This window comes from Streptomyces sp. NPDC001443, from assembly GCF_053597355.1.
Window position 1 is genome coordinate 53,235 of the sequence record NZ_JBSFIA010000027.1, and the last position, 57,671, is coordinate 110,905.

General features: G+C 72.0%; 46 protein-coding genes, 1 tRNA gene and 1 pseudogene (1 of these 48 only partly in view). 14 read left to right on the plus strand and 34 right to left on the minus strand.

The window, feature by feature from the left end:
• The 17 genes from ACWC24_RS25940 to bldG form a co-directional block, all read right to left on the minus strand.
• The coding region (locus tag ACWC24_RS25940; protein ID WP_450665326.1) for an AfsR/SARP family transcriptional regulator at positions 1 to 1,103 on the minus strand (1,103 nt) is incomplete at its 3' end.
• A gap of 397 nt (positions 1,104 to 1,500) precedes the next feature.
• A complete protein-coding gene (locus tag ACWC24_RS25945; protein WP_450665269.1) occupies positions 1,501 to 2,394 on the minus strand; it encodes a glycosyltransferase family 2 protein in 894 nt (297 codons plus the stop codon).
• A gap of 196 nt (positions 2,395 to 2,590) precedes the next feature.
• The gene (locus tag ACWC24_RS25950) at positions 2,591 to 3,319 is read right to left on the minus strand and encodes a hypothetical protein (RefSeq protein ID WP_450665270.1); all 729 of its coding nucleotides are present in this window, start codon (positions 3,317 to 3,319) and stop codon (positions 2,591 to 2,593) included.
• Positions 3,316 to 4,815 carry a C2 family cysteine protease gene (locus tag ACWC24_RS25955; RefSeq protein WP_450665271.1) on the minus strand — a complete coding sequence of 500 codons (1,500 nt, stop codon included), beginning with the start codon at positions 4,813 to 4,815 and terminating at the stop codon, positions 3,316 to 3,318. Before ACWC24_RS25955 ends, ACWC24_RS25950 begins: the two co-directional genes overlap by 4 nt.
• A 4-nt stretch (positions 4,816 to 4,819) precedes the next feature.
• Positions 4,820 to 5,143: a hypothetical protein gene (locus ACWC24_RS25960; RefSeq protein ID WP_450665272.1), complete on the minus strand. Its 324-nt coding sequence runs from the start codon at positions 5,141 to 5,143 to the stop codon at positions 4,820 to 4,822.
• Between the two features lie 230 nt (positions 5,144 to 5,373).
• Entirely contained in the window at positions 5,374 to 6,576 is a 1,203-nt protein-coding gene (locus tag ACWC24_RS25965) for a cytochrome P450 family protein (RefSeq protein WP_450665273.1), read from the minus strand.
• Between the two features lie 149 nt (positions 6,577 to 6,725).
• Positions 6,726 to 6,799, minus strand: a tRNA-Thr gene (locus tag ACWC24_RS25970).
• A gap of 107 nt (positions 6,800 to 6,906) precedes the next feature.
• Positions 6,907 to 8,559 (minus strand): alpha/beta hydrolase, encoded by a 1,653-nt coding sequence (locus ACWC24_RS25975; RefSeq protein ID WP_450665274.1) that lies wholly within the window; start codon positions 8,557 to 8,559, stop codon positions 6,907 to 6,909.
• Positions 8,560 to 8,763: 204 nt separating this feature from the next.
• Entirely contained in the window at positions 8,764 to 9,969 is a 1,206-nt protein-coding gene (locus tag ACWC24_RS25980; protein ID WP_450665275.1) for a DNA polymerase III subunit delta', read from the minus strand.
• Between the two features lie 175 nt (positions 9,970 to 10,144).
• On the minus strand, positions 10,145 to 13,354 hold the full coding sequence (gene tmk, locus ACWC24_RS25985) for a dTMP kinase (protein WP_450665276.1): 3,210 nt from the start codon (positions 13,352 to 13,354) through the stop codon (positions 10,145 to 10,147).
• Positions 13,355 to 13,565: 211 nt separating this feature from the next.
• A complete protein-coding gene (gene topA, locus ACWC24_RS25990) occupies positions 13,566 to 16,418 on the minus strand; it encodes a type I DNA topoisomerase (protein WP_450665277.1) in 2,853 nt (950 codons plus the stop codon).
• 254 nt (positions 16,419 to 16,672) lie between these two features.
• Positions 16,673 to 16,873 carry a hypothetical protein gene (locus ACWC24_RS25995; protein WP_450665278.1) on the minus strand — a complete coding sequence of 67 codons (201 nt, stop codon included), beginning with the start codon at positions 16,871 to 16,873 and terminating at the stop codon, positions 16,673 to 16,675.
• Positions 16,874 to 17,391: 518 nt separating this feature from the next.
• A complete protein-coding gene (locus tag ACWC24_RS26000; protein ID WP_450665279.1) occupies positions 17,392 to 18,930 on the minus strand; it encodes a DUF7059 domain-containing protein in 1,539 nt (512 codons plus the stop codon).
• A gap of 158 nt (positions 18,931 to 19,088) precedes the next feature.
• The gene (locus ACWC24_RS26005) at positions 19,089 to 19,703 is read right to left on the minus strand and encodes a small secreted protein (protein WP_450665280.1); all 615 of its coding nucleotides are present in this window, start codon (positions 19,701 to 19,703) and stop codon (positions 19,089 to 19,091) included.
• 194 nt (positions 19,704 to 19,897) lie between these two features.
• A complete protein-coding gene (locus tag ACWC24_RS26010; protein ID WP_450665281.1) occupies positions 19,898 to 22,303 on the minus strand; it encodes a sodium-translocating pyrophosphatase in 2,406 nt (801 codons plus the stop codon).
• 310 nt (positions 22,304 to 22,613) lie between these two features.
• Positions 22,614 to 23,048, minus strand: coding sequence for an ATP-binding protein (locus ACWC24_RS26015; protein ID WP_450665282.1), 435 nt, complete (start codon positions 23,046 to 23,048; stop codon positions 22,614 to 22,616).
• A 106-nt stretch (positions 23,049 to 23,154) separates the two neighbouring features.
• Positions 23,155 to 23,496 carry an anti-sigma factor antagonist BldG gene (gene bldG / locus ACWC24_RS26020; RefSeq protein WP_009189842.1) on the minus strand — a complete coding sequence of 114 codons (342 nt, stop codon included), beginning with the start codon at positions 23,494 to 23,496 and terminating at the stop codon, positions 23,155 to 23,157.
• A gap of 80 nt (positions 23,497 to 23,576) precedes the next feature.
• Here bldG and ACWC24_RS26025 point away from each other — a divergent pair, with 80 nt between their 5' ends.
• A complete protein-coding gene (locus ACWC24_RS26025) occupies positions 23,577 to 26,123 on the plus strand; it encodes a DEAD/DEAH box helicase (RefSeq protein ID WP_450665283.1) in 2,547 nt (848 codons plus the stop codon).
• 61 nt (positions 26,124 to 26,184) lie between these two features.
• On the opposite strand, the pseudogene ACWC24_RS26030 reads toward ACWC24_RS26025, so the two are convergent.
• The 7 genes and pseudogenes from ACWC24_RS26030 to ssd form a co-directional block, all read right to left on the minus strand.
• Positions 26,185 to 26,649, minus strand: a pseudogene (locus ACWC24_RS26030) (Rv3654c family TadE-like protein); the annotation flags it as partial.
• On the minus strand, positions 26,646 to 27,020 hold the full coding sequence (locus ACWC24_RS26035) for a TadE family type IV pilus minor pilin (protein WP_450665284.1): 375 nt from the start codon (positions 27,018 to 27,020) through the stop codon (positions 26,646 to 26,648). The gene ACWC24_RS26035 and the pseudogene ACWC24_RS26030, both read right to left, overlap by 4 nt.
• Complete coding sequence (locus ACWC24_RS26040; protein ID WP_450665285.1) at positions 27,007 to 27,216, minus strand: DUF4244 domain-containing protein; 210 nt, start codon at positions 27,214 to 27,216, stop codon at positions 27,007 to 27,009. Before ACWC24_RS26040 ends, ACWC24_RS26035 begins: the two co-directional genes overlap by 14 nt.
• 104 nt (positions 27,217 to 27,320) lie before the next feature.
• On the minus strand, positions 27,321 to 28,112 hold the full coding sequence (locus tag ACWC24_RS26045; RefSeq protein WP_450665286.1) for a type II secretion system F family protein: 792 nt from the start codon (positions 28,110 to 28,112) through the stop codon (positions 27,321 to 27,323).
• A 2-nt stretch (positions 28,113 to 28,114) separates the two neighbouring features.
• A complete protein-coding gene (locus ACWC24_RS26050) occupies positions 28,115 to 28,990 on the minus strand; it encodes a type II secretion system F family protein (RefSeq protein ID WP_450665327.1) in 876 nt (291 codons plus the stop codon).
• Positions 28,991 to 29,223: 233 nt separating this feature from the next.
• Positions 29,224 to 30,426: a TadA family conjugal transfer-associated ATPase gene (locus tag ACWC24_RS26055; protein ID WP_450665287.1), complete on the minus strand. Its 1,203-nt coding sequence runs from the start codon at positions 30,424 to 30,426 to the stop codon at positions 29,224 to 29,226.
• Entirely contained in the window at positions 30,423 to 31,535 is a 1,113-nt protein-coding gene (ssd, locus tag ACWC24_RS26060) for a septum site-determining protein Ssd (RefSeq protein ID WP_450665288.1), read from the minus strand. The genes ACWC24_RS26055 and ssd overlap by 4 nt, the downstream gene beginning before the upstream one ends.
• Before the next feature lie 558 nt (positions 31,536 to 32,093).
• Between ssd and ACWC24_RS26065 the strand changes: the two genes are divergently transcribed.
• Complete coding sequence (locus tag ACWC24_RS26065) at positions 32,094 to 32,939, plus strand: HAD family hydrolase (protein ID WP_450665289.1); 846 nt, start codon at positions 32,094 to 32,096, stop codon at positions 32,937 to 32,939.
• Positions 32,940 to 33,318: 379 nt separating this feature from the next.
• Here ACWC24_RS26065 and ACWC24_RS26070 read toward each other — a convergent pair whose 3' ends face one another.
• Entirely contained in the window at positions 33,319 to 34,143 is an 825-nt protein-coding gene (locus ACWC24_RS26070) for an oxidoreductase (protein WP_450665290.1), read from the minus strand.
• A 99-nt stretch (positions 34,144 to 34,242) separates the two neighbouring features.
• Here ACWC24_RS26070 and ACWC24_RS26075 point away from each other — a divergent pair, with 99 nt between their 5' ends.
• Positions 34,243 to 35,223, plus strand: a complete 981-nt coding sequence (locus tag ACWC24_RS26075; RefSeq protein WP_450665291.1) for an ATP-binding protein — start codon at positions 34,243 to 34,245, stop codon at positions 35,221 to 35,223.
• 33 nt (positions 35,224 to 35,256) lie between these two features.
• Here ACWC24_RS26075 and ACWC24_RS26080 read toward each other — a convergent pair whose 3' ends face one another.
• Positions 35,257 to 36,537 carry a hypothetical protein gene (locus ACWC24_RS26080; protein WP_450665292.1) on the minus strand — a complete coding sequence of 427 codons (1,281 nt, stop codon included), beginning with the start codon at positions 36,535 to 36,537 and terminating at the stop codon, positions 35,257 to 35,259.
• Positions 36,538 to 36,868: 331 nt separating this feature from the next.
• On the opposite strand from ACWC24_RS26080, the gene ACWC24_RS26085 reads away from it, so the two are divergent.
• From ACWC24_RS26085 to ACWC24_RS26110, 6 genes are all read left to right on the plus strand, one after another.
• The gene (locus ACWC24_RS26085) at positions 36,869 to 39,454 is read left to right on the plus strand and encodes a SulP family inorganic anion transporter (RefSeq protein ID WP_450665293.1); all 2,586 of its coding nucleotides are present in this window, start codon (positions 36,869 to 36,871) and stop codon (positions 39,452 to 39,454) included.
• A 264-nt stretch (positions 39,455 to 39,718) separates the two neighbouring features.
• Positions 39,719 to 41,677: an acetate--CoA ligase gene (gene acs, locus ACWC24_RS26090; RefSeq protein WP_450665294.1), complete on the plus strand. Its 1,959-nt coding sequence runs from the start codon at positions 39,719 to 39,721 to the stop codon at positions 41,675 to 41,677.
• Between the two features lie 181 nt (positions 41,678 to 41,858).
• Positions 41,859 to 43,292: a Na+/H+ antiporter NhaA gene (gene nhaA / locus ACWC24_RS26095; protein WP_450665295.1), complete on the plus strand. Its 1,434-nt coding sequence runs from the start codon at positions 41,859 to 41,861 to the stop codon at positions 43,290 to 43,292.
• Positions 43,293 to 43,410: 118 nt separating this feature from the next.
• Positions 43,411 to 43,905: a phage holin family protein gene (locus tag ACWC24_RS26100; RefSeq protein WP_450665296.1), complete on the plus strand. Its 495-nt coding sequence runs from the start codon at positions 43,411 to 43,413 to the stop codon at positions 43,903 to 43,905.
• Positions 43,902 to 44,852 (plus strand): alpha/beta fold hydrolase, encoded by a 951-nt coding sequence (locus tag ACWC24_RS26105; RefSeq protein ID WP_450665297.1) that lies wholly within the window; start codon positions 43,902 to 43,904, stop codon positions 44,850 to 44,852. The genes ACWC24_RS26100 and ACWC24_RS26105 overlap by 4 nt, the downstream gene beginning before the upstream one ends.
• Before the next feature lie 166 nt (positions 44,853 to 45,018).
• Positions 45,019 to 45,198, plus strand: a complete 180-nt coding sequence (locus ACWC24_RS26110) for a hypothetical protein (RefSeq protein ID WP_450665298.1) — start codon at positions 45,019 to 45,021, stop codon at positions 45,196 to 45,198.
• Between the two features lie 45 nt (positions 45,199 to 45,243).
• On the opposite strand, the gene ACWC24_RS26115 is transcribed toward ACWC24_RS26110, so the two are convergent.
• From ACWC24_RS26115 to nth, 3 genes are all read right to left on the minus strand, one after another.
• On the minus strand, positions 45,244 to 46,443 hold the full coding sequence (locus ACWC24_RS26115) for a MarP family serine protease (RefSeq protein ID WP_450665299.1): 1,200 nt from the start codon (positions 46,441 to 46,443) through the stop codon (positions 45,244 to 45,246).
• Positions 46,444 to 46,538: 95 nt separating this feature from the next.
• Positions 46,539 to 47,234 carry an NUDIX hydrolase gene (locus ACWC24_RS26120; RefSeq protein WP_450665300.1) on the minus strand — a complete coding sequence of 232 codons (696 nt, stop codon included), beginning with the start codon at positions 47,232 to 47,234 and terminating at the stop codon, positions 46,539 to 46,541.
• Positions 47,235 to 47,343: 109 nt separating this feature from the next.
• Positions 47,344 to 48,405, minus strand: a complete 1,062-nt coding sequence (nth, locus tag ACWC24_RS26125; RefSeq protein WP_450665328.1) for an endonuclease III — start codon at positions 48,403 to 48,405, stop codon at positions 47,344 to 47,346.
• A 326-nt stretch (positions 48,406 to 48,731) separates the two neighbouring features.
• On the opposite strand from nth, the gene ACWC24_RS26130 reads away from it, so the two are divergent.
• Positions 48,732 to 49,406 carry a Crp/Fnr family transcriptional regulator gene (locus ACWC24_RS26130; protein WP_020129286.1) on the plus strand — a complete coding sequence of 225 codons (675 nt, stop codon included), beginning with the start codon at positions 48,732 to 48,734 and terminating at the stop codon, positions 49,404 to 49,406.
• Positions 49,407 to 49,620: 214 nt separating this feature from the next.
• Positions 49,621 to 50,442 carry a nucleotidyltransferase domain-containing protein gene (locus ACWC24_RS26135; RefSeq protein ID WP_450665301.1) on the plus strand — a complete coding sequence of 274 codons (822 nt, stop codon included), beginning with the start codon at positions 49,621 to 49,623 and terminating at the stop codon, positions 50,440 to 50,442.
• Positions 50,443 to 50,521: 79 nt separating this feature from the next.
• Here the strand turns inward: ACWC24_RS26135 and ACWC24_RS26140 are convergent, their stop codons facing one another.
• The 4 genes from ACWC24_RS26140 to ACWC24_RS26155 all read right to left on the minus strand — a co-directional run bounded on the left by ACWC24_RS26140 (position 50,522) and on the right by ACWC24_RS26155 (position 53,044).
• A complete protein-coding gene (locus tag ACWC24_RS26140; protein WP_450665302.1) occupies positions 50,522 to 51,367 on the minus strand; it encodes an MBL fold metallo-hydrolase in 846 nt (281 codons plus the stop codon).
• Positions 51,364 to 52,233: an NUDIX hydrolase gene (locus tag ACWC24_RS26145; RefSeq protein WP_450665303.1), complete on the minus strand. Its 870-nt coding sequence runs from the start codon at positions 52,231 to 52,233 to the stop codon at positions 51,364 to 51,366. The genes ACWC24_RS26140 and ACWC24_RS26145 overlap by 4 nt, the downstream gene beginning before the upstream one ends.
• Before the next feature lie 185 nt (positions 52,234 to 52,418).
• Positions 52,419 to 52,886, minus strand: a complete 468-nt coding sequence (locus ACWC24_RS26150; RefSeq protein ID WP_450665304.1) for a RidA family protein — start codon at positions 52,884 to 52,886, stop codon at positions 52,419 to 52,421.
• On the minus strand, positions 52,883 to 53,044 hold the full coding sequence (locus tag ACWC24_RS26155; protein ID WP_010986011.1) for a DUF4177 domain-containing protein: 162 nt from the start codon (positions 53,042 to 53,044) through the stop codon (positions 52,883 to 52,885). The genes ACWC24_RS26150 and ACWC24_RS26155 overlap by 4 nt, the downstream gene beginning before the upstream one ends.
• A 277-nt stretch (positions 53,045 to 53,321) precedes the next feature.
• Here ACWC24_RS26155 and ACWC24_RS26160 point away from each other — a divergent pair, with 277 nt between their 5' ends.
• A complete protein-coding gene (locus ACWC24_RS26160) occupies positions 53,322 to 54,299 on the plus strand; it encodes an ArsA-related P-loop ATPase (RefSeq protein WP_162468473.1) in 978 nt (325 codons plus the stop codon).
• Complete coding sequence (locus ACWC24_RS26165) at positions 54,296 to 55,705, plus strand: ArsA family ATPase (protein ID WP_450665305.1); 1,410 nt, start codon at positions 54,296 to 54,298, stop codon at positions 55,703 to 55,705. Before ACWC24_RS26160 ends, ACWC24_RS26165 begins: the two co-directional genes overlap by 4 nt.
• A gap of 28 nt (positions 55,706 to 55,733) precedes the next feature.
• Here the strand turns inward: ACWC24_RS26165 and wblA are convergent, their stop codons facing one another.
• On the minus strand, positions 55,734 to 56,072 hold the full coding sequence (gene wblA, locus ACWC24_RS26170) for a transcriptional regulator WblA (protein WP_450665329.1): 339 nt from the start codon (positions 56,070 to 56,072) through the stop codon (positions 55,734 to 55,736).
• Positions 56,073 to 56,481: 409 nt separating this feature from the next.
• Here wblA and ACWC24_RS26175 point away from each other — a divergent pair, with 409 nt between their 5' ends.
• Positions 56,482 to 57,671 carry the 5' portion of a transglycosylase domain-containing protein gene (locus ACWC24_RS26175; RefSeq protein WP_450665306.1) on the plus strand. It continues 1,060 nt past the right edge of the window, so only the first 1,190 of its 2,250 coding nucleotides appear in the window; its start codon is at positions 56,482 to 56,484; the stop codon falls past the right edge of the window.

Sequence of the window (57,671 nt, forward strand, 5' to 3'; positions counted from 1 at the left end):
GCAGGCACGGCAGCCCCCACAGGCACGGCGAGCGTCGCAGGCACGGCAGCCTCCGCAGGCACGGCAGCCCCCACAGGCACGGCGAGCGTCGCAGGCACGGCAGCCTCCGCAGGCACGGCAGCCCCCACAGGCACGGCGAGCGTCGCAGGCATGGCGGGCAAGGCAGGTGGCGCAAATGCGGCAAGCGCCGCAGGCATGGCAGGCGAGGCAGGCGGCGCAAATGCGGCAAGCGTGGCGGGCAAGGCGGGCGTGGCGGGCGCGGCAACCCTCGCAGGCGCGGCAAGCACCGCGGGTGCCGCAGGCGCGGTGGGTGGGCCGGGTGTGCCCCTCAGTACCTCCACATGCGCCTCGCGCACGCCGGGGCCCGGCTCGACGCCGAGCTCCCCGACGAGACGGCTGCGCAGATCGCGGTGGACGGCGAGGGCCTCGGCCCGGCGGCCGGTGCGATGCAGAGCGAGCATGAGCTGGCGGTGGTACGACTCGCGCAGCGGATGCTCGGCGGCCAGCGCGGCCAGCTCCGGCACCAGCGCGCCGAGCCGGTTGCCGCCCACGGCGAGCTCGGCGTCGTAGCGCCAGTCCTCCAGGAGCAGCCGCGCCTCCTTCAGCCGCTGGACGAAGGCGTACCCGCCCACCTCGGACGGCAGCCCGCTCAGCGGGGCGCCCCGCCACAGCGCGAACGCGGACAGGCACTCGCGTACGACCAGTTCCCAGTCACGAGCGGCATGCGCGCCGCGCGCCACGGCGAGGTGTCGTTCGAACACATGGACGTCCAGTTCGCCCTCGTCGACGCGCAGCAGATATCCGGGCGGCGTCGCGCGCAGCCGTTCCGGGTCGTCGAGCAGCCGGCGCAGCCGGGTCACGTGGTTGTGCAGCGAGGCCTGCGCGGAGGCGGGCGGCGCACCGCCCCAGAGGGTGTCCTTGAGCGACCCGACCGGGACGACCCGGCCGGCCTCCAGCAGCAGCGCGGCCAGCAGGGTCCGCACCTTGGGACTGCCGACGGCACGGACATCGGGGGCACCACAAGCGTCATGGTCGTCACGGGTGCCGCAGTCGTCGTACAGCACAGGCGGTCCCAGCAGTCCGAACCGCAGCGCGCACCCCATCACGCCGCTCACTGCACCTTCCCGCGCGCCTGTCCGCCAGCGCCCTCCGGTGGGATCGGCACACGGGCCGATTCTCGCCCCCGCACGACAGGATCCCGCCACCGCACCGCGCCACTCCGCCGCGGCGATCCGTCCGCCGATGTCAACAGCGCCACGGCCGGTCCGCCCGTATCGCCCATCGCTCCCGGCCGGACGAGCGACGGCGACGGAGCAGACCGTTGGCCACATGTTAGCGATCTGTTGGCCAGGCCTGATGTGATCATTCCATCGGATCCGGCCCCGACGGCGCGCGCGTCGACGACGCGGAACTCGGGGGAGTGTCGCCGCCCCGGCCGGGTCCGGGAACGCGAGGGGTCCCGGTCGTCAGAGGTGAACGGCCGGGACCCCGTCCGCGTTCTCAGATGACCGGCGGCCGCCCCAGCCTCGTCAGCCGCCAGACGGTCCGCCAGCGCATGGGCCGGCGTTCCCCGGCCGGCTCGCGCAGCCCTTCCACGAAGCCGCCGAACCAGGCCCGCAGCCCGCCGGCCGACCGGGTGCGCAGCAGGGTGACCAGGATCCACACCCCCAGGTGCACGGGGATGAGCGGCAGGGGCAGCCGGCGCCGGACCAGCCACACCCGGTTGCGGGCCGTCACCCGGTAGTAGATGGCGTGCCGGGCGGGCGAGGTCTTCGGGTGCTGGAGCAGCAGTTCGGGTGCGTAGAGGATGTGCCAGCCCGCGTCGGCGGCCCGCCAGGCCAGGTCGGTCTCCTCGTGCGCGAAGAAGAACCGGGCCGGCCAGTCGCCGGTCTGCGCCAGCATCGCCATCCTGAAGGCGTGGCCGCCGCCGAGGAATCCGGTCACGTACCCGCCCCGCATCGGGTCGGCCGCCCCGGCCCGCGGCACGTGCCGCCGCTGGGTCTCGCCGTGCTCGTCGGCGATGCGGAAGCCGACGATGCCCAGCCGCGGGTCTGCGGCGTACAGGTCCCGCACCCGGCTCAGCACGTCGGCGTCGACGAGCAGCCCGTCGTCGTCGAGCTCCACCACGACGTCGACGTCGCCGAACTCGCGCAGCCGGGCGAGGGCGACGTTGCGGCCGCCCGGACAGCCGAGGTTCTCGCTCTCCTCGACGACGGTGACCTCACCGGGCAGTGTCAGCCGCTGCGCGAACTCGGGCAGCCGGCAGCCGTTGCCCACGATCACGATCCGGGCGGGCGCGAGATCCTGCTTGGCCACCGACTCCAGCAGGGCGTCGACCTCGGCGGGCCGGTTCCCCATGGTCACCACCGCAACGGCGATTCTCGGCTCCACCAACATCCCTCACCCCATCCGGCCGACGGCGATGCCCGTCGTTCACCAAGATGTTGCCCCAGGTAGGGAAGGTCCCTCGACTCCGGTTAACTTTGCGTCCCGTTTGCGGCAATTTTCCTTACGGCAGGGGGAGTTGGGCCCATCCCCCTGCCCAGTCGGCGAGTTCCCCGGCCGACTCCCCCGGACCGCCCCGCCCGGCTCAGGCGTCGCCGAGCTCCCGGAGGTCCACATGGCCCGCCTTGAAGTCCGGCGCGTTCATGTCGACGCCCATGTTGCCGGGGTCGATCGCCTCGACCCTCCACAGCCGGTTCGCGATCTCGACCGTGCCGCCCTTGCGTACGTCGTCGTAGAAGGCGAGCTGCCCCTGTCCGGGTGCGGTCACGCTGATCGAGGCCCGCGCCGGACCGTCCTGGATGTCGGTGACGACGGCTCCCATGGCGGGCCCGTTGTCGGGCACGTGCCAGCGCAGCCGCCAGTGACCGTCCTGCGTCGTCGGCCACGTGGCCATCTGTGCTCCCTGGTTCGTGCCGCTGTGGTCCGCCGTGGTGAGGACCACGCGGTAGGTGCAGATCTGGGCGACCGTGTAGGCATGCCCGCCGAGGGTGACCTTGCCGCCCGGCGCCACGGTCCGCCTGCCGTCGTCGGCGGACAGCACGGCGGTGCGGTGCCGGCCGTCGGCCGTCGCCTCCGCGTAGGTCGCCTTGCCGCCGGCCGGCAGTGCCGTGGCACCGCCCCGCAGCAGATGCACCCCTGCGGCGCTCTTGGCGCCCTCGCACTCCGGGCCCTTGTCGGCGGCCGGCGCGGGCTGCGGGGACGACGCGGACGCCGGGGGCGTCGTGCTGTCCGACGCCTGGGGCGTCCCCGTACCGCCGCAGCCGGCCAGCAGCAGCGTGAGGCAGACGGCCCCACCGATTCTCGTGTTCCTCACCCTGCCACCTGCAACTCCTGGGGACTGTTGAAGTACTTCTCGTACTGCTCGGGCGTCGCCTCGACGTCCAGGGCGCCGCCGCCCCACGGATTGCCGAGGATGACCTTGCCGTCGGCGGTGAAGCCCTTGACGTAGAACACGTGCCGGCTGACGAAACTGCTCTTCCACTCGTTCGGCACGTCCTTGGGGTCGACCGATCCGGTCGCCACGATCACCGGGTGGTGCGACTCGAACGACTTCCTGAGGGCGCCGACGTTGTTGTCGATCGACTTGGAGTCGTGCCCGGTCACGTACGGCGGCGCCTTGTCGGTGTTGTCCCACTCGGTGGCGCCGTAGTCGCCGCTCTCGGCCCGGTCGTAGAGCTTGTCGCCCTGGTGGTTGTCCGGGGTGCCGCCGTCGTCGCCGCCGTACATCAGGGCGAACGCCTTCTCGTAGTACGCGGGCCAGGTCTCCTTGTTGCCGTGCGCCGACACCAGGTTGCCGTTCCCGTCCATCGGCAGGTCCGGGGTGACGGTGACCCAGTGCTGCTTGCCGTCCTTGTCCCAGATACGGACGTCCACCGTGCCGTTGGGGTTCTGCTTGATGCCCTCCGCGATGAACTTCGGGTTCGCCTGGGCCGTCGCGGTGAGGGACGCGATGTACCAGCAGTCCGCGAACTGCCCCTGCGAGATGCTCGACGCGTCGACCTTGCCCGGGGTGGCGAACAAGGGGTCGCCGGGCGTGCCGTAGTGCATGCCCTGCACCCCCTGTTGCAGCTGCGAGTTGTAGCCCTGCAACCAGGCGTCCGTGGTGTCGAAGCCCGGCTGGATCCCCGGGAACGCCGCCTCCAGCTTGGCCCAGTGCGAGGGTCCGGCCTTCTTCAGCAGCAGGCTGAGGTGGTCGCGGAACTGGTCGTCGGGGATGCCGTCGTGGGACTCCCACCACCACATGCCGCTGTCGTCGGTCTTCTTCGCCAGGTCGCCGTAGCGGCGCAGGTCCTCGGCCGGGACCTTGGCGAAGAAGGCGTCGAGCTCGGCGGCGGTCATGCCGTCGAGCATGCTCTTGACCTTCTCCAGGTCGTCGCGGTTGCCGTCGTCCCCGAAGTCCTTGCCGTCCAGGGCCGCCACGGCCGCCAGCGCATCGGTGATCTTCTTCTCGTCCGGCGCGTTCTCGTCGGCGAAGGCGAGCGCCGGGTCGATGGCGTACCCCTTGTCGAGCAGGTCGTTGCACAGGTCCAGCTGGTTGCAGCGGCGCGTGATCGAGTCGGACATGTCGTGCAGCTCGTGGCCGAGCGACCCCGGCAGGGTGCCGCCGCCGAACGGCCAGACCGACAGGGGGTTGCCGACCAGCGGCTGGAGGGCCGCGCTCGTGGTCGCGGGCTTTCCGCGCAGCAGGCCCTGGGCCTGGGTGAGCACCGCGGAGACGTCACTGTGCAGCTTGCCCGCGTTGTCGCCGAGCGTCTTCAGGTCGCGGCCGAGGCCGCGTATCTTCGCGCTGTCGAATCCGACGAAAGGCATCGGCTCATCCCCCGGGCTTGTCCGACTTGGCGGCCTTGGCGGCCTCCTCGTCGAGGTTGTGCGCCTCGGTCTCCCAGCGCCGCGCGTCCGCCATGAGATCACCGGCCATGGAACCCAGCGACTTCTTGCGGGCGCCCAGCGTCGCGGTGGACGTGTCGGCGAACGGCCCCTTCCAGATCGCGGGCGTCGCCTGCTTCACCGCGTTGTCGAGATAGCCGCCCAACGACCCCGCCAGCGCCCTCGCTTTGCGAGCGCACTCCCGCAGGTCCTCCGCACGCTTGCGCAACTGCGCGGGCGTCTCGCCCTGTTCGTCCGCCGGTCTGCTCATGTCGTCCCCGTAGTCGATCGGCCGCAAGGCACTGACGGCCCACGCTAACAAAGGGCAGAAACGCGCAAGTACCTTTGCGTACCGGACAGTTACCGTACTGACACGAAGCCTCGCCGGCCCTGGGCGCAGCCACGGCCAGAGCGGCCGTCGGACGGACTCCCACGGGACCGTCACGCGGACGCTCACCGGCGGGGTGCGGGCGACCGCACCCGCCGGTCCGTCCGTACCACTCAATAGCGCACGGGCAGGCCGAGCAGACCGCGGGACCGCATCGACGGCCGCCGGTGCGGTCCGTCCGGCGGGAGGTCGAGCGCGAGCCCGGGAAAACGGTCGAGGAGCGCGGAGAGGGCGACCTCCGTCTCCATACGTGCCAGGGGCGCGCCGAGGCAGTAGTGGATGCCGTGGCCGAGGGCCAGGTGACCGGTGGCGTCGCGGCCGAGGTCGAGCCGGTCGGGGTCCGGGAAACGGCGCGGGTCGCGGTGCGCGGCGGCCAGGGACAGCAGGACGGTCTCACCGGCCGGAACGCCGACCCCGCCGATGGTGACGTCCTCGACGGGGAAACGGCGGACGGCCAGGGGCACGGGCCCGTCGTAGCGGGCGAGCTCCTCGACGGCGGGGCCGAGCCGGCCCGGGTCGGCGCGCAGCGCGGCCAACTGGTCGGGATGGCTGAGCAGGGCCAGCGTGGCGTTGCCGATCAGGTGGACGGTGTTCTCGTACCCGGCGACGAGGATCAGGAAGGCCAGGGACATGAGCTCGTCCTCGGTCAGCCGGTCCTCCTGGTCGCGGACGGCGATCAGGTCGGAGAGCAGGTCGTCGGCGGGGGCGGCCCGCTTGGCCGCGAGGAGCCCGGTGAAGAAGCCCAGGAGGGACCGGACGGCTTCCCTCGCCTGCTCGGGCCGGTCCGGATCCGGGGCCACGAGCGCATCGGTCCAGGACCGGAAGTCCCGCCGGTCCCCCGGGGCCACCCCCAGCAGATCGCAGATCACGGCGATCGGCAGCGGCGCGGCGTACGCGGAGATGAGGTCGGCGCGGCCTAGCGGCGCGAGCGCGTCGAGCAGCGTCTCGGCGGTCCTCCTGACGGGTTCCCGCAGGAGTTCGACACGCTGCGGGGTGAACGCCTTGGACACCAGGCGCCGGATGCGGGTGTGGTCCGGCGGGTCCATGTTGAGCAGATTGGCGTCCAGCGCCGGCGGCAACGCGAACCCGTGGTACCCGCCGGGAGCCGCGTTGCGCTTGTCCAGCGAGAGGCGGGGGTCGGCGAGGGCCTGGCGTACGTCGTCGTAGCGGGTGACCAGCCAGGCCGGCAGCCCGTCCGTGCCGGTGATGCGATGGACGGGCCCCGCCTCACGAAGCCGCGCGTACACCGAGTAGGGGTCGGCGAGCAGCTCCGCACGGTCAACAGGGGCCGGATGACTGGGCGTTGTGGCGGACATGAGCCCCACCCTAGGCGGCGCCCCCTCACGACGGGCCACAGGCCGAACACACCACCCCGGCGAGCGCGCCCTCGCCCGGAGTCTCGGCCGACACCCGCCCCCGAACGAAAAAGCCCGGCTCGGACCATGTCCGAGCCGGGCTTCGACTGAGCCGCCTTCGGGATTCGAACCCGAGACCTACGCATTACGAGTGCGTTGCTCTGGCCATCTGAGCTAAGGCGGCGCGCTGTCCGCACCATGGTGCGATCAGCAACGTCGGTAAGTCTACACAGTTTCCAGGGGTGCTTCGTACCGGCCCCGGAGCGGGGGCTCCGGGACCGGTGATCAGGGCTACGAACAGCGCTTTCCCTCGGTCGGCGGGGTGCCGTCGAGGAGGTAGGTGTCGATCGAGGAGTCGATGCACTTGCTGCCGCGGCCGTAGGCGGTGTGGCCGTCGCCCACGTAGGTGAGGAGGCGGCCCGAGGAGAGCTGGGCGGCCAGGGACTGGGCCCAGCGGTACGGGGTCGCCGGGTCCCGCGTCGTACCGACCACGACGATCGGGGGCGCGCCCGGCGCCTGGATGCGGTGCGGCTCACCCGTGGGCCGCACCGGCCAGTACGCGCAGTTCAGGGCGGACCAGGCGAGGGTCGCGCCGAAGACCGGGGAGGCCTTCTCGAAGGCGGGCAGGGCTTGCTGCACCTGCTCCGGGCCGGTGAACGAGGGCGGGAGGTCCAGGCAGTTCACCGCCGCGTTGGCGAACATCAGATTGCTGTAGCGGCCCTCGGAGTCGCGTTCGTAGTAGCTGTCGGAGAGGGCGAGCAGGCCGGCGCCGTCGTTGTCCTTCATCGCCGAGTCCAGCGCCTCGCGCAGCTGCGGCCAGGACGCCTGGTCGTACATCGCGGCGACCACGCCGGTGGTGGCCAGGGCCTCCCCGAGCTTGCGGCCGTCCGGGTCGCCCGTGGGGATGGGGTGGGCGTCGAGTTTGCGGAGGAAGGCCTCGAGGCTGTCGCCGACCTGTTCGGGTGTCTTGTCCTTGCTCTCCAGCGGGCAGTCGCTCTGCCGCACGCAGTTCCGCGCGAACGACTGGAAGGCCGTCTCGAAGCCCGCGGTCTGTTCGAGGTTCATCCGGTACGAGGACAGCTCCGGGTCCATCGCGCCGTCCAGGACCATCCGGCCCACCCGCTCGGGGTACAGGCCCGCGTACGTCGCCCCGATGAGCGTGCCGTACGACGCCCCCAGGTAGTGCAGCTTCTCGTCGCCCAGCACCGCCCGCAGGATGTCCATGTCCCGGGCCGCCTCCATGGTCGAGACATGGCGCAGCAGCCGGGGGGCGTTCCGGCCGCAGCCCTCGGCGAACTTCTTGTACGCAGCGACGAGTGCGTCGACCTCCTGCCGGTCGTCGGGTGTGACGTCCGTCTGCGTGTACGCGTCCATCTGCGGCCCGTCGAGGCACACGACGGGCTCGCTGCGGGACACGCCCCGCGGGTCGACGGCGACCATGTCGTAGCGGGCGCGGACCTCGGCGGGGTAGCCGATGCCGGCGTACTGCTCGAGGTAGTCGATCGCCGAGCCGCCCGGTCCGCCAGGGTTCACCAGCAGCGAGCCCAGCCGCTCGCCCGGTCCGGTGGCCTTCTTGCGGGCCACGGCCAGCCGTACGTCACCGGCGGCTGGATCGGCGTAGTCCAGCGGCGCCTTCATCGTGGCGCACTCGAAGCCGGGGGTACCGCAGCTGCGCCAGGTCAGCCGTTGCCGGTAGTACGACGCGAGCGCGGACGGGGTGGCCCGGGGCAGTGCGGTCAGTGCCGGCTCCGCCGCGGTGGTCGCCGTGGCCGCGGTGATTGTGGTGGTCCCGGAACTCGTCACTCCCTGCGGGGAGCACGCGGAGATGAGCATGGCCGCGACGCCGAGCAGGGTGCCGACGCCACGCGCCGTGACGGTGCCGGTGACTCGGAAGCGGTGCTGGAGGTTTCGGCCGGTCGGACGAGGAGCGCGCCTGATGTGCATCAGGCGAGCCTAACTCTGTGCGACGCCTCGGATGCGTTGCGCACACGATGTGCCACCGTACGGGTTAGGCCGTCGGCCCGCGGGGTGGGGGAGGCGAGTCGTGCGGGCCGTACCGAAGGCTGCTCCTCAGCCCGATCCGAGGGACCTCGCCCTCAGCCCGATCCGAGGAGCACCGCCCTCAGCCCGATCCGAGGAGCACCGCCCTCAGCCCGATCTGAGGGCCATCGTCATCGCCTCCACCGCCAGCAGCGGCGCCACGTTCCGGTCGAGGGCGTCACGGCAGGCGCCGATCGCCTCGATACGGCGGAGGGTGGACTCCGGACTGCTGCCGCGGGCGAGGCGCTCCAGGGCGTCCTCCGCGTCCATGTTGGCCAGGGCGATCCGGGAGCCGAGCTGGAGGGCGAGGACGTCGCGGTAGAAGCCGGTGAGGTCGGTGAGGGCGAGGTCGAGGCTGTCGCGCTGGGTCCGGGTCCGGCGGCGCTTCTGCATGTCCTCCAGGTCCTTCATGACCCCGGCCGTGCCGCGCGGCATCCGTCCGCCCTGGACCGCGCCCAGCGCCGCCTTGAGCTCCTCGGTCTCCTTGCCGTCCATCTCCTCGGCGAGCTGCTTGGCGTCCTCGGCGGCCGCGTCGACCAGCTCCTGGGCGGCCCGGAGGCAGCCGCCGACGTCCTCGACCCGCAGCGGAAGCTTCAGCACTGCGGCCCGGCGCTCGCGCGCGGCCGGATCGGAGGCGAGGCGGCGGGCCCGGTCGACGTGCCCCTGCGTGGCGCGGGCGGCGGCAGCGGCGACGCCGGGCTCGATGCCCTCACGGCGTACGAGCATGTCGGCGACGGCGTCGACCGACGGGGTCCGCAGGTTGAGGTGGCGGCAGCGGGAGCGGATGGTCGGCAGGACGTCCTCCAGCGAGGGCGCGCACAGCAGCCAGACCGTGCGGGGCGCCGGTTCCTCGACGGCCTTGAGGACGGCGTTGGCCGACTTCTCGTTCAACCGCTCGGCGTCCTCGACGAGGATGATCTGCCAGCGGCCGTTCGCCGGTGACGTGAACGACTTGCGGACCGTGTCCCGCATGTCCTTCACCAGGATCTCGGCGCCCACGGCGGCGACCGTGCTCACGTCGGCGTGGGTGCCGACGAGCGCCGTGTGGCAGCCGTCGCAGAACCCGCAGCCAGGGGCCCCGCCGAGGGCACGGTCGGGGCTCACGCACTGCAGCGCGGCGGCGAAGGCCCGCGCCGTCTGCGTCCGCCCCGAGCCGGGCGGGCCGGTGAACAGCCAGGCGTGCGTCATCTTCGACGTCTCGGGCGGCGGCGCGGCGGCGGCCGTCGCCGTGACGAAGGCGTCGGCGTCCCGGGCGGCGGCGGCCAGCTGCTCGCTGACCTTCTCCTGCCCGACGAGGTCGTCCCACACGGTCATGGGTCAGGCCGCCCTTTCGTCACGTTTCGCGGTGCGGATTCCATTGTGCGGGCAGCCACTGACAGAGCAGCCCGCCCCAGGAGCCGCCCCGCACCACCCCGTGCCGCCCCGGAAGGTCCCGGGGTCCCGAGGGCGGGAAGCCGCCGAGCGCGCAATCCCCCGGCGGCGAGGGGGCTCAGCGGCCCCGGCCGCCGCGACGGCGCCCCGGCCGGTCGTCGTGTCCCTCGTCGTCGTCTCCACGCGGGCCGAGCAGCTCGTCCGCGAGCGTCGGCAGGTCGTCCAGCGGCGTCTCCTCGGCCCAGTCGGGCCGGGCCCGCCGCCGCGGCGCGCCGTCCTCGTCGATCTGCGGCAGCTCACGCGTCCGGTCGTCGGGACGGTCCGCCTGCCGCGGCCTCGACTCCCCCGACGGCTCGTCGCGGAAGAACCCGGACGGCACCCGGCCCGCGAGGTCCTCCTCGCGCACCGCCGGGAGCACGGCCGTCTCGTCCGCCGCGCCGGGGGCGACCGGCGGCAGCACCGTGGTCTCGTCCGCGGCGCCCGACGGCACCGGCGGCTGCGGCAGCTCGGCCGTCACCTCCGCCTCGGACCCGGTGGCGGACGCGGCCCCCGAGGACCGCGGGTCCTCGGCGTCCCGCTCGCGCACCCGCCGCAGCACCGTCGTCTCGTCCACCGGATCACCCGCCGCGGGGGCAGGCTTCACCACCGGCGTCGGCACGGTCGCCGCCTCCGACGTCACGGCCGCGGCCGACGGCGCCTTCGGCTGCGGTCCCGCCTGCGCGGCGGCCGTGGCCTGCTCGGCGGCCCGGCGTGCCGCCTCCGCCCGCAGCAGTGCCTCCTCGGCCTTGCGCTGCTTCTCCAGCCGCCGGGCCTCGGCCTCGGCACGCAGCCGGGCCTCCTCCTCGGCCTGCTTGCGGCGCCGCTCCTCCTCGGCCCTGCGCCGCTCCTCCTCCTCGGCCCGGAGCTTCTCCTCGGCGAGCAGCCGAGCGCGCTCCTCCTCGGCACGCCGGTGCGCTTCCTCGGCGCGCCGACGCGCCTCCTCCGCCTGCCGTTCGGCCTCGCGCCGCTGGGCCTCCTCCAGCTCGCGCTGCTTGCGCTCGGCCTCCTCGGCGCGCAGCCGCTCCAGCTGCGCCTGGCGCTCGCGCTCCAGACGCTCCTCCTCGGCCTTGCGCGCGGCCTCCTCCTCGGCCTTGCGCCGGGCCTCCTCCTCGGCCTTGCGGCGGGCCTCCTCGGCGGCCTTCACCTCGGCCTCGGACAGCGGCAGCATCTGGTCGAGCCGGTGCCGGACGACCGTGGTCACCGCCTCGGGCTCCTGCGCGGCGTCGACGACCAGGTACCGGCCGGGGTCGGCGGCGGCCAGCGTCAGGAAACCGGAGCGCACCCGCGCGTGGAACTCGGCGGGCTCCGACTCCAGCCGGTCCGGAGCCTCGGTGAACCGCTCGCGGGCCGCCTCCGGCGACACGTCCAGCAGCACCGTCAGATGCGGGACCAGTCCGTTCGTCGCCCAGCGGGAGATCCGCGCGATCTCCGTCGGGGACAGGTCGCGGCCCGCCCCCTGGTACGCCACCGACGAGTCGATGTACCGGTCCGAGATCACCACCGCGCCGCGCTCCAGCGCGGGCCGTACGACGGTGTCGACGTGCTCGGCGCGGTCCGCGGCGTACAGCAGCGCCTCCGCGCGGTGGGACAGCCCGGCCGACGACACGTCCAGCAGGATCGACCGCAGCCGCTTGCCCACGGGCGTCGCCCCGGGCTCGCGGGTGAGCACGACCTCGTGGCCCTTGGCCCTGATCCAGTCGGCGAGCGCGTCGGCCTGGGTGGACTTGCCGGCGCCGTCGCCGCCCTCCAGGGCGATGAAGAACCCGCCGGTCGCGGGCGCCTGCACGGGGTCGTCGCCGCCGAGCAGCGCGTCCCGCAGGTCGTGCCGCAGCGGTACGCCGGAGCGGTCGTCGACCTTGGCGAGCACCAGCGCGGCCACCGGCAGCAGCAGCGCGCCGACCAGCATCAGCGTGAACGCGGCCCCGCCGTGCGCGAACACGAACTTGCCGTTTTCCAGCCGGTGCGGCCCGATGAGCGCCGCGATCAGCGGGGCGATCACCGCGCCCAGCGCCACACAGACCCGTACGACCGCGTGCAGGTGCTCGGTCGTACGCGCCCGCCGACCGTCTTCGGTCTCCTGGTCGAGCAGGGTGTGTCCGGTGTTGGCGGACGACCCCGCGCCGACACCGGCCAGCGCGACGATCAGCAGCACGCTGGTGACGTCCGGGACGAGCCCGGCGGCCAGCAGCGCCACCCCGGTGAAGGCGAGCGACAGGAACAGCAGACGGCGCCGCGAGAGCGTCGGCAGGAAGGCCGGCGCGGTACGGATACCGACCACGACACCGCCGGTCAGCGCGAGCACCAGCAGCCCGTACAGCACGGGCCCGCCGCCCAGGTCCTTGGCGTGCAGCACCGACACGGCGACGGCGGCGGCGACCGCCGCGGCGACGGCCGCGCAGGCGAACACCAGTACCGGGATCGCGCCCGTGCGACCGGCTTCGGCACCCGCGGCCGTCCTGGGCCGGCGCAGGCCCTCCAGCGGCGAGCGCGCGCGGGGGGTGCGCACGTCGGGCAGCTCCAGGCCGCTCACCACGGACAGCGAGGCGGCGAACAGTCCGGCCGCGACGTACGACGCGAGGGCCGCCTGGTGCTGGCCGAACCAGGCGATGCCGGCGCCCAGCAGGTTGTTGACGAGGGACGCGGCGGCAAGCGTGGCGGCCGCGAGGGGGACCGCCACGAAGCTCGTGCGCAGCGAGAGGCGGCGCAGGGCGTCCATGTGGTCCGGCAGCGGCCGTACCGTCGCGCCCTCCGGGGGCGGGGCGGGCAGCAGGGCGGGTGCCGCGCCCTCGCGGCACACCGTCCAGAAGCGCTCGGCGACCCCGGTCACGAACACGGTGACCAGGAGGACCGCGAGCGCGTCGTCGGGCGTCCAGTCGATCCACAGCGGCGCGACGATCAGCAGCGCGGCCCGCAGACCGTCGGCGCCGACCATCGTCCAGCGGCGGTCGAGCGGCCCCTGCGGGGACGTCAGCGAGGTCAGCGGGCCGAGGAGCACGGCGCCGAAGAGCAGGGTCGCCAGGATGCGCACCGCGAAGACGGTGGCGACGGCGATGGCCACGCCCCGGTAGCCGCCCCCGAACGAGCCGGCGGCGATCGCCGTCTGCAGGGCGAGGACGACCAGCACGAGGAGCGTGAGGATGTCCCCCACGCCTCCCACGAGCTGGGCGCTCCAGAGCCGCTTGAGCTGCGGCCGGCGCAGCAGGGCGCGGACGGCGCGCTCGCGGGAGTCCGCCACCAGGGCGTCGTCCGGGGCGGGGTGGCTGGCCGTTGGCTGCTCGGCTCTCGTCATGCTTTCAGCCTATCGGGACCTGCCGACAGCCCGAGGCACTCGCCCACACGTGCGCACACCCCGACACCAAAGTGATGCCGAGGCGTGCGTTCCGCGAACCCGCGGTGAAGGAGATCGGGAGAGCGGCGCACCGCACGAGCACCGATCGGCCACGCGGCGGCCCGAGCCGGGCCCGAGCCGGACCCGGGGCCGCCGCCGGCCGGAACGGGCGTCAGTCCTCCGTGCTCGTCTTCGCGGCCGTCGCCGTCTTCGCGGCCGTCGCCGTCTTCGCGGCGGCCGTCTTCTTGGCGGCGGTCGTCTTCTTCGCCGCCGTGGTCTTCTTGGCGGCCGTCTTCGTCGCGGTGGCCTTCTTGGCCGGCGCCTTCTTCGCGGGCGCCTTCTTGGCCGGTGCCTTCTTCGCCGTCTTCTTGGCGGGCCCCTTGGCGCGCTTCTCGGCGAGCAGCTCGAAGCCGCGCTCCGGGGTGATCTCCTCGACGCTGTCGCCGGAGCGCAGGGTGGCGTTGGTCTCGCCGTCGGTGACGTACGGACCGAAGCGGCCGTCCTTGACCACGACCGGCTTCTCGCTGACCGGGTCCACGCCCAGCTCCTTCAGCGGCGGCTTGGCGGCCGCGCGGCCACGCTGCTTGGGCTGGGCGTAGATCGCCTGCGCCTCTTCCAGCGTGATCGTCAGGAGCTGGTCCTCGGTCTGCAGCGACCGCGAGTCCGTGCCCTTCTTCAGGTACGGGCCGTAGCGGCCGTTCTGCGCGGTGATCTCCACGCCGTCCGCGTCCGTGCCGACGACGCGCGGGAGCGACATCAGCTGGAGCGCGTCCTGGAGGGTCACCGTGTCCAGCGACATCGACTTGAAGAGGGAGGCCGTGCGCGGCTTGACCGCGTTCTTGCCGGTCTTCGGGGTGCCCTCGGGGAGCACCTCGGTGACGTACGGCCCGTAGCGGCCGGCCCTGGCGATGATCTGGTGGCCCGACTCCGGGTCGGCGCCCAGCTCGAAGTCGCCGCTCGGCTTGGCGAGCAGTTCCTCCGCGAAGTCGACGGAGAGCTCGTCCGGCGCCAGGTCGTCCGGCACGTCGGCGCGCTGGTGGCCCTCGGCGTCCTTCTCGCCGCGCTCGATGTACGGCCCGTAGCGGCCGACCCTGAGCACGATGTCGTTGCCGACGGGGAACGAGGACACCTCGCGGGCGTCGATCGCGCCCAGGTCGGTGACCAGTTCCTTGAGACCGCCGAGGTGGTCGCCGTCGCCGTTGCCCGCGTCGGCGGCGCCGGTCGCCTCGCCCTCGCCGAAGTAGAAGCGCTTCAGCCACGGCACGGCCTGCGCCTCGCCGCGGGCGATGCGGTCGAGGTCGTCCTCCATGCGCGCGGTGAAGTCGTAGTCGACCAGCCGGCCGAAGTGCTTCTCCAGGAGGTTCACCACGGCGAAGGACAGGAAGGACGGCACGAGGGCCGTGCCCTTCTTGAAGACGTAGCCGCGGTCGAGGATGGTGCCGAGGATCGACGCGTACGTCGACGGGCGGCCGATCTCGCGCTCCTCGAGTTCCTTGACCAGGCTGGCCTCGGTGTAGCGGGCCGGGGGCTTGGTGGCGTGCCCGTCGACCGTGATCTCCTCGGCCGTGAGCGCGTCGCCCTCGGCGACCTGCGGCAGACGGCGCTCGCGGTCGTCGAGTTCGGCGTTCGGGTCGTCGGCGCCCTCGACGTACGCCTTCAGGAAGCCGTGGAAGGTGATCGTCTTGCCGGAGGCGCTGAATTCGACGTCCCGGCCGTCGGCGGCAGCGCCGGCGATCTTCACCGTGACGGAGTTGCCGACCGCGTCCTTCATCTGCGAGGCGACGGTCCGCTTCCAGATCAGCTCGTAGAGCTTGAACTGGTCGCCGGTCAGACCGGTCTCGGCGGGCGTGCGGAAACGATCGCCCGAGGGGCGGATCGCCTCGTGCGCCTCCTGGGCGTTCTTGACCTTCCCGGCGTACGTGCGCGGCCGGTCCGGCAGATAGTCGGCGCCGTACAGCTGCGTGACCTGGGCGCGGGCGGCCGTGACCGCGGTGTCGCTCAGCGTCGTGGAGTCCGTACGCATGTACGTGATGTAGCCGTTCTCGTACAGCTTCTGCGCGACCTGCATGGTGGCCTTGGCGCCGAAGCCGAGCTTGCGGCTGGCCTCCTGCTGGAGCGTCGTCGTACGGAACGGGGCGTACGGCGAGCGGCGGTACGGCTTGGACTCGACGGACCGGACGGCGAACCGGGTGTTCTCCAGGGCGGCGGCCAGGGCGCGGGCGTTCGCCTCGTCGAGGTGGAGGATGTTCGCGCTCTTGAGCTGCCCCAGGGAGTCGAAGTCGCGGCCCTGCGCGACCCGCCTGCCGTCGACCGTCTGGAGGCGGGCGACCAGGGACGACGGGTCCGACGGGTCTCCCGCGCGGCCGGTCGCGAAGGTGCCCGTCAGGTCCCAGTACTCGGCGGAACGGAACGCGATGCGCTCGCGTTCCCGCTCGACGACGAGCCGGGTGGCGACGGACTGGACCCGGCCCGCCGACAGCCGCGGCATGACCTTCTTCCACAGGACCGGCGACACCTCGTAGCCGTAGAGGCGGTCGAGGATGCGACGGGTCTCCTGGGCGTCGACCATGCGCTTGTTCAGGTCGCGCGGGTTGGCCACGGCCTCGCGGATCGCGTCCTTGGTGATCTCGTGGAACACCATGCGCTTGACCGGGACCTTGGGCTTCAGCACTTCGAGGAGGTGCCACGCGATGGCTTCGCCCTCGCGGTCCTCATCGGTGGCCAGGAAGAGTTCGTCGGAATCCTTCAGCAGGTCCTTGAGCTTCTTGACCTGGGCCTTTTTGTCAGCGTTGACCACGTAGATCGGCTGGAAGTCGTGTTCGACGTCCACCCCGAGGCGGCGGACCTCGCCGGTGTACTTCTCGGGCACCTCCGCGGCGCCGTTGGGGAGGTCGCGGATGTGCCCGACGCTCGCTTCGACGACGTAGCCGGGGCCGAGATAGCCCTTGATCGTCTTCGCCTTGGCAGGCGACTCGACGATGACGAGTCGGCGGCCGCCCTGTGCGGTCTCGCTGGTCGGGGACAACTTCGCTCTTCTCTCCGGTCGACGCTGGGGCCTCCCCGGGCTTTCTTCCCGGGGTCGGGTCATGGTGACGCTGCGGAGTGTGACGGTACATCCCGTCCCCGTGTCAAACGGGAAAAGCCCGCAACGGCCACTCGAACGGTAACCCGACTACCGCCATTCCTGCCGCCCGGAGTGTCCACCAGTCCTTCCGGCAGTCCTTCCGAGGCGATCCGGAGTGCGACCTCTCAATTACTGGCGGGAGGAGGCCTGGACAGCTATCGGACGCGGACGAGGCACCATGCGGCGAGCACCAGCGCGGCCGCTCCCACGAGAGCGGCGAGGGTCGCCGATGCGACCGGGTTCACACCGAGGGCGACCGGTTCGCGACGCCTGACGCGGGTCGCGGTCCACACCAGCAACCCGGTTCCGAACAGGGCGAACACCACTCCGGTGAAGATCGCCGGCCCGCTCTCCATGGTCTGCCGCGCCCCTTTTCCGCGGCCTTCGACGGGCCGCTGCCAGGAGACTGCCACGCATGGGCGGCGCGCAGAAGAACCCGAGGTGAACGCCGGGCCGACACGGCCGTGATCCCGCCACCGCCCCAGGCCGTGCCGGGCAGGGTGTCTTTCCGGTCGTCTTCGCGGCGCCCGCGCGTCGTCTTCGCGGCGCCCGCGCGGTGACTCGAACTTGTTTCCGTGGAACTCGGCCGCGTCGCCGACCCCCTCGGCGTGCCGGGACGGCCGGCGCGTGCCGAGAGGCCGGCGGTGGCGGGCGACCGGGGCTCGCGGGACCCGGGCCGCAGCGCGATGCCGTGACCGGTGACGCACGCGTGCGCAGGTGCGTCGCCGAAGCGTCCGGCGCCGGAGGATGTTGGCCGGTTTCACGTCCCGGAGCGGGATGCCGACGCGGTCACCCGAGGTGCCGTGCGGCGGGAGCCGCACGGCGGACGACGGGGTCATGGCGGGACGGAGTCACGGGGCACCCGGTCGCGGGCTCACCGCTCCGGTTCGAGGAACCCCTGCTCCACCAGCAGACGGATCTGGGCGGGGGTGCGGTCGCGCAGCAGCACCGGGTCCTCGCCGACCAGTTGGGCGATGGCGTCGAGGATGCGGCCCGCGCTCAACGAGCCGTCGCACACGCCCGCGAAGCCCGCGCCGACCGTGTCCACCTTGGTGGCCCTGCGCATACCCCGGTGCTGACGCAGCACGACATGCTCCGGATCCTCGGCGCCGGGCAGCCCGACCTGCTCCTGGACGATCTCGGTGGCGAGCCTGAAGTGACCGGCGAGCAGCGCGGCGTCGTCGTGCTCCCGCAGGTAGTCGAGGCGGTCGAAGTGCGCCCGGATCGTGTCACCGAGCGGTTGTTCGACGGAGTGCGGCCACTCCTCCACGGTGACGGAGGGCTCGGCGGCCGTCCGGCGCAGGGTGATCCAGCCGAAGCCGACGGCCTTCACCTTGCGCGCCTCGAACTCGTCCAGCCATGCGTCGTAGCGCGCCTGGTACTCGACCGGGTCGCTGCGGTGGTCTCCCGCGTCCCTGAGCCACAGCTCGGCGTACTGCGTGACATCCTGCACCTCGCGCTGCACGATCCAGGCGTCACAGCCGCGCGGGACCCACGACCTGAGCCTGTCCTGCCAGTCCTCCCCCTCCACGTGCTGCCAGTTGGCGAGGAACTGCGCGAACCCGCCCTCGTTCAGCCGCTGTCCCGACTGCTGAACGAGCATGCGGCACAGATCGTCCCCGCCCATCCCGCCGTCGCGGTACGTCAGCCGGGCGCCCGGCGAGATCACGAACGGCGGGTTGGAGACGATCAGGTCGTACGTCTCGTCGTCGCGGACCGGGTCGAACAGCGAGCCCTCGCGCAGGTCGGCGGCCGGTGCGCCGGACAGCGCGAGGGTGAGGGCGGTGATGTGCAGGGCACGCGGGTTGAGGTCGGTCGCCGTCACCCGCGTGGCGTGCTGGGCGGCGTGCAGCGCCTGGACACCGGAGCCCGTGCCGAGGTCGAGTGCGGAGCCGACGGGGGTGCGGACGGTGATGCCGGCGAGGGTCGTGGACGCGCCGCCCACACCGAGGACCACGGCGGTGTCCGCCTGCCCGCCCCGGCCGCCGATGCCTCCCGCGCCGCCGACCGCGCAGCCCAGGTCCGACACGATGAACCAGTCCTCGCCGTCGGGTCCGCCGAACGGCCGTACGTCCACGGTCGCGGCGACCTCGTCCCCGCCGGCGCGCACCAGCCAGCCGCTCTCCAGACACGCGTCGACGGGCAGCACACCCGCCACGCGCGCGTGCGGCACGGGCTGCTGGAGCAGGAACAGCCGGACGAGCGTCTCCAGCGGCGTGTCCCCACGGGTCGCCCGGAGCGCGGGGACGGTCTCGCTGCGCGCCAGCGCCGTGTACGCGGGGGCGCCGAGCAGTTCGAGCAGCCCGTCGGCGGTGAAGGAGGCACCGAGCAGGGCGTCGCGCAGACCGGCGGTGACGTCGGGGCGGTCGGCGGAGGGCAGGGGGATGAGGGTGGAGTCGGTGGAGTTGCTCACGTCCCCATTGTGTCCGCTCCGGATCGTGTCCGCTCCGGCCGACCGCGCGATCGCGCCCACCGCACCGCGCGCACTCGGGCGGAAACATGTACGTACGCCCGGAGGCCCCGTACGCGCACGTACGGGGCCTCCGGGCAGGTGGTGGGGGGCGGGCCGGATCAGCCCGCTGTCGCCGCCGCCGACGACGACGCGGCGGACTTGCAGCTCGCCTGCTCGGCCATGGCCTTGCCGACGTCGCCCGCCTCTAGTTCCTTGAGGGCGCCGTTGCCGTTCTTGCTCAGCTTGTCGAGCTCGGCGGCGACGTCCTTCAGACCGTCGGCGAACTTGGCCTGGTCCTTGGTGTCGAGCGCGTCGACCTGCTTCTTCAGGGAGGCGTACGACGCCGCGATGTCGTCGAGCTCCTTGACCGCGCCCTGCTGCTTCTTCTCGGCGTTCTTGGCGTCCCCGCTGTCCGGCGCCCCCGCCTGTTCGACGGCGGTGCCGATCGCCTTGTAGGCGTCCGACATGTCCTGGAACGCCTGGGAGTCGGTCTTCTGGACGTCCGCCGGCGCGCTGTTGTCCGAGGTCTGCTTCTGGATGGCGGCGTTGGCGGCCGCGATCTTCTTGGCCTGCGGCTGGACGGAGTCGCAGACCTGCTTGGCCCAGGCGCTCAGCTTCGCGCTGCCACCGTCGTCGCTGCTGCTGCTGGTACATCCCGACAGCGCCATTGTCAGTACCGCACCGCCGGACAGTGCGGCCGCGAGCTTCTTGTTCACCGGGTTGGTCCCTTCCATGGCTCTCGGCCCCGGAACATACACGCCACGCGGACGACAGACCCTCGACGAATGCCCCTTATGAGCATCTATTTAGCCATTTGCACCAAGTGAGAGAAGGCTCACGAGCAGGGGCGCGAACACGCACAAGGGCGGGCGGCGACGCGTCGACACGCGCCACCGCCCGCCCGTGAGCCCGGCCTCGCCCGGACCGCCTACGAAACCACCGCAGGATCGGCCGACTTGGAGGCCCGCTCGGCGTTCTCCTCGTCGCCCACGGCGATACCGCGCCGCTTGGAGATGTACACCGAGACCACGATGACCAGGAGCGCGAGGACCGCGATCGAGATCCTCACCCCCATGCTCTTGTCGTGGCCGTAGGAGAACTTGATGACAGCCGGCGCAATCAGCAGCGCCACCAGGTTCATCACCTTCAGCAGCGGGTTGATCGCGGGGCCGGCGGTGTCCTTGAAGGGGTCGCCGACCGTGTCGCCGATCACCGTGGCCGCGTGCGCCTCGCTCCCCTTGCCGCCGTGGTGGCCGTCCTCCACGAGCTTCTTGGCGTTGTCCCAGGCGCCGCCGGAGTTGGCGAGGAACACCGCCATCAGCGTGCCCGCCCCGATCGCGCCCGCGAGGTACGCGCCGAGCGGGCCGATGCCGAGCGTGAAGCCGATGAAGATCGGTGCCATCACGGCCAGCAGGCCGGGCGTGGCGAGTTCACGCAGGGCGTCCTTGGTGCAGATGTCGACGACCTTGCCGTACTCGGGGGTCTCCGTGTAGTCCATGATCCCCGGCTTCTCGCGGAACTGCCGCCGCACCTCGAAGACCACGGATCCCGCCGAACGCGACACCGCGTTGATCGCCAGGCCCGAGAAGAGGAAGACGACCGCCGCGCCGGCGATGAGGCCGACGAGGTTGTTGGGCTGCGAGATGTCCATCATCAGGCTCATCGGCGCGCCCGCTCCGGTGAGTTTCTCGCCGACGTCCTGCGCCCCGGTGGTGATCGCGTCACGGTACGACCCGAAGAGCGCCGACGCCGCCAGCACCGCGGTGGCGATGGCGATGCCCTTGGTGATGGCCTTGGTGGTGTTGCCGACCGCGTCCAGGTTGGTGAGCACCTGTGCGCCCGCCCCCTGGACGTCGCCGGACATCTCGGCGATGCCCTGGGCGTTGTCGGAGACCGGACCGAAGGTGTCCATCGCGACGATCACACCGACCGTGGTGAGCAGACCGGTGCCGGCCAGCGCCACGGCGAACAGCGCCAGCATGATCGACGTACCGCCGAGCAGGAAGGCGCCGTACACACCGAGGCCGATCAGCAGCGCGGTGTAGACGGCCGACTCCAGGCCGACGGAGATACCGGCGAGGACGACGGTGGCCGGGCCGGTCAGCGAGGTCTTGCCGATGTCCCTGACCGGGCGGCGGGTGGTTTCGGTGAAGTAGCCGGTCAGCTGCTGGATGACGGCGGCGAGCAGGATGCCGATCGCCACCGCGACCAGGGCGAGGATCCGCGGATCGCCGCTCTTGCCCTTGATCGCCGCGTCGGTGACGCCGTCGAGACCGGCGTACGTCGACGGCAGGTAGACGAAGACCGCCAGCGCGACCAGCACGACCGAGATCACCGCGGAGATGAAGAAGCCCCGGTTGATCGCGGACATGCCACTGCGGTCGGTGCGGCGCGGGGACACGGCGAAGATGCCGATCATCGCGGTGACGACGCCGATCGCCGGCACCAGCAACGGGAAGGCGAGGCCGAAGTTCCCGAAGGCCGCCTTGCCGAGGATCAGCGCGGCGACCAGGGTCACGGCGTACGACTCGAACAGGTCGGCCGCCATGCCCGCGCAGTCGCCGACGTTGTCGCCCACGTTGTCGGCGATGGTCGCGGCATTGCGCGGGTCGTCCTCCGGGATGCCCTTCTCGACCTTGCCGACCAGGTCGGCGCCGACGTCGGCGGCCTTGGTGAAGATACCTCCGCCGACTCGCATGAACATGGCGATCAGGGCGGCGCCGAGGCCGAATCCCTCGAGCACCTTCGGCGCGTCGGCCGCGTACACCAGCACCACGCAGGAGGCGCCCAGCAGACCGAGCCCCACCGTGAACATGCCGACGACGCCGCCCGTGCGGAAAGCGATCTTCATTGCCTTGTGCGAGACGGTGGTGAGGTCCTTTTCCGGCTCACCCTCCGCCGGGGTCGCTTCCCTGGCCGCCGCGGCGACACGCACATTGCTGCGCACGGCGAGCCACATGCCGATATAGCCGGTGGCCGCCGAGAACCCGGCGCCGATCAGGAAGAAGATCGACCGGCCGGCCCGCTGATTCCAGTCGTCCGCGGGCAGCAGCATGAGCAGGAAGAAGACGACCACGGCGAATACGCCGAGCGTGCGCAACTGCCGGGCCAGATAGGCGTTGGCGCCTTCCTGGACCGCCGCCGCGATCTTCTTCATGCTGTCGGTGCCCTCGCCCGCGGCGAGCACCTGGCGCACCAGGACACCCGCGACCACGAGGGCGGCCAGCGCCACGACACCGATGACGGTCACCAGGACGCGATTGTCGTCGGTCAGAACTGCGGCTGCGAAGGTTGTGGGGTGATCGAACTGCTGAGGGGTAGAAAGCCCCGCCATTCGTCCTCCTTGACGCTTGGGCTGAGCTCAAGATGTGGACGGATTCTAGGTACCGGAACCTGATCAAAACAGGGCGCGGTAAACGGAATTAGCCTTCACTTGCTCTCCAGCAAATGATCGAGGTCACGCCATCGACCCCGAAAGAGGTAATGCCTTAAAAGCATTGACGCTCGCGGGGGCGCTTGATCGAATGATCGCCCGATTGATCGTGAATTTCTTCACGCATTCCTGCGAACGGGTGAGGAAAACACGAAGGGCCCTGCTCAGCAGGGCCCGTGCGGGGGTGATGCGGTGGTGCGCCGATCGGGCGTCAGACCGACGCGACGGCGGGCGGGGTGGTCGGCCAGGTCATGCGGATGCGTCCGCCGCTCTGTCCGGCGGACACCTCCACGTCGTCGACGAGTCCGCTGATGACCGCGAGGCCCATCTCGTCCTCCTCGGCCTCGATGTCCGGATCCTCGACCACGTCGCCGACCGAGCCCTCCCGGGGGGCGTGCGGCGCCTCGTCCCCGACCTCGATGGAGAACTGTTTCTCCTCCTCGACGAGCAGGACCTGGATCGGCGCTGTGATGGCACCGTTCCGGTGCAGTCCGACGGCGCGGGAACACGCCTCGCCGACGGCGAGCCGCACCTCGTCGAGGACGGCCTCGTCCACCCCGGCCCTGCGCGCCACCGCTGCCGCCACGAGCCGGGCGGTCCTGACGTGCTCGGGCAGCGCGCTGAAGCGGAGTTCGACGGTGGCCATGCATCCCCCTCGGAACTACGGGCGTGCGGTCGGGGGGCCGGGCTGCCGAAAGCCCGGTCCCCCTGGTGTTCAACTCGACCCCCCGGGCACACGGCCCGGACGGTGATCAGTCGGTCGCCGCCACCGCTTCGTCGACCGAGGTGTGGATGGGGAACACCTTGGTCAGACCGGTGATACGGAAGATCTTCAGAATGCGCTCCTGGTTGCAGACCAGGCGCAGCGAGCCCTCGTGGGCACGCACCCGCTTCAGGCCGCCGACCAGCACGCCGAGCCCGGTGGAGTCGAGGAAGTCCACGCCCTCCATGTCGACGACGAGGTGGAAATTGCCGTCGTTCACCAGCTCGACCAACTGTTCGCGCAACTTGGGCGCGGTATATACGTCGATTTCGCCACCGACCTCGACGACCGTACGATCGCCGACGGTACGGGTCGACAGGGACAGGTCCACGGATCCTCCAGCACCTTGCTATCGAGCGGTCGCCCCATGGGACACCTCGGCAGAGCCCCCAGGACGGTTCGCCAGCCGCGATGGCATTCAATCACTTACCGGCAGGCGTGCACGACGCCTTGGCTCCATTGTCCGTCACGCCAGTGACACACTCGGTGCCGATGGCCGAGAATCACCGAACCGATCGATCCCCGGCGGAACCCGAGTCCCGCCCCGCGCCGAGCACAGTCCTGAACCGGCTCGCCTCGGGGCCGAGCCGGGCTTCGCGCATCACTCATACGGAGCACTTGCCCCCGCGTGCGGGTCGCCATGCCGTCTGGCCTCACCGGATTCGCTCCGAGGTCGTCGCGGCCGTCCGGTCCGCGGGCATCGAACACCCTTGGGCCCACCAGGCGGAGGTCGCCGAGCACGCCCTGGACGGCGAGTCGGTGGTGGTCGCGACCGGCACCGCGTCCGGCAAGTCCCTCGCCTACCTCGTCCCGGTCCTGTCCGCGCTCCTGGACGGCTCCGAGGCCCCGAACGGCCGCGGCGCCACCGCCCTGTACCTGGCCCCCACGAAGGCTCTGGCGGCCGACCAGTGCCGCGCGGTGAAGGCACTCGCGCAGCCCCTGGGCAAGGCCGTACGCCCGGCCGTGTACGACGGCGACACGCCCTTCGAGGAACGCGAGTGGGTCCGCCAGTACGCCAACTACGTCCTGACCAACCCGGACATGCTCCACCGCGGCATATTGCCGTCCCACCCGCGCTGGTCCTCCTTCCTGAAGTCGCTCAGATACGTCGTCGTCGACGAGTGCCACACCTACCGGGGCGTCTTCGGCTCCCATGTCGCCCAGGTGCTGCGCCGCCTGCGCCGCCTGTGCGCCCGCTACGGGGCCTCCCCGGTCTTCCTGCTGGCGTCCGCCACCGCCGCCGAACCGGCCGTGGCCGCCCGCCGGCTGACCGGCCTGCCGGTGGTCGAGGTCGCCGACGACGCCTCGCCCCGCGGTGAACTGGTGTTCGCCCTCTGGGAGCCCCCGCTCACCGAGATGCAGGGCGAGAAAGGCGCTCCGGTACGCCGGACGGCCACCGCCGAGACGGCCGACCTGCTCACCGACCTCGCCGTGCAGGGCGTACGCACGGTCGCCTTCGTACGGTCCCGGCGCGGCGCCGAGCTCATCGCCGTCATCGCCCAGGAGCGTCTCGCCGAGGTGGATCGTTCACTGGCCCGGCGTGTCGCGGCGTATCGCGGCGGCTACCTCCCCGAGGAGCGCCGCGCCCTGGAACGCGCCCTGCACTCCGGCGAGCTCCTCGGTCTCGCCGCCACGACCGCGCTGGAACTCGGCGTGGACGTGTCGGGCCTGGACGCCGTGCTCATCACCGGCTACCCGGGCACCCGCGCGTCGCTGTGGCAGCAGGCGGGCCGGGCCGGACGCTCCGGGCAGGGTGCCCTCGCCGTCCTGGTGGCCCGCGACGATCCGCTGGACACCTTCCTCGTCCATCATCCGGAGGCCCTGTTCGACCGACCGGTGGAATCGACGGTCCTCGACCCCGACAATCCCTACGTCCTCGCCCCGCACCTGTGCGCGGCGGCGGCGGAGCTGCCGCTGGTCGAGGAGGACCTGGACCTCTTCGGTCCGGCGGCCGCGGAACTGCTGCCGCAACTGGAGGCCGCGAAGCTGCTGCGCCGGCGGACGAAGGCCTGGCACTGGACCCGCCGGGAGCGGGCCGCCGACCTGACCGACATCCGCGGCGAGGGCGGAAGGCCGGTGCAGATCGTCGAGGAGGGCACGGGCCGACTGCTGGGCACGGTCGACGAGAGCGCCTCCCACACCGCCGTCCACGAGGGCGCGGTCCACCTCCACCAGGGACGTACGTACCTCGTCCGCTCCCTCGACCTGGAGGACTCGGTCGCCCTGGTCGAAGAGGCCGCCCCGCCGTACTCGACGGTCGCCCGCGACACCACGTCGATCTCCGTCCTGGAGACCGACACCGAGATCCCCTGGGGCGACGGCCGCCTGTGCTACGGCTCCGTGGAGGTCACCAACCAGGTCGTCTCCTTCCTGCGCAGACGCGTCATCACCGGTGAGGTGCTGGGCGAGACGAAGCTCGACCTCCCCCCTCGTACGCTGCGGACCCGGGCCGTGTGGTGGACGGTCACCGAGGACCAGCTCGACGAGGCCCGGATCAACCCGGAGATCCTGGGCGGCGCCCTGCACGCCGCCGAGCACGCCTCGATCGGGATGCTGCCCCTCTTCGCGACCTGCGACCGCTGGGACATCGGCGGCGTGTCCGTACCCCTGCACCCCGACACCCTCCTGCCGACGGTCTTCGTCTACGACGGCCACCCCGGCGGCGCGGGCTTCGCGGAGCGCGCCTTCCACACCGCCCGCGCCTGGCTCACCGCCACCCGTCAGGCCATCGCCGCCTGCGAGTGCGAGGCCGGCTGCCCGTCCTGCATCCAGTCGCCCAAGTGCGGCAACGGGAACGATCCCCTGCACAAGCGGGGCGCCGTACGCCTGCTCACGGTTCTGCTGCGGGAAGCTCCGCGGGAGGAACCGCAGGACGGAGCACAGGATGCGCCGCAGGACGAGGCGCAGGATCGGGGAGCGCCGGAGTCGGGGCGGCTCCCGGGACCGGCACGGGAATAGGGCCGGGTCGCGGGACCGGCACAGGAATAGGGCCGGGTCGCGGGACCGGCGCGGGAGCAGGGGCGGGTCCCCCGGTCGGCGCGGGGCCGGGAAGCGGCGCGGGGAGGGTCCGCGGGACCTGTCCCGGCGGACCCGCCGGGCCCGCCCGGGCCCTGACCTCGGCCTCGAACGGCCCCCGCCCCGAGGCCGCGGACACGTCCGAGACGGCGCCCACCACGGCGCACCGCACCAGCCGGGTGCCCTGGGCCCGAGCCACCCGCTCGGCCCGCGCGCAGGCCGCCGTGCCGCCCTCCGCCGCGTGGTCGGCCGCCGCGAGCGCCGCGAGGTCCGCTCCGCCGGCCGCCCGGTGCCGGGTCAGGACGGCCTGGCCCAGCGCCAGCACCACCCCGAACACCACGCACAGCACGGCGAGCGCTCCGACGCTCCAGACGGTGGCGGAACCGCGGTCCGAGCACGGCCCGCCGTCGCGTCCGGCGCCCTCCGCCCGGAGTCCTCGGACCGCCCTGAGCCCTCGACGCCCCGTCATGGATCCGCCTCCGCCGACTCCACCGTTTCCTCGGCCCATGCCACGGCCTCCTCCCGTACCTCGAACGGCAGCCCGTGCAGCGCCGGTGGCCTGGCCACGACCACCACACGGACCTGGTCACCCGAACGGCCCACCGTGACCTCCGCACCGCTCGGTGCCGCCGACCTGGTGACCTCCAGGACCGCGTCGGGCGAGTCCTGACGGGCCGCCGCCCGTGCCCCCGTCCGCGCCGCGTCCGCGCACTGGATCCGTACGGCCGCCACGAGCAGCCCCCACACCAGCGCCAGCGCGAACAGCACCAGCACGGGCAGCACCACCGCCGACTCGGCCGTCACGAACCCCCGGTCCGCTCCCCTCTCACATCGACGCACTGAGCGCTCGCTTCACGATGGCCTCCAGCTCCGCGCCGACCTCGCCGCTCGTCACCACTTTGTAGAGGAGCACGGCGAACGCCACTGCCGCGACGATCCCCATCGCGTACTCGGACGTGACCATCCCCGCGTCCTCACGTACCGCACGTGCCCTGTGCTTCAGGGCGCGCAGCCGCACCCGTACCGTCTTGTACATCTCAGCCCCCGTAAGGTCCGGTTCCGTCGATCTCTCTGGTCCGTGCCGGCCGGCCCGGTGCCGGCCCTCGCTCCCGGTCGTGCGCCCTCAGGCCTGTCGTCCGGTCATCCGCCACCTCCTCCTAGCACTTCGCCCGCCAGCCCGATCACCACGGGCAGTACGCCGACGGCGATGAACGCGGGCAGGAAGCACAGCCCCACCGGCACGGTGACCAGCACCGCCGCCCGTCTGGCCCGTACCGCCGCGTCACGCGCCCGTTCCGCGCGGGCGTCCGCGGCGAACCGTGCGACGGGGCCCGCCGCGGGGAGCCCGGAGACACCGGCCCGCTCCAGCAGCCGCGCCAGGGCCTCGGCGCCCGGGATCGAGGCCAGCCGCCGCCAGGCCTCGCCCGGTTCGCCCCCGAGCCGCACCTCCGCGGCGCCGCACACCAGCGCCGACCCGACCGGGCCGCCGAGCGCCTCGCCGGTCGCCTGGGCGGCGATCACCGGACCGGCTCCGGCCTCGACACAGGCACCCAGCAGTTCCGCGGCGAGCGGGAGCTGCCGGGCGGCCTCCCCCACGTCGACGTCCGCCGCGCTGCCTGCGGACGCCTGCGCCTGCCGCAGACGCCACCGCCGCAGCCCGGCCGCCATGAGCACGCCGGCCAGCACTCCTGCGAGGCCGCCGACCACCACCCATCCGGCGGTCACCGCCCCCGCCCAGGGCAGCCAGCGCCGTACGGCTTCACCGATCTCGGGGCGGCCACCCGTCGATTCCGACTCCAGGGCGAGCAGTTCGGCGATCCGCAGCCGTACCCTGCGCCGTCGCCGCACGGCCGCCGCCCAGGACCCCAGCCCACCGAGGACGAGCGCCACCCCCAAGGTCACCCCCAACCTGTGGAAAACTTCCGCTCCCACGCTCACGCGACCTCCGCCCCTCGTACGATCCGCAGCGCCCACCACATCCCGACGCCCTCGAGGAGAGCGCCGGCCAGCAGACAGCCCAGGCCGGCCCCGGTGTGCAGGAGCACGTGCAGCGGGTCGGCGCCCAGCGCGCCGCCGAGGAGGAGCCCCAGGGCGGGCAGACCGGCGAGCATCACCGCCGTGGAGCGGGCACCGGCCAGCTGGGCACGGAGGTCGGCTCGCTGGTCCCGTTCGGCGCGCAGCGCCCGCTCGATCCGGTCGAGTCCGGCCGCGAGGCCCGCACCCCGGTCCACGGCCACCCGCCAGCACGCCGCGAGTCCCAGCAGTCCCTCGGCCCCCGGTTGCCGAGCCGCGGCCGCGAGCACCGTCGGGACGTCCCCGCCGAACCTCGCCGCCGCCAGCACCGCCGCCTGCGCGTCCCCGAGCCCCTCGCAGTCGCGTGCGGCGCGCATCAGCGCCTCACCCGGCTGCCGCCCGGCCCGCACCTCTCCGGCGAGCGTCCCGCAGAGAGCGATGACCGCGTCTTCCCGGCGCTCCCGCGCTTTTCCGGCCCGGCCGGCCAGCCGCGCCCGGCGCGCCAGCGGCACCCCGGCGGCCCCCACGGCGACCGGCAGCACCGAGGCCCCCAGCACCGCCAGCACCAGTCCGGCGGCCAGCGCCCACCACTCGGCCCGCCAGCGTTCGCGGATCTGCCGCAGTCCACCGGACAGCCGCCGCAATACGGGCGGTCCGGTGGCGACCGCCCCGCCGCCCGCGAGCAGCAGTTGCGCCCGCCGGGCCGCGGAGTGCCGACCGCCCGTCCACCAGACGGCCGCTCCCGCGCACGCCACGCTCGCGCCCGTCACCGACTCGCCCCACGAGATCCCACCCATCGTGCTCACGTCTTGCGCCGTCCCTTCTCGTCATCCGGCACCTCCGCCCGTCGAGCCCGAGCGTCCGCCAGCCTGCCGTCCGCCCCGAACCGGTCACACGGACCGGTCACACGGACCGGTCACTCGAACCCCTCGGAACCCGTCACACCTCCACCCGCCGCCCCGCCCCATCCGGCCGACCCGCCGTCCTCTCCCCCTTGCTCGTCCTCCCTCCGCCGCCTTCCGGCCTGCCGTCACTCGCCCTCCCGTCCGTTCCCGCCGTCCGGGCCGCGAAGCAGCTCCCGCAGCCGCTCCCACCCCCGCTCGCGGGCGAACGCCCGCGCGCCCCAGCGCAGTGCCGGCACCGTCCGCACCAGCCCCGTCGCGTCCCGCTCCAGCACGTGGACCTCGGCGATCCGCCGCCGCCCCGCCCGGTCGCGCGAGAGGTGCAGAACCACCGACAGCGCCGCCGCGACCTGGCTGTGCAGCGCGGCCCGGTCGAGCCCGGCCGCGGTGCCGAGCGCCTCCAGCCGGGCCGGTACGTCGGCGGCCGCGTTGGCGTGGACCGTTCCGCACCCGCCTTGGTGACCGGTGTTCAACGCGGCCAGCAGATGGACCACTTCGGGGCCGCGCACCTCGCCGACGACCAGTCGGTCCGGGCGCATCCGCAGCGCCTGCCGCACCAGGTCCTCAAGGGTCACGAGGCCCGCGCCCTCCTGGTTGGCGGGTCTCGCCTCCAGACGTACGACGTGCGGATGATCCGGCCGCAGCTCCGCGGAGTCCTCCGCGAGCACGATCCGCTCCCCCGGACCCACGAGCCCGAGCAGCGCGCTCAGCAGGGTCGTCTTGCCGCTGCCGGTGCCGCCGCTGATCACGAAGGACAGCCGGGCCCTCAGCAGCGCCCGCAGCACCCGGTCCCCGCCCGGCGGCACGGTGCCCGCCGCGACCAACTCGTCGAGGGTGAAGGCACGAGGTCGCACCACCCGCAGTGAGAGGCAGGTGCAGCCGACGGCGACCGGGGGCAGCACCGCGTGCAGCCGGGTGCCGTCCGGCAGCCGGGCGTCGGCCCAGGGCCGCGCGTCGTCGAGCCGACGTCCGGCCACCGCGGCCAGCCGTTGCGCGAGGCGCCGTACGGCCGCCGCGTCCGGGAAGGTGACCGCGGTCAGTTCAAGCCCGCCGCCCCGGTCCACCCAGACCCGGTCCGGAGCCGAGACCAGCACGTCGGTCACCGTGGGATCCCCCAGCAGTGCCTCCAGCGGCCCGCTGCCGACCAGTTCGCAGCGCAGTTGCTCGGCGGCACCGAGCACTTCGGCGTCCCCGAGGACCCGTCCCTGTTCGCGCAGGGCCTGCGCCACGCGCGCGGGGGTCGGCTCGGCGCCGCTCTCGGCCAGCCACTGCCGTACGCCGTCCAGGAGCGCCGAGCCGGTGGCCCGCCCGGTTTCGGGGAAGGTGCTCACGGACCGGCCGTCTCGACCAGGGCCCGTGCCCAGAACTCCTTGCAGAACCGCGCGAGCGGTCCTCGCGCCGCCGCTCCCGGTGGCGCCTTGCCCCCGTTCGGCCGCAGCAGCGCGGACTCCGCGGGCACCTCGCCGGCCAGGGGCAGGCCGAGCAGCCGCGCCACTTCGCGGTCGTCGAGTCCGGGCGAGTAAGGCCCGCGGACCGCCACCCGCAGGTCGCGCAGGACCATGCCGACGGCCGACGCCACCCGTCCCGCCGCCGCCACGGCGCGCAGTTCGGCGGGGACCACGAGCAGTCCCAGATCGAGCTGGGCGAGCGCCTCGGCCACCCCGTCGTCGATGCGGCGCGGCAGGTCCACGACCACGGTGCCGCCCCGGCGCCGGGCCGCCGCGAGCACCGCCCGCACGGCCTGGGGCGGGATGGCGACGCAGTCGCCGCGGTCCCAGCTCAGCACCCTCAACGCGTGCAGGCGCGGCAGGGACTCCTCCAGGGCGCCGCCGCCGACGCGTCCGCGCGAGGCGGCGAAGGCGGGCCAGCGCAGCCCCTCGGCCGTCTCGCCGCCGAGGAGTACGTCGAGTCCGCCGCCCAGCGGATCCGCGTCCACCAGCAGGGTGCGCAGCCCCTCGCGTGCGGAGGTGACGGCGAGGGCGCACGCGAGCGTGGAGGCTCCGGCACCGCCACGGCCGCCGATCACGCCGACGGTGAGCGCGGGCCGGCCGACGCCCTCGGCGACGTCGGCGATGCGGTCGACCAGCCACTGCTCCCCGTCCGGCAGCATCAGGACGTGGTCGGCGCCGATCTCGACCGCCCGCCGCCACACCCCCGAGTCGTCCTGGTCCCGCCCGACGAGCACCACGCCGCGCCTGCGGGCGGCCCCGCGCACCCGCCGGGCGGCGTCGTCGCCGACCAGGACGAGGGGGGCGGTGTCCCAGCTGCCTCTCGGTTTCGGCACCCCGTGGTGGACCTCGGGTGTGGCGCCGGCCGCCGCGCACAGGCGGAGCAGGTCGTCCAGAAGCTCCGCGTCCTCCGTGACGATCAACGGCTTGCCCGGCCGGCCCCCGGTGGTCGGCGGCGGGTCGTGTGTGACGGTTCCGGCCACGGTTTCCATCCCCCTTCGCTGCTTCTCGCGCAGCCTCCGCGGCCCCGCGATTCCCGAACGTGTGAAGACCCGTCGTCCGGCCGCCCTATGAACGGCGGCCGGAAACCGGCCGAACGCGACCGGCAATCGGAACCGGCCATGGAACTCGCCGTGGGCCGGACGCGTCGGAATCACGGTGCAGCGATCCCGGAAATCTTGTGGATCTTGGTCGAAAACTGTGGACAACCCGCCTGTTGTGAATATCGCCGTCGCCCATACCGGAGAGCCCGCACCGGCATGTGCGCGACTTCCACAGAGGAGCCCGACGACTACGCACAGTGACCGATCATGGGTGCGCGAAGAGGGCGGCCTCGGCCGCCCAGAAGCGGCTCCGCGGCCGCGCAGAAGTGGGGAAAACCCATCCGGACATGCGACGACCCCCGCCGGGGGGGAGAGCGGGGGTCGTCTCCACGGCCGACTCGGGGGGGGAGGAGTCGGACCGGGTTAGCACGGTCGCGAACGATCCGTGACTTCCATGGTGTACCCGAGAGCCCTCTCAGGCAAACCCACGCGCCCACCTTACGCCGAATGGGCTGCGCCTATGCTCGGGGCGTGGAAAACCACTCCTTGCCCCGCGCAGCCGCCTTCTTCGACCTGGACAAGACGGTCATTGCGAAGTCGAGCACACTCACCTTCAGCAAGTCCTTCTACCAAGGCGGACTGATCAACCGCAGGGTCGCCTTGCGGACCGCATACGCCCAGTTCGTCTTCATGCTGGGCGGCATGGACCACGACCAGATGGAACGCATGCGTGCGTACCTGTCCGCGATGTGCCGCGGCTGGAACGTCCAGCAGGTGAAGGAACTCGTCGCCGAGACCCTTCACGACCTGATCGACCCGATCATCTACGACGAGGCCGCCTCCCTCATCGAGACGCACCACACCGCGGGACGCGACGTGGTGATCGTGTCCACGTCGGGCGCCGAAGTGGTCGAACCGATCGGCGAGCTGCTCGGCGCGGACCGCGTGGTGGCCACCCGGATGGTCGTGGGCGACGACGGCTGCTTCACCGGAGAGGTGGAGTACTACGCCTACGGCCCGACGAAGGCCGAGGCGATCAAGGAGCTGGCCGAGTCCGAGGGCTACGACCTCGCCCGCTGCTACGCCTACAGCGACTCCGCGACCGACCTGCCGATGCTCCGCTCCGTGGGCCATCCGCACGCCGTGAACCCGGACCGCGCGCTGCGCCGCGAGGCGGTCGCACAGGGCTGGCCGGTCCTCGACTTCCACCGGCCGGTGCGACTGAAGCAGCGCATTCCGGGGCTCGCCGTACCGACCCGGCCCGTCCTCGTCGCGGCCGCGGCGATAGGAGCCGCGGCGGCCACGGCGGGGCTGGTCTGGTACGCGAGCCGGCGTCGATCGGCCGTAGCCTGACCTGCGACTTCGCCCTGATCCGGCACCCTTTGCGACATTGGTGACTGATTAGCACGTCTTTGATACTGAAAGTAAAGAAGTGCGGTCAGGGGTTCCGCTTCCCCCGGGCGTGCAGTACAAAGGAATCAGTGGCCCGCGAGACCGAAGGACATCCGAGAGGATCACCTTTTAAACGCATTTGGCCCCACGGACCCCGCATGGACACCGGGCACCCACGCGACGTCGACCCGTCGATTACGGGCCAGCCGCACCAGGTACGGGCAAAGCTCCCGGCCTGATGGGTACATATCGAGGACGCCTGGTAACCGGGTGAACATGCCAGCGGCGGTACGGATCTCCGTACCGCCGCAACCCTGCGAGGCCCCTTCGGGGCCTCTTCTCATGCCGCCCCGCGCTGCAGCGCCTCGCACACCGCCGTCGACTCACGGGCCCCCAGCCCGACCGCCCGGCCGCAGTGGGTGATCCAGGCGGCCATTCCCTCCGGGGTGCCCGACACATAGCCGTCCAGGGCCGCGAGGTAGGCCGCCCGGCCCAGCTCGGCGTGGCCGACCTCGGCCGGGCAGACCGACTTGGGGTCGAGACCGCTGCCGACCAGCACGATGCGCTCGGCGCTGCGTGCCACCAGACCGTTGTGCGAGGTGAACGGGCGCAGCGCGAGGATCTCCCCGTGGACCACGGCCGCCGTCACCAGAGCCGGTGCCGAACCGCCCGCGATGATCAGCTCGGACAGACCCTCCAGCCGGCCGGACACCTCGGCCGCGCCCGGCAGCGACAGCTCGACCAGGGGCTCGTCGACCTCCTCGCCCGCCTGACGCGGCCGTCCGACCTCGCCCCCCTGGCTCGCGGCGGCGACCAGATGCAGCCGGGCCAGCACCCTGAGCGGCGACTGCCGCCAGATGGACAGCAGTTGGCCCGCCTCGGCGGTCAGCCGGAGCGCCGCACCCATGACGCGCGCCTCGTCGTCACCACTGAAGTCGGTGCGCCGACGCACCTCCTCGAGTCCCCAGTCCGCGCCGGACAGGGCCGCGGAACCCCTGGCGCCCCGCAGCGCCGCCTCGGAGGTGATCTCGTTGCTGCGGCGGCGCATGACCCGGTGGCCGTAGACCCGGTCCACGGCCTTGCGCACGGACTCCACGGACTCGGCCACCCCGGGCAGCGACCCCAGGGCCGCGAGCGGATCGGCGGACGCACCTGTCGTACTCATGAGTACGACATTACGCACCCTGGGGGCGCACCCCACGAAGGAGTGGTCTTCTTCACCCCCTAGCCACGCACAGCGATCGCACCACTACGCTTGGTGAACATGAAAATTGCTTTCGTCGGGAAGGGCGGCAGCGGCAAGACGACCCTGTCCTCCCTGTTCATCCGTCATCTCGCGGCCGCCGGAGCGCCGGTCGTCGCCGTCGACGCCGACATCAACCAGCACCTGGGCGCCGCCCTCGGCCTCGACGAGCAGGAGGCGGCGAGGCTGCCCGCCATGGGCGGTCAGCTTCGGCTGATCAAGGACTATCTGCGCGGCTCCAACCCGCGCATCGCCTCCGCCGAGACGATGATCAAGACGACACCTCCCGGCGAGGGCTCGCGTCTGCTGCGGGTCCGGGACCCCAATCCGGTCTACGACGCCTGCGCCCGACCGGTGGAACTCGACGGCGGCGCCGTCCGTTTGATGGTCACCGGCCCCTTCGCCGACTCCGACCTGGGGGTCGCCTGCTACCACTCCAAGACGGGCGCGGTGGAGCTCTGCCTGAACCACCTGGCGGACGGCCCCGGCGAGTATGTCGTGGTCGACATGACGGCAGGTTCGGACTCCTTCGCCTCCGGCATGTTCACCCGCTTCGACATCACGTTCCTCGTCGCCGAGCCGACCCGGAAGGGGGTCTCCGTCTATCGCCAGTACAAGGAGTACGCCCGCGACTTCGGCGTCGCCCTGAAGGTCGTCGGCAACAAGGTGCAGAACCAGGACGACATCGACTTCCTGCGCAGCGAGGTCGGCGACGACCTGCTGGTGACGGTCGGGCACTCGGACTGGGTGCGCGCGATGGAGAAGGGCCGGCCGCCCCGGTTCGAGCTCCTGGAGGACGGCAACCGCCGCGCCCTGCGCCTGCTGCACACGGCCACCGACGCGACCTACGAACAGCGCGACTGGGAGCGCTACACACGGCAGATGGTGCACTTCCACCTGAAGAACGCCCAGTCCTGGGGAAACGAGCGCACCGGGGCCGACCTGGCGGCACAGATCGACCCCGGGTTCGTGCTCGGCGAGGGGGTCACCGCCCCCGCGTAGCCGAGCCGGCCGTCGCCCTCCCGGAAGCGAGGGCTACCCGTTGGCCGGCGGCGCCCCGGGCACACCCTTGGGAGCGGGGGCCGGGCGCGCCGACAGGAAGGACGCCCAGCCCTGCCCGGGGGCTTGACCCACCTCCAGGGTGCGCAGTCTGGCCAGGATCTGCGGGTCCTGGGCGTCCAGCCAGTCGGCGAGCTGCCGGAAGGAGACGCAGCGCACCTCGGGCTTGTTGCAGACGTTCCCGATGACCTGGTCGAGGGCGCGCGTGTAGGTGCCGCCGTTCCAGGACTCGAAGTGGTTGCCGATGACCAGCGGTGCGCGATTGCCGTCGTAGGCGCGCTCGAAGCCCTTGAGCAGGCCGTCCCGCATCTGGTCGCCCCAGAGGGCGTACTTGTCCGGGTCGCCCTGGGTCTTCGTGCCCGACTGGTTGACCATGAAGTTGTAGTCCATGGTGAGCTGCTCGTAGGTGTGGCCGGGGAAGGGCACGAGCTGCATGGACAGGTCCCACAGACCTTCCCGCCTCTTCGGCCAGACCTGGTTGTTCACGCCGCTGGTGTCGTAGCGGAAGCCCAGCTGGGCGGCGGCCTTCACGAAGTTGTCCCGGCCCTCCAGACAGGGAGTGCGGGCGCCGATGAGCTCCTTGTCGTAGTCGAAGGGCAGCGGGGACGACTTTGTCATGCCGCTGTTGGTCTTCCATGACTCGACGAATCGCTTGGCCTGGGCGATCTCGTCCTTCCACTCGCTGACGGACCACTCGCCGACGCCACCGTTCGGGCCGCAGAAGTGGCCGTTGAAGTGGGTGCCGATCTCGTTGCCCTCCAGCCACGCCATACGCAGTTGCTTCACGGTGTCGGCGATGCCCTGCTCGTCGTTGAAACCGATGTCCGAGCGGCCCGGCGAGTGCTGTGGCGGCTTGTAGAGGTCACGCTTCTCCTTGGGCAGCATGTACACGCCGCTCAGGAAGTACGTCATCGTCGCGTGGTTCTCCTTGGCGACCTTGCGGAAGTGGGAGAACAGCTTCTGGCTGTCCTCGCCCGCCCCGTCCCAGGAGAAGACCACGAACTGCGGGGGCTTCTGGCCCGGCTTGAGCCGTTCCGGCCTCGGCAGGTGCGGCTGCGCCCCGGTGTACGCGGTGGAACCGTCGCCGATCAGGCGGACCACGCTCCCCGGTGCCGGGGCGCCCTTGACCTTCTGCGGGCCGGGCCCCCCTTCGTTCGCACCGGGAGGAACCCCGGCTCCCGTCGTGCAGCCGGCGAGCGACACGGCTACGGCCGCGGCGACCACAGCGCCCGCGACGATCCTCTGGGTGGCGGCCATGTCCGCCCACCTTCTTCCTTCTCTCAGGCCGACGCCGAGGGCGGCGTCTTCCGGGACGTGCCGGGACGAGCCGACAGTGCCGTCAAGGTCGCACGAGGCCGAGAAGGAATTAATACGACAAGCCGACCAAGTGCATAGATCACCCCGTTGAGTGATTTATTGACCTATTTGCCCGCAATGGCCATCTCCGGCCTTTACTTTGCATTACGGTCTATTTACCGAACGTTGATTTATCCCGCCGTAGTACGCCGTGACCCACGGCCGCGACCAGAGCCCCGCCAGACGGGGACCATCCGTTCCGCGACCGCGCTGCCCCGGAGGAGACGGGAACATGTCAGCCAGCGTCCCCACCCGATCCCACGCCCTCGACCTCGGCCTCGCCCGGCGGACCGCAGCGCCGGCCGCCGCCCCGACCCTGGCGAAGGACCACCGCTCGCCCGCTCACCCCCCGCCGGCCCCACCCCGGCGCTCCCCCTTCGCGGGGGCCGATCTGTCCGCGTCGATCGCGGTCTTCCTGATCGCCCTGCCCCTCTCCCTGGGAATCGCCCTGGCCACCGGCGCCCCCCTCCAGTCCGGCCTGGTGGCCGCGGCCGTGGGCGGACTGGTCGTCGGCCGGCTCGGCGGCTCCCCGCTCCAGGTCAGCGGCCCGGCAGCCGGACTCACGGTCGTCACCGCCGACCTCATCCACCGCTACGGATGGCGTACGACCTGTGCCATCACCGTCCTCGCCGGACTCGCCCAACTCGCTCTGGGCTGCCTGCGCGTGGCACGCGGCGCGCTCGCGGTCAGCCCCGCCGTCGTGCACGGCATGCTCGCCGGCATCGGCATCACCATCGCCGTCGCACAGCTGCACATCGTCCTCGGCGGCAGTCCCCAGAGCTCGGTCCTCGCCAACCTCGGCGCGCTGCCCGCGCAGTTGGCCGGTCTGCACCCGGCCTCCGTGTCCGTGAGCGCGCTGACCCTCACCCTGCTGCTGCTCTGGCCCCGGATCCCGGGCCCGGCCGGGCGTCTGCTGAGCCGGATCCCGGCGGCGCTCGTCGCCGTCGCCGGAGCCACCACGGTCGCCGCCCTGACCGGACTGACCCTGCCCAGGGTCGACCTGCCGTCCTGGCACAGTCATGCCCTGGCCGGACTGCCCGAGGGCCCCGCGCTCGGCCTGGTCGCCGCCGTGCTCACCACCACGCTGGTGTGCAGCGTGCAGTCGCTGCTCGGCGCGGTCGCGGTGGACAAACTGGTGGCCCGCACCCCCGGCCTGAGCACCCGTGTCGGCCGCTCCCGGCTGGACCGCGAGCTGCTCGGCCAGGGCGCCGCCAACATGGTCTCCGGAGCACTCGGCGGGCTGCCCGTGGCCGGAGTGGCCGTCCGCAGTTCGGCGAATGTCCGAGCCGGGGCGGTGAGCCGGAACTCCACGATGCTGCACGGCGTTCTCGTAGTGGTCGCCGCGCTGCTGATGGTCCCGATCCTGGAGCTCATCCCGCTCGCCTCGCTCGCCGCCCTGGTGATGGCCGTCGGCATCCAGATGGTGTCCCTGCACCACATCCGCACGGTGACCCGCCACCGCGAAGTGCTGGTGTACGCCGTCACCACACTCGGCGTGGTGGTCCTCGGGGTCCTGCAGGGTGTGACGCTGGGCATCGCCGTCGCCGTCGCCGTCGCCCTGCACCGCCTCACCCGCACCCGCATCACGCACGACGAGAGGGAGGGAGTCCATCACGTACACGTACGAGGACAGCTGACGTTCCTGGCGGTGCCACGGCTGAACCAGGCCCTGCATCTCGTACCGGAGGGCGCCCACGCCGTGGTGGAGCTGGACGGTTCGTTCATGGACCACGCGGCGTACGAGTCGCTGCACGACTGGCAGAAGACGCACACCGCGCAGGGCGGTTCCGCCGAGCTGACCAGCCGCAGCGCCCGGGTCCGGATCGCCGAGCCCTCCCCTGCGGCAGGGCGCCGCACCGGCGGCACGGTCACGGCCGAGGGGTCCGACGGCTGCCGCTGCCGGCCCTGGACGGCCTGGCGCAACCATCAGTGCGAGGGCCCGCGGTCCGTGGTGCCGTCCGGCGGCCGTCCGGCGGGGGCGTCGGGCCCGCACGGCGCCGGAGCGGCAGGCCACGGCCCGGACCGGCCGACGCAGGACCACCCGGCCGGCGCACCGAGCGGAGCCAACGGCGGAGCACCCGTCGGGGTGAGCGGCGGAACACCGGACGGAAATCCGGCAGACCCGTCGCCGCCGGAGCCCAGCGAGCGCCAACTGGTGCGTGGCATCAGCGCGTTCCAGCGCAACACCGCGCCCCTGGTACGGGGTGAACTGGCCCGGCTGGCCCGCGAGGGCCAGCGCCCGACCCAACTCTTCCTGACCTGTGCCGACTCACGCCTCGTCACCTCGATGATCACCTCCAGTGGTCCGGGCGACCTCTTCGTGGTGCGCAACGTGGGCAACCTCGTACCGCTGCCAGGCGAGGAGAACGGGGACGACTCGGTGGGGGCCGCGATCGAGTACGCGGTGGACGTGCTGAAGGTGCGCTCCGTCACGGTGTGCGGGCACTCGGGGTGCGGGGCCATGCAGGCGCTGCTCGACGCCGGTCCGGGCGACGCCCGGACCCCGCTGGCACGCTGGCTGCGGCACGGCCGACCGAGCCTGCGCCGGATGGCCGACGAGGCCGACACCGACCGGCCCGGCGCCCGGATGACCGGACGCGAGCCCGAGGACGTGGTCGAGCGGCTCTGTCTGACCAACGTCGTCCAGCAGCTGGACCATCTGCGCGCGCACGAGTCGGTGGCCCGAGCCCTCGGGGAAGGAGCACTGGAACTGCACGGGATGTACTTCCATGTGGGCGAGGCCCAGGCCTATCTGCTCACGGAGACCGACGGGGGCCGGGTCTTCGGCCATGTGGGGGCCGCGGATCTGACCGCGTGATCGCCGCACCACGCCCCGCACCACACCCCACGCCCCGCCCCGCCCCCGCATCCGGTGCCGGGGCCCGGGGCGTGAGGGGTGGCGCGGGGGGGCCGAACCGGGTCGTGCGGGCGTCCCCGGGTAGGGATGACCTCGACTTCCCGGACCTCGCCCCACCTTCCCCATAGGTCTAAACCAATTTCTCGACGGCCCTTGTCATCGGGCCCCCGCGTCTGATGAGGTGTGGTCTGGGACACAACGGACACCCTTCGAAAGGGAGATGTCGTGAGCAACGAGAGCCTGGCCAACCTGCTCAAGGAAGAACGCAGGTTCGCGCCACCCGCCGACCTGGCCGCGAACGCCAATGTCACCGCGGAGGCGTACGAACAGGCCAAGGCTGACAGGCTCGGCTTCTGGGCCGAGCAGGCCCGGCGGCTGACCTGGGCCGAGGAGCCGACGGAGACGCTGGACTGGTCGAACCCGCCGTTCGCCAAGTGGTTCAAGGACGGCACGCTGAACGTCGCGTACAACTGCGTCGACCGGCATGTCGAGGCCGGACACGGCGACCGGGTCGCCATCCACTTCGAGGGCGAGCCGGGCGACAGCCGTGCCCTCACCTACGCCGACCTCAAGGACGAGGTCTCCAGGGCCGCCAACGCGCTGCTGGAGCTGGGTGTCCGGAAGGGCGACCGGGTCGCCGTCTACATGCCGATGATTCCCGAGACCGCGATCGCGATGCTGGCCTGCGCCCGTATCGGCGCCGCGCACTCGGTCGTCTTCGGCGGTTTCTCCGCGGACGCCCTCGCCACTCGTATCCAGGACGCCGACGCCAAGGTCGTCATCACCTCCGACGGCGGCTGGCGGCGCGGCAAGCCGTCCGCGCTGAAGCCGGCCGTCGACGAGGCGATCACCAAGGTCGACAACGTGGAGCACGTGCTCGTGGTCCGCCGCACCGGCCAGGAGGTCGCGTGGCACGACGAGCGCGACGTGTGGTGGCACGAGATCGTGGAGCGGCAGTCGGCCGAGCACACGCCGGAGGCGTTCGAGGCCGAGCAGCCGCTGTTCATCCTCTACACGTCCGGCACGACGGGCAAGCCGAAGGGCATCCTGCACACCTCCGGCGGCTACCTCACCCAGGCCGCGTACACCCACCACGCCGTCTTCGACCTCAAGCCGGAGACCGACGTGTACTGGTGCACGGCCGACGTCGGCTGGGTCACCGGACACTCCTACATCGTCTACGGGCCGCTGGCCAACGGCGCCACCCAGGTGATGTACGAGGGCACGCCCGACACCCCGCACCAGGGCCGCTTCTGGGAGATCGTGCAGAAGTACGGGGTGACGATCCTGTACACGGCGCCGACCGCCATCCGCACGTTCATGAAGTGGGGCGACGACATCCCCGCGAAGTTCGACCTGTCGTCCCTGCGGGTCCTGGGTTCGGTGGGCGAGCCCATCAACCCCGAGGCCTGGATCTGGTACCGCAAGCACATCGGCGCGGACCGGACGCCCATCGTCGACACCTGGTGGCAGACCGAGACCGGCGCGATGATGATCTCGCCGCTGCCGGGCGTCACCGAGACCAAGCCGGGTTCGGCGCAGACCCCGCTGCCGGGCATCTGCGCGACGGTCGTCGACGACGAGGCGAACGAGGTGCCGAACGGTGGCGGCGGCTACCTCGTCCTCACCGAGCCGTGGCCGTCGATGCTGCGCACCATCTGGGGCGACGACCAGCGCTTCCTCGACACGTACTGGTCCCGGTTCGAAGGCAAGTACTTCGCCGGCGACGGGGCGAAGAAGGACGAGGACGGCGACATCTGGCTGCTGGGCCGGGTCGACGACGTGATGCTGGTGTCCGGACACAACATCTCGACCACCGAGGTCGAGTCGGCGCTGGTCTCGCACCCGGCGGTCGCCGAGGCGGCCGTGGTCGGCGCGGCGGACGAGACGACCGGGCAGGCCATCGTCGCCTTCGTCATCCTGCGCGGCACGGCGGACGCCGAGGACGAGAACCTCGTCGCCGAGCTGCGCAACCACGTCGGCGCCACCCTCGGCCCGATCGCCAAGCCCAAGCGGGTCCTGCCGGTGGCCGAGCTGCCGAAGACCCGCTCCGGCAAGATCATGCGCCGGCTGCTGCGGGACGTCGCCGAGAACCGCCAGTTGGGTGACGTCACCACACTGACGGACTCCTCGGTCATGGATCTCATCCAGTCCAGGCTCCCGGCGGCGCCGAGCGAGGACTGAGAGCGGTCAGAGGGGCGCCCGGCCACAAACCGGGCGCCCCTTTTGTCCATAAAGGGGCATTTGCCGGTGTAATGGTCGGGTAACCTGTCGGCTCAGGTGTGCCGGGAAGTCTGGTCGGCGATGCCGTCGGCGACCCCGCGCGACGGCCGTCAGCAGCCGTACCGACCCGGAGGTGCCCGTCGTGGCCGCGCCCAGCACCAGCCGACGCAAATTCCTCGGACGCCTCTCGCTGCCCGAGCGCACCTACGTCATGGACGCCCTGCGCGCCGAGACGGTCGGCGGCGTGCTGCTGCTCGCCGCCGCGGTCGCGGCGCTGATCTGGTCGAACGTACCGGCACTGCACGACAGTTACGAGAGCGTCAGCCACTTCGAGTTCGGCCCCGAGGCGCTCGGCCTGCATCTGTCCGTCGCCCACTGGGCGGCCGACGGGCTGCTCGCCGTCTTCTTCTTCGTCGCCGGCATCGAACTCAAGCGTGAGCTCGTCGCCGGGGATCTGCGCGATGCCCGGGCGGCCGTACTGCCCGTGGTCGCCGCCCTGAGCGGCATGGCGGTGCCCGCCGTCGTCTACGCGCTCACGAACGTCGTCGGCGGGGGCTCCATGGACGGCTGGGCGGTCCCCACGGCCACGGACATCGCGTTCGCGCTGGCGGTGCTCGCGGTCATCGGCACCTCGCTGCCGAGCGCCCTGCGCGCCTTCCTGCTCACCCTCGCCGTCGTCGACGACCTGTGCGCGATCCTGATCATCGCCGTCTTCTTCACCGCGGACATCGACTTCGTCGCGCTCGGCGGCGCGGTCGTCGGCCTCGCCGTCTTCTGGCTGCTGCTGCGCAAGGGGGTCCGCGGCTGGTACGTGTACGTTCCGCTCGCCCTGGTGATCTGGGGGCTGATGTACAACAGCGGCGTGCACGCCACCATCGCGGGCGTCGCCATGGGCCTGATGCTGCGCTGCACCACCCGCGAGGGCGAGGAGCACTCCCCGGGCGAACAGGTCGAGCACCTGGCGCGGCCCCTGTCCGCGGGCCTCGCCGTGCCGCTGTTCGCCCTGTTCAGCGCCGGGGTGGCGGTCTCCGGCGGCGCGCTCGGGGACGTCTTCACCAAGCCGGAGACGCTGGGTGTCGTGCTGGGGCTCGTCGTCGGCAAGGCGGTCGGGATCTTCGGCGGCACCTGGCTCACCGCCCGCTTCACCCGGGCCTCCCTCAGCGAGGACCTGGCCTGGCCCGACGTGTTCGCCGTGGCCACGCTCGCCGGCATCGGCTTCACCGTCTCGCTGCTCATCGGCGAGCTCGCCTTCGCGGGCGACGACGTACTGACGGACGAGATCAAGGCCGCCGTGCTCACCGGCTCGCTGATCGCGGCGACGCTGGCGACCGTGCTGCTGAAGCTGCGCAACGCCAAGTACCGCGCGATGTGCGAGAACGAGGAACGGGACGAGGACCTCGACGGCATCCCGGACATCTACGAGGAGGACGATCCGGCGTACCACCTGCGGATGGCCGAGATCCACGACCGCAAGGCCGCCGAGCACCGCAGGATGGCCCGGGAGACGGCCGCGGCCCGCAGCAGGCTTGCCGAAGTGGCGGGCGGGGCAGGCGACGAGGACGACGGTCCGGCATGATCTGACGAGACGGTACAAAAGAGCGGGACCGGACGCAGCCGGACAGACGTCGGACAGACTCCGCACCGACGTCGGTCGTACGGCCGCACCTTCCGCACGCAGACACAGGGAGACCTCGATGAGCGCACCCGACGGCAGCCCGGTCGGCGCCGAACGCAGCATCGGCCAGCTGTTCGCCTCGGCGACGACCGAATTGTCGGCGCTGGTGCACGACGAGATCGCGCTGGCGAAGGCCCAGCTGAAGCAGGACGTCAAGAAGGGCGCGACGAGCGGCGGCGCGTTCTCCGTCGCCGCGATGGTCCTGCTCTTCTCCCTGCCGATGCTGAACTTCGCCCTCGCCTACGGCATCCGGACCTGGAGCGGCTGGAACCTCGCCGTCTGCTTCCTGCTGTCCTTCGCGGCGAACGTCCTCGTGGCGGCCGTACTGGCCCTGATCGGCGTCGTCTTCGCGAAGAAGGCCAAGCGCAGCCAGGGCCCGCAGAAGGTCGCCGCCTCGATGAAGGAGACGGCCGTCGTGCTCCAGAACGCCAAGCCGCACCCGCGTCCGCAGCCCCCCGCGCTGGAGGACGGGACGCCCGCGGCCATCGAAGCTGTGGCACGCTCGTCCTCATGACGGACCCCGGCACCCCCTCGGCTCAGCCCACCTCGGTCGTACGTTCGGACGTACCCGGCGGACACGAGGTGACGCACCGGGACGTCGCCGCCAACGGCGCCCGCTTCCACATCGCCGAGCTGGGCGACGGCCCCCTGGTGATGCTGGTGCACGGCTTCCCGCAGTTCTGGTGGGCCTGGCGGCACCAGCTCGTCGCGCTGGCCGAGGCGGGCTACCGGGCCGTCGCCATGGACCTGCGCGGGGTGGGCGGCAGCGACCGCACCCCGCGCGGCTACGACCCGGCCAACCTCGCCCTGGACATCACCGGCGTGATCCGCTCGCTCGGCGAGCCGGACGCCGCGCTGGTCGGCCACGGCCTGGGCGGCTATCTGTCGTGGACGGCGGCCGTGATGCGCCCGAAGCTGGTACGGCGCCTCGCGGTCGCCTCGATGCCGCACCCCCGGCGCTGGCGCTCCGCGATGCTCTCCGACGTCAAGCAGTCGGCGGCGAGTTCCTACGTCTGGGGGTTCCAGCGGCCCTGGATCCCGGAGCGGCAGCTCACCGCCGACGACGGCGCGCTGGTCGGCCGGCTGATCCGGGACTGGTCCGGGCCGCGGCTGCCGGACGACGAGGCGGTCCAGACGTACCGCCGCGCCATCTGCATCCCCTCGACCGCGCACTGCTCCATCGAGCCGTACCGGTGGATGGTCCGCTCCCTCGCCCGGCCCGACGGCATCCAGTTCAACCGCCGGATGAAGCGGCCCGTACGGGTGCCGACCCTCCATCTGCACGGCTCGCTGGACCCGGTGATGCGCACGCGCAGTGCGGCCGGTTCCGGGGAGTACGTCGAAGCGCCCTACCGCTGGCGCCTGTTCGACGGGCTGGGCCACTTCCCGCACGAGGAGGACCCGGTCGCCTTCTCCACCGAACTGGTCAACTGGCTGAAGGACCCCGAGCCGGACCGGTGACCCCGGCGGCGCGCCCGGCGGCCGAAGCCCGATCGGTGACCTTCGTGGCGTGCCCGGTATCCGAACGTGAACAACTGTCCTACGAACAGCCAATTGCCTGGCGCATAGGCCAATTGAGGGCCCGGGAGGCGGTTATCGACCTTGGGGCGGGGGCAGACGTCGGGGTATGGGCTGGACGCACGACTACAGTGACGCAGCACGCGACCGCCGCTCCGCCGGTGGTCTGAGTTCCCACCAGAGGGGCGCGCCGGAGCTCGCGGGCGCGACCCCCGGGGTGGGAATCCCGCGCATCCTGCGCCGCCGGGCCCGCTGGGTATCGGTGCGTCTGCGCCATCCGCGCGGCTGACCCGCGCGGGCCGCACCGGCCCGAGGACTGTCCGGCACGAACGCCTCAGAGCGCGCAGCTGTCGCTGTCCACCTGCTGGTTCGCGGTCCGTCCCGCGGCGATGTCCTGCCGGATCTCGTCCACGGTGAGCGCGTATCCGGTGTCGGCGTCGTCGAGCGACTTCGCGAACACCACGCCGTACACCTTGCCGTCGGGTGTGAGCAGCGGGCCGCCGGAGTTGCCCTGCCGGACGATCGTGTAGAGCGAGTAGACGTCGCGGCGCACGGTGCCCCGGTGGTAGATGTCCGGACCGTTCGCCGAGATGCGTCCGCGCACGCGCGCTGCGCGGACGTCGTACGACCCGTTCTCCGGGAAGCCCGCGACGATCGCGCCGTCGCCGCTCGCCGCGTCCTCGGACGCGAACCGCAGCGCGGGTGCCTGGAGGTCCGGTACGTCGAGTACGGCGATGTCGCGCCGCCAGTCGTAGAGGACGACCGTGGCGTCGTAGCGCTTGCCCTCGCCGCCGATCTGGACGGTGGGTTCGTCGACGCCGCCCACGACGTGGGCGTTGGTCAGCACCCGGCGGTCGCCGAAGACGAAGCCGGTGCCCTCCAGGACCTTGCCGCAGCTCTCGGCGGTGCCGGTGACCTTGACGATGGAGCGCTGCGCGCGCAGGGCGACCGCGCTGTTGGCGAGGGCCGGGTCCGGGGGCCGGACATCGGTGATCGGCTCGTTCGAGAACGGGCTGAAGACCTGCGGGAAGCCGTTCTGCGCGAGGACCGAGGAGAAGTCGGCGAACCAGGTGTCGGCCTGGTCGGGCAGCGCCCGGGACACCCCGAGGAGCACCTTGGAGCTGCGGACCTCCTTGCCGAGCGTCGGCAGGGTGGTGCCCGCGAGCGCCGAGCCGATCAGCCAGGCGACCAGCAGCATGGCGACGACGTTGACGAGGGCGCCGCCCGTCGCGTCCAGGGCGCGGGCCGGGGACCAGGTGATGTACCGGCGCAGCTTGTTGCCGAGGTGGGTGGTCAGGGCCTGCCCGACGGAGGCGCAGACGATGACGACGACCACGGCGACGACGGCGGCCGTGGTGCTGACCTCCGAGTTGTCGGTGAGCCAGTCCCAGATGACGGGCAGGAGATAGACGGCTACGAGACCGCCGCCCAGGAAGCCGATCACCGACAGGATGCCGACGACGAACCCCTGGCGATAGCCGACGATCGCGAACCACACGGCCGCGACCAACAGCAGGATGTCCAGCACGTTCACCGCTTCAGGCCTCGCCTCAACACTTTCCGGTTACTCCAGACGGCCGGGGGTCCGGAGATTGTCCTCCGGATGGACACGACTTGGTGGACACCCTGTCATGACCGCCAGTCGAGTGGCACCGTCTTCTCACGGTCCCAGGGCAGTTCCCAGCCCGCGAAGTGCAGGAGTCGGTCGATCACACCGGCCGTGAATCCCCACACCAGGGCCGATTCGACCAGAAATGCAGGCCCCCGGTGGCCGCTGGGATGGACCGTGGTGGCGCGGTTCACCGGGTCCGTGAGATCCGCCACGGGGACCGTGAAGACCCGGGCCGTCTCGTTCGGATCGACGACCCCGACCGGGCTCGGCTCACGCCACCAGCCCAGCACCGGGGTCACGACGAAGCTGCTGACCGGGATGTACAGCTTGGGCAGCACGCCGAAGAGCTGGACACCGTCCGGATCCAGGCCGGTCTCCTCCTCGGCCTCGCGCAGGGCCGCGCGCAGAGGGCCGTCGGCCTGCGGGTCGCCGTCCTGCGGATCCAGGGCGCCGCCAGGGAAGGACGGCTGGCCGGCGTGCGAGCGCAGCGAGCCGGCCCGCTCCATCAGCAGCAGTTCCGGGCCGCGTTCACCCTCGCCGAACAGGATCAGTACGGCCGACTGCCGTCCCGTGCCGTTCTCCGGGGGCAGGAAGCGGCTCAGCTGGAGCGGCTCCACCGTCTCGGCGGCGTGCACCACCGGGTCGAGCCACTCGGGCAGTCCGCTCCTGCTCAGCGCCACCGGCCCGCCCTGGGTATCACTCGCCCGCGTCATCGCCACCCCCGTCGTCCTGCCCGTTCCAACGCGCCACACTCCCGAGATCGTTCCGGCCGGTCCGTTCGACCGCAGGGACCGGCCGGGACAATTCCCCCCGAACCGACCGTCATCCGGCCCCCAGCGGCGGCGCCGGCCTGCCGCCCGCGTCCAGATAGGACTGCGGGGGCTTCAGGCGTTGGCCAGGGAAGCCGCCCTTCTCGTACTTGAGCAGCTTCCGCGCCTTCTCCGGGTCCGTCTCGCCCTCGCCGTACGCCGGACAGAGCGGGGCGATGGGGCAGGCGCCGCAGGCGGGCCTGCGGGCGTGACAGATGCGGCGGCCGTGGAAGATCACATGGTGCGAGAGCATCGTCCAGGCGCTCTTGGGGAAGAGCGCCCCGACGGCCGCCTCGATCTTGTCCGGGTCGCTCTCCTCGGTCCACCGCCAGCGCTTCACCAGCCGCTGGAAGTGCGTGTCCACGGTGATGCCGGGCCGGCCGAAGGCGTTGCCGAGCACGACGAACGCGGTCTTGCGGCCGACGCCGGGCAGCTTGACGAGATCCTCCAGCCGGCCCGGGACCTCGCCGCCGAACTGCTCCGCCAGGGCCTTGGAAAGACCTATCACCGACTTGGTCTTGGCCCGGAAGAAGCCCGTGGGGCGGAGGATCTCCTCGACCTCCTCGGGGTTGGCCGCGGCCAGGTCCTCGGGGGTGGGGTACCGGGCGAAGAGGGCGGGCGTGGTCTGGTTGACCCGCAGGTCCGTGGTCTGGGCGGACAGCACCGTGGCGACCAGGAGCTGGAAGGGGTTCTCGAAGTCCAGTTCGGGGTGGGCGTAGGGGTAGATCTCGGCGAGCTCGCGGTCGATGCGCCGGGCGCGGCGGACGAGGGCGGTGTGCGACTCGGCCTTCGCGGGCGTGGCGGCCTTGACCGGCTTGGCGGCCTTCGCGGCCGTGGCGGCCTTGACCGGCTTGGCGGCCTTCGTGGACGAGGCGGCCTTCGTGGACGAGGCGGTCTTCGTGGACGAGGCGGTCTTCGTGGACGAGGCGGCTCCGGCCGACTTGTCCGTCTTCGCCGCTGGCTTCTTCGCCCGAGCCGCCGCCGGCTTCTTCGCCGGAGCCTCGACCGCCGCCTCCCCGGGCTCGGCGGCCTCGACGGCCTCGGTGGCGCCGGCGCCCTCGGCGGACTTGCTCACGCGCACCGCTTTCGCCGCCTTCCTTCCACCATCGGACTCCTGTTCGCCCACAGCGGAATCACGCCGTACACCCACCCGTACAGCCCCCTTGGCCTGTGCTCTCACCGGCTTTTTGGACACCCGGCCAGCCTAGAGCCCGGCACCGACATCCGCTTTGGACCCCGAAGATCGGCCCCCAATTGGCCCCCTGCCGCTTACCTCGGGACATGTGTGCGGCATCCTTGTGACAGATCACACTGTTTGGACCGTCCGGCAAAATGGGGAACACGGTCCCCTGATACATCGGGGAGCAAGATCCCCTGAGCAGGTCGACAAGGAGAGAACTCGTGGACGATGTTCTGCGGCGCAACCCGCTCTTCGCGGCACTCGACGACGAGCAGGCCGCGGAGCTTCGCGCCTCCATGAGTGAGGTGACCCTGGCTCGCGGCGACTCCCTCTTCCACGAGGGCGACCCGGGAGACCGGCTCTACGTGGTCACCGAGGGCAAGGTCAAGCTGCATCGCACCTCCCCCGACGGCCGCGAGAACATGCTCGCGGTGGTCGGCCCCAGCGAACTCATCGGCGAGCTGTCGCTCTTCGACCCGGGCCCGCGCACCGCGACGGCCACGGCGCTGACCGAGGTGAAGCTGCTCGGCCTCGGCCACGGCGACCTCCAGCCCTGGCTGAACGCCCGGCCCGAGGTGGCCACCGCGCTGCTGCGGGCCGTCGCCCGACGCCTGCGCAAGACCAACGACGCCATGTCCGACCTGGTCTTCTCGGACGTCCCGGGCCGCGTGGCCCGCGCGCTGCTGGACCTCTCCCGGCGCTTCGGCGTGCAGTCCGAGGAAGGCATCCACGTCGTCCACGACCTGACGCAGGAGGAGCTGGCGCAGCTCGTCGGCGCCTCGCGCGAGACGGTCAACAAGGCGCTCGCCGACTTCGCCCAGCGCGGCTGGCTGCGCCTGGAGGCCCGTGCGGTGATCCTGCTGGACGTGGAGCGTCTGGCGAAGCGCTCGCGCTGACCCTGCATCGACCGGCACGACCGGCACGACCGGCCGGCTGACGACGTCGCACACTGACCCGTCGTCAACCGGCCGCCCGTCACCCCGGGCCGACACCGCCGAGCGGACACGGGCGGCCCGCGGCCATCGGCTCGTCACCGCCGAATCGGCACCCGGTCCCGTACCGCGCCGAAAACGCGGTGCGCCGCGGCGACCGCCGGGGAACAGTGGACGCGTGACCGAAACCGTTCGCCGCCCCGGCCTCGACGCCGAGGGACACATCGTCCGCGAAGGCTCCCTCGCGCGCGTACCGCCCGGCTACGGCCCCGTCGTGGCCGCGGCACGGCAGCGGCTGCCGGAGGTGTTCGGAACGCGCCTGCACAGCGCGTACGTCTACGGATCGGTCCCGCGGGGCACCGCGCGCCCGGGACGCAGCGACCTGGATCTGTTCCTCGTCCTGCACACGGAGCCGACCGAGGCGGACCGGGCGGACGCACGGGCCCTCGACGCGGAGCTCGACACGGGGTTCCCGCAGCTCGACGGGTGCGGCACGCTGCTGTTCGGCCGCGAGCGGGTGCTGAGCGACCTGGAGCGCCACGACCTCGGATGGTTCGTCGCGTGCCTGTGCACCCCGCTGCTGGGCGAGGACCTCGCCGCCGCTCTGCCGCGGTACCGCCCGAGTCCGCTGCTCGCCCGTGAGACCAACGGGGACCTGGCCCTGCTGCTGCCGCGCTGGCGCCGGCGGATCGCCGGGGCGGCGGACACCGAGCAGGCGCGGCGGCCCCTCGTCCGCTTCATGTCGCGACACCTGGTGCGCACCGGCTTCACCCTCGTCATGCCCCGCTGGAACGGCTGGACCAGCGACCTGCGCGAGATGGCCGGGGCGTTCGGCGGCTACTACCCGCGGCGGGCCGGGCAGCTTCGGGCCGCGGCCGTGCTCGGGCACGAGCCGACCGGCGATCCGGAGGTCCTGCGGTCGTACGTCGACGACCTAGGTCCGTGGCTCGCCGAGGAGTACGCGCGCGTGCACGGCGTCAAGGCGGCCAGGCCCGACTGAGACACCGGAGACGCCGGAGACGACGAGGGCACAGCGGGCGAGCGCACCCGGGAATCGGGAAAGGGGCCGGCAAGCCCGGTCAGAGGCGTCGGCCCGGGATCAGCCCGTGCTCCTCCAGGTACTCCAGCTGCGCCCGTACCGAGAGCTCCGCCGCCGGCCACAGGGAACGGTCGACGTCCGCGTACACGTGGGCGACGACGTCGGCCGGGCTCCGGTGGCCGTTCTCGACGGCCGTCTCGATCTGGGCGAGCCGGTGGGCGCGGTGGGCGAGATAGAACTCGACCGCGCCCTGGGCGTCCTCCAGGACCGGCCCGTGGCCCGGCAGCACCGTGTGGACGCCGTCGTCGACCGTGAGCGACCTCAGCCGCCGCAGGGAGTCCAGGTAGTCGCCCAGGCGGCCGTCGGGGTGCGCCACCATCGTCGTACCGCGGCCCAGGACCGTGTCACCGGTCAGGACGGCGCCGTCGGCCGGGAGGTGGAAGCACAGGGAGTCCGAGGTGTGGCCGGGGGCCGGTACCACCCGCAGCTCCAGGCCGCCGACCTCGATCACCTGACCGGCGGCCAGCCCCTCGTCGCCCAGCCGCAGGGCCGGGTCCAGGGCCCGCACCTTCGTGCCCGTCAGCTCGGCGAAGCGGACGGCGCCCTCCGCGTGGTCGGGGTGGCCGTGCGTCAGCAGGGTCAGCGCGACCCGCTTGCCGGCCTGCCGGGCCATGTCGACGACGGCCCCGAGGTGGCCCTCGTCCTGCGGGCCCGGGTCGACCACGACGGCCAGCTCGGAGTCCGGCTCGGCGAGGATCCAGGTGTTCGTGCCGTCCAGGGTCATCGCGGAGGCGTTGGGCGCGAGGACGTTGACGGCCCGTCGGGTGGCGGGGCCGGAGAGGACAGCGCCGCGCGGCTGGCCGGGAAGGGCTGCTGCGTCCGTCATTCGGGGGCTCCACCGGTCGGGATGTGCTTGGTGAACTCGTCGTGGCCGGGCCAGGAGAGCACGATGTCGCCGTCCTCCAGGCGGGCGCGGGCCAGCACGGGGGTCAGGTCGCGGCCGGGCGCGGCGGCCAGCGCCTCGGCCGCGGTGTCGTACGGGACCAGCTGGCGCAGGGTCGCCACGGTGGGCGGCATCATCAGCAGCTCGCCCTCGTCGTACGAGGCCGCCGCCTGCGCCGGCCGGATCCACACCGTGCGGTCGGCCTCCGTGGAGGCGTTGCGGGTGCGCTGGCCCTCGGGGAGGGCGGCCACGAAGAACCAGGTGTCGTAGCGGCGCGCCTCGAACTCGGGGGTGATCCAGCGCGTCCAGGCGCCGAGCAGGTCGGAGCGCAGGACCAGGCCGCGACGGTCGAGGAAGTCCGCGAAGGACAGGTCGCGGGCGACCAGGGCGGCGCGGTCGGTCTCCCAGTCCGCGCCCGTGGTGTCGCCGACGACCGTCTCGGCGGTCGGTCCGGCGAGCAGGACGCCGGCTTCCTCGTACGTCTCCCGTACGGCCGCGCAGACGATCGCCTGGGCGGCCTTCTCGTCGACGCCGAGCCGGTCGGCCCACCACGCGCGCGGGGGGCCCGCCCAGCGGACGAGGTGGTCGTCGTCGCGGGCGTCGACACCGCCGCCCGGGTACGCGTACGCGCCTCCGGCGAAGGCCATGGAGGCGCGTCTGCGCAGCATGTGCACCGCGGGGCCGCCGTCGCCGTCCTTCAGGAGCATGACGGTGGCCGCGCGCCTGGGGGCCACAGGAGTGAGTGTGCCCTCCGTGAGCGCACGGATGCGCTCGGGCCAGTCCGCGGGAAACCACTGCCCATTCGCCATGGGCGGAGGCTATCCCGTAGCGCGCGGATGTTCGAGGGCCACGATCACCGAGCCCGGCGGAAGAACCCCTGGAAGAACCCCCGAAAGAGCCCCAGGGAGCCCTCGGCGGGGCCCCTGGGGAACCCCGGTCCCTGGGGAACCTCGGCCCCTGGGGAACCCCGGGCGGCGCGGCCCGGGGAACGGGTTCACGCGTGCGTGAGCTCCACCTGGATCTCGACCTCGACCGGGGCGTCCAGCGGCAGCACCGCCACGCCGACCGCGCTGCGCGCGTGCACGCCCTTGTCGCCGAGCACCTCGCCCAGCAGCTCGCTGGCGCCGTTGACGACACCGGGCTGGCCGGTGAAGTCGGACGCCGAGGCCACGAAGCCGACGACCTTCACCACGCGCGCGACGCGGTCCAGGTCGCCCGCGACGGACTTCACGGCGGCCAGCGCGTTCAGCGCGCAGGTGCGGGCCAGCTCCTTGGCCTCCTCCGCGGTGACCTCCGCGCCCACCTTGCCGGTGACCGGAAGCTTGCCGTCCACCATCGGGAGCTGGCCGGAGGTGTACACGTACACGCCGGACTGCACGGCCGGCTGGTACGCGGCGAGCGGAGGCACGACGGCCGGCAGGGTCAGGCCTAGTTCGGCGAGCCTCTCCTCGACGGCGCTCATGCCTGCCGCTCCCGCTTCAGGTAGGCCACGAGCTGTTCGGGGTTGTTCGGCCCGGGTACGACCTGGACGAGCTCCCAGCCGTCCTCGCCCCAGGTGTCCAGGATCTGCTTCGTGGCATGGACGAGCAGTGGCACGGTTGCGTATTCCCACTTGGTCATGTGGCCGACTTTATCCGCTGTGACCGGTGGGACAGCGGCCGACCACGACGGTCGGCCCGAGCGGCGGTACGAACAGCAGTGCAGTACCCGTCACGGCGGTCGCTGAGGCGGTTTCCGGACCGCCGGGCACCGGCCCGGCGCCCTTCCACCGATCGGAAAACCGCAGCCTGGCGGCCGTGTCCCGGCTCCGTCGTCCACAGGCCAGGTGGCCGAGTCGCACCCCTGTTGTCCACAGCCTGCCGGTTGGCTCGGGCGCGGACTGGTTACGCTCGAAGACGTGAGCAGGCTCCAGGTCGTCAGCGGCAAGGGCGGGACCGGAAAGACGACGGTCGCCGCCGCACTCGCGCTGGCCCTCGCGACCGAGGGGAAGCGGACGCTTCTCGTCGAGGTCGAGGGCCGGCAGGGCATCGCGCAGCGCTTCGAGACGGAGGCGCTGCCCTACGAGGAGCGGAAGATCGCCGTCGCTCCGGGGGGCGGGGAGGTGTTCGCCCTCGCCATCGACCCCGAACTGGCCCTGTTGGACTACCTCCAGATGTTCTACAAGCTGGGCAGCGCCGGCCGGGCCCTGAAGAAGCTCGGCGCGATCGACTTCGCCACCACCATCGCGCCCGGCCTGCGGGACGTCCTCCTGACCGGCAAGGCCTGCGAGGCGGTGCGCAGAAAGGACAAGTCGGGCCGGTTCAGGTACGACTACGTCGTCATGGACGCGCCCCCCACGGGCCGCATCACGCGCTTCCTCAACGTCAACGACGAGGTGGCGGGTCTGGCGAAGATCGGGCCGATACACAATCAGGCCCAGGCCGTGATGCGGGTGCTGAAGTCGCCGGAGACGGCCGTGCACCTGGTGACGCTGCTGGAGGAGATGCCCGTCCAGGAGACCGCCGACGGCATCGCGGAACTGCGCGCCGCCCGGCTGCCGGTGGGGCGGGTCATCGTGAACATGGTGCGGCCCGAGGTGCTGGACGCGGCCGACCTGGAACTCGTACGGACCGTGCCGCGGGCCGCCGTGGCGCGTTCGCTGTCGGCCGCCGGACTCGGCGGGGCACGGCGCGGCGGGCACGCCGAGCGGCTGGTGGACCCGCTGCTGGCGCAGGCCGAGGAGTACGCCGAGCGGCACACGCTGGAACACGAGCAGCGCGCCGTCCTGGGCGAGCTGGGCCTGCCGTTGCACGAACTGCCGCTGCTCGCCGAGGGCATGGACCTGGCGGGCCTGTACGAGCTGGCCACCGAGCTGCGGAAGCAGGGGATGTCATGAGTCCGGACCCGACGCCCGCGCAGGACGGCGCGCGCCGTCTCGCCCCCGCGCGCGTGCTCGACCTCGATCCGCTGCTCGACGATCCCGGGACCCGTATCGTCGTCTGCTGCGGCTCGGGCGGGGTCGGCAAGACCACCACCGCGGCCGCGCTGGGCCTGCGCGCGGCCGAGCGGGGCCGCAAGGTCGTCGTCCTCACCATCGACCCGGCCCGCCGGCTCGCCCAGTCGATGGGCATCGACTCGCTCGACAACACCCCGCGTCGCGTCAAGGGCGTCGAGGGCAGCGGTGAGCTGCACGCCATGATGCTCGACATGAAGCGCACCTTCGACGAGATCGTCGAGGCGCACGCCGACCGGGAGCGGGCGGCCACGATCCTCGCCAATCCCTTCTACCAGTCGCTCTCGGCGGGCTTCGCGGGCACGCAGGAGTACATGGCGATGGAGAAGCTCGGGCAGCTGCGGGCCCGGGACGAGTGGGACCTGATCGTCGTCGACACACCGCCGTCCCGCTCGGCGCTGGACTTCCTCGACGCGCCAAAGCGGCTCGGGTCGTTCCTGGACGGACGGCTGATCCGGCTGCTGACGGCACCCGCGAAGCTGGGCGGCCGGGCGGGCATGGCGTTCCTGAACGTCGGGATGTCGATGATGACCGGCACGCTCGGCAAGCTGCTGGGCGGTCAGCTGCTGAAGGACGTACAGACGTTCGTGGCCGCGATGGACACGACCTTCGGCGGCTTCCGTACCCGGGCGGACGCGACGTACAAGCTGCTCCAGGCGCCCGGAACGGCGTTCCTGGTGGTCGCGGCCCCGGAGCGGGACGCGCTGCGCGAGGCCGCCTACTTCGTGGAGCGGCTGGCCGCGGAGAAGATGCCGCTGGCCGGTCTGGTGCTCAACCGGGTCCACGGCAGCGGAGCCGCCCGGTTGTCGGCCGAGCGGGCGCTCGCCGCCGCCGAGAATCTCGACCTCGCCGCCGACGCCGCCGAGGAGGGTTCCGGCCCCGCCGTCGAACCCGCTGCGGAAAATCTTGAAGAGCCCCGCATTGTGGATCAGGACGGCGGGAAGGTTGCTCTTCGTAACTCTCCCGATATGTACGGCAGTTCAGAGTCCCCCGCATCGCGGCCCGGCCCCCCGGCCCCGGAGCGGCCCAGCGAAGCCGATCAGCCCACCGGAGCCCAGCACAGCGTCGAGCAGCTCACCGCAGGTCTGCTGCGCCTGCACGCCGAACGTATGCAACTACTCTCCCGCGAGCAACGCACACGTGACCGCTTCACCGCGCTCCACCCCGAGGTGGCCGTGGCCGAAGTGGGCGCGCTGCCGGGTGACGTGCACGACCTCACAGGGCTACGGGACATCGGAAACCGGCTCGCGGCCAACCGGCCGGAGCTGCCCGAGGCCGCCGACGACTGAGTCGCCGCCGGCCGAGCCGATGGTCCGCTCAGCTCACCGCCGCGTAGTTCTCGTAGACCTCGTCGTCGTCGAGCGGCACGATGCCCACGCCGCGCTCGTACTCCGTACGAGCCGTCTCCAGCAGCCTCCGCCAGGAGGTCACGGTGGGCCGCCTGCGCAGCAGTGCGCGGCGTTCCCGCTCCGTCATGCCTCCCCACACGCCGAATTCGACGCGGTTGTCGAGCGCATCAGCCAGACATTCGGTACGCACCGGGCATCCGGTGCACACCGCCTTGGCCCTGTTCTGCGCTGCTCCCTGCACGAACAGTTCATCCGGATCGGTAGTGCGGCAGGCGGCCTGCGCACTCCAGTCGGTAACCCAGCCCATACCGGCGCCGTCCTCTCCCGAATCGAGGCTCCCCCACGGCGGCAGCGGCATATTCACCGCCGCCAGTTGAGGACGTTACGGAAGGCGGAGACAGCGCAACACCCCCTTCGGGCCCAATCTTGAATGGCCCGAACGGACTATGGGTAAGCGGCAGATCACCCGGGGGAGTGAGCTGGCGACATGCGCGACTATCCCGGCGAAAACGGGACAGTTCTATCTGGTCACAACGGGCGCCATGCGACACGGAAGGCGGATTCGGACACGTCCCCACCGAAAAAGTCGGGGAACCTCCGGAACGATTCGGGGTCGCCGGACGTATTGATACGTAGCCCTACTGCTGTGACAGTTGAGAGCAGCTTAGGCCAAGGCATATACGCGTGTCCGGCGAATGAGAACGTAGGCTGCCCTCATGCCAAAGAAGCGCTCGGGCGGTGGCCTGTCGGCAACACAGCAGGCCGCCAAGTTCCTCGGTGTCAGCGTGCTCGCGGGAGCCCTCCTGGCCGGTATCGCCCTGCCCGCCTTCGGCGTGCTGGGCCTGGCCGCCAAGGGATCGGTGGAGAGCTTCGACGAACTCCCGGCGAACCTGAAGACGCCGCCGCTCAGTCAGCGCACCACCATCCTCGACGCCGACGGCGGCCAGATCGCCACGGTGTACTCGCGCGACCGCACGGTGGTCGAGCTCAAGAACATCTCGCCGTACCTGCAGAAGGCGATCGTCGCGATCGAGGACTCGCGCTTCTACCAGCACGGCGCCATCGACCTGAAAGGCGTCCTGCGCGCCCTGAACAAGAACGTGCAGAGCAGCGGTGTCGCCCAGGGCGCCTCCACGCTCACCCAGCAGTACGTGAAGAACGTCTTCGTCGAGGAGGCGGGCGACGACCCGACGAAGGTCGCCCAGGCCACCCAGCAGACCCTCGGGCGCAAGATCCAGGAGCTGAAGTTCGCGATCCAGGTCGAGGAGGAGCTCGGCAAGAAGAAGATCCTCGAGAACTACCTGAACATCACGTTCTTCGGTGAGCAGGCCTACGGCGTCGAGGCGGCGGCCCAGCGCTACTTCTCCAAGCACGCCAAGGACCTCACCCTGCCGGAGTCGGCGATGCTCGCCGGCATCGTGCAGTCCCCGAGCCGCTACGACCCGGTGAACGACGAGGCGGAGGCCACCAAGCGCCGCAACGTCGTGCTCCAGCGCATGGCCGATGTCGGTGACATCTCCCAGGCCGAGGCCGACCAGGCCAAGGAGACGCCACTGAAGCTGAAGGTCAGTCAGCCGAAGAACGGCTGCATCACCGCCGCCCGGGGCGCCAATTTCTTCTGCAAGTACGTCGAGAAGGTCTTCCTGAACGACCCGGTCTTCGGCAAGACCCAGGAGGCGCGGGCGAAGCTCTGGAACCAGGGCGGCCTGACCATCCGCACCACGCTCCAGCCGCAGGCCCAGGCGTCCGTGCAGGCCTCGCTCAAGTCTCACATCAACAAGTCGGACAAGGTCGCCGCGGCGGCCACCCTGGTGGAGCCCGGCACCGGCAAGATCGTCGGGATGGGCCAGTCGAAACCGTACGGCTACGGCAAGAACGAGACCGAGTACAACTTCTCGGTCAACGC

What these genes read in the sequence shown, in the direction of transcription:
- ACWC24_RS26025 (WP_450665283.1), top strand. Translation starts at nt 23,577, where the DNA reads ATGGCATTCAATCACTTACCGGCAGGCGTGCACGACGCCTTGGCTCCA.
- ACWC24_RS26150 (WP_450665304.1), bottom strand. Translation starts at nt 52,886, where the DNA reads ATGAGCGCCGTCGAGGAGAGGCTCGCCGAACTAGGCCTGACCCTGCCG.
- ACWC24_RS26040 (WP_450665285.1), bottom strand. Translation starts at nt 27,216, where the DNA reads ATGTACAAGACGGTACGGGTGCGGCTGCGCGCCCTGAAGCACAGGGCA.
- tmk (WP_450665276.1), bottom strand. Translation starts at nt 13,354, where the DNA reads ATGACGAGAGCCGAGCAGCCAACGGCCAGCCACCCCGCCCCGGACGAC.
- ACWC24_RS26105 (WP_450665297.1), top strand. Translation starts at nt 43,902, where the DNA reads ATGACGGACCCCGGCACCCCCTCGGCTCAGCCCACCTCGGTCGTACGT.
- ACWC24_RS26120 (WP_450665300.1), bottom strand. Translation starts at nt 47,234, where the DNA reads ATGACGCGGGCGAGTGATACCCAGGGCGGGCCGGTGGCGCTGAGCAGG.
- ACWC24_RS26075 (WP_450665291.1), top strand. Translation starts at nt 34,243, where the DNA reads ATGAAAATTGCTTTCGTCGGGAAGGGCGGCAGCGGCAAGACGACCCTG.
- ACWC24_RS26165 (WP_450665305.1), top strand. Translation starts at nt 54,296, where the DNA reads ATGAGTCCGGACCCGACGCCCGCGCAGGACGGCGCGCGCCGTCTCGCC.
- ACWC24_RS25955 (WP_450665271.1), bottom strand. Translation starts at nt 4,815, where the DNA reads ATGCCTTTCGTCGGATTCGACAGCGCGAAGATACGCGGCCTCGGCCGC.
- ACWC24_RS26085 (WP_450665293.1), top strand. Translation starts at nt 36,869, where the DNA reads ATGTCAGCCAGCGTCCCCACCCGATCCCACGCCCTCGACCTCGGCCTC.
- ACWC24_RS26145 (WP_450665303.1), bottom strand. Translation starts at nt 52,233, where the DNA reads ATGGCGAATGGGCAGTGGTTTCCCGCGGACTGGCCCGAGCGCATCCGT.
- ACWC24_RS25960 (WP_450665272.1), bottom strand. Translation starts at nt 5,143, where the DNA reads ATGAGCAGACCGGCGGACGAACAGGGCGAGACGCCCGCGCAGTTGCGC.
- ACWC24_RS26010 (WP_450665281.1), bottom strand. Translation starts at nt 22,303, where the DNA reads ATGGCGGGGCTTTCTACCCCTCAGCAGTTCGATCACCCCACAACCTTC.
- ACWC24_RS25965 (WP_450665273.1), bottom strand. Translation starts at nt 6,576, where the DNA reads ATGTCCGCCACAACGCCCAGTCATCCGGCCCCTGTTGACCGTGCGGAG.
- ACWC24_RS26050 (WP_450665327.1), bottom strand. Translation starts at nt 28,990, where the DNA reads ATGGGTGGGATCTCGTGGGGCGAGTCGGTGACGGGCGCGAGCGTGGCG.
- ACWC24_RS26110 (WP_450665298.1), top strand. Translation starts at nt 45,019, where the DNA reads ATGGGCTGGACGCACGACTACAGTGACGCAGCACGCGACCGCCGCTCC.
- ACWC24_RS25980 (WP_450665275.1), bottom strand. Translation starts at nt 9,969, where the DNA reads ATGACCGTGTGGGACGACCTCGTCGGGCAGGAGAAGGTCAGCGAGCAG.
- ACWC24_RS26005 (WP_450665280.1), bottom strand. Translation starts at nt 19,703, where the DNA reads ATGGAAGGGACCAACCCGGTGAACAAGAAGCTCGCGGCCGCACTGTCC.
- ACWC24_RS26070 (WP_450665290.1), bottom strand. Translation starts at nt 34,143, where the DNA reads ATGAGTACGACAGGTGCGTCCGCCGATCCGCTCGCGGCCCTGGGGTCG.
- ssd (WP_450665288.1), bottom strand. Translation starts at nt 31,535, where the DNA reads ATGGAAACCGTGGCCGGAACCGTCACACACGACCCGCCGCCGACCACC.
- ACWC24_RS26100 (WP_450665296.1), top strand. Translation starts at nt 43,411, where the DNA reads ATGAGCGCACCCGACGGCAGCCCGGTCGGCGCCGAACGCAGCATCGGC.
- ACWC24_RS25975 (WP_450665274.1), bottom strand. Translation starts at nt 8,559, where the DNA reads ATGCACATCAGGCGCGCTCCTCGTCCGACCGGCCGAAACCTCCAGCAC.
- ACWC24_RS25995 (WP_450665278.1), bottom strand. Translation starts at nt 16,873, where the DNA reads ATGGAGAGCGGGCCGGCGATCTTCACCGGAGTGGTGTTCGCCCTGTTC.
- ACWC24_RS26155 (WP_010986011.1), bottom strand. Translation starts at nt 53,044, where the DNA reads ATGACCAAGTGGGAATACGCAACCGTGCCACTGCTCGTCCATGCCACG.
- ACWC24_RS26140 (WP_450665302.1), bottom strand. Translation starts at nt 51,367, where the DNA reads ATGACGGACGCAGCAGCCCTTCCCGGCCAGCCGCGCGGCGCTGTCCTC.
- ACWC24_RS26080 (WP_450665292.1), bottom strand. Translation starts at nt 36,537, where the DNA reads ATGGCCGCCACCCAGAGGATCGTCGCGGGCGCTGTGGTCGCCGCGGCC.
- wblA (WP_450665329.1), bottom strand. Translation starts at nt 56,072, where the DNA reads ATGGGCTGGGTTACCGACTGGAGTGCGCAGGCCGCCTGCCGCACTACC.
- ACWC24_RS26015 (WP_450665282.1), bottom strand. Translation starts at nt 23,048, where the DNA reads ATGGCCACCGTCGAACTCCGCTTCAGCGCGCTGCCCGAGCACGTCAGG.
- ACWC24_RS26065 (WP_450665289.1), top strand. Translation starts at nt 32,094, where the DNA reads ATGGGCTGCGCCTATGCTCGGGGCGTGGAAAACCACTCCTTGCCCCGC.